Origin of the sequence: Janthinobacterium sp. (genome assembly GCF_009923995.1) — a bacterium.
Taxonomy (GTDB): domain Bacteria; phylum Pseudomonadota; class Gammaproteobacteria; order Burkholderiales; family Burkholderiaceae_D; genus Janthinobacterium.
Window position 1 is genome coordinate 1 of record NZ_RFSK01000029.1, and the last position, 57671, is coordinate 57671.

Consider the following 57671-nt stretch of genomic DNA (forward strand, 5'->3'; position numbering starts at 1 on the left):
AGCGACGCGCAGGAGTTTCCGCGCCCCAACGAACAGCTGATGGGGCAGCCTTATCGCTACCTCTACACTCTTGCGCTGCCCGCCGGCGGTGTCCCGTCCTTCGTCAGCAGCACCCGCATCTTCAAGCAGGATCTGGTCGATCGCGCCCGTGAGGTGCATGATTTCGGCCCCGGCCGCGTGCCCGGCGAGTTCGTCTTTGTCCCGCGCGCGCAGGCAAGCGCCGAGGATGATGGCTGGCTGATGGGCTATGTCATCGACACCGCCGCTGACACGACGGATCTCGTGATCCTCGATGCACAGAAATTTGAAGGCCGCCCGGTCGCATCGGTCCATATACCGCATCGCATCCCACCGGGGTTCCACGGCAATTGGGTTCCGAGCGCGTAACAGCCCTGTCCTGTTCGGAATGAGCCTGTCGATATGGCCCTGCGGGTTCTTCAGCACCCCGCAAAGGCCCGACAGGCTCAGGGCATTTCCACACGCATGACGATTGGCACCGCGCGCAGCCCCGCCTGCGCCGACCTCTTTATTTAACATAATACTTGTAAATCTCAGACGCGCCCCCATCTCGGGTGGACCGGATGCCGCATTGGGTCCGGCTGGGCGGGGGCCATCCCCCTCTCGCGCCCCCGCCCAAACTAAATGTTGCTTATGAAAGGACATTCAAGATGCGCACCATGTTTGATTTTACGCCCTATCGCCGCTCCGCCATCGGCTTTGACCGCCTGGCACAGCTGCTCAATGAACAGCGCGCCGATGCACAGCCCAGCTATCCACCTTACAACATCGAACTGGTGTCGGAAGACAAATACCGCATCGTGATGGCATTGGCGGGCTTCTCGCGCGAAGAGATCGATATCATCACCGAACGCGATTCGCTGCACGTCACGGGCCGCAAGCAGAAAGATGGCGTCGAGCGTACTTTCTTGCACCGTGGCATCGCTGCCCGCGATTTCGAACAGCGCTTCCAGCTGGCCAACCACGTGAAGGTCACGGGCGCCACGTTTGAAAACGGCATGCTGACCATCGACCTGGTGCGTGAAGTGCCGGAAGCGCTGAAACCGCGCAAGATCGAGATCGGCACCAGCACCGGCAGCCCTGCCGCGTTCAGCGCGCTGGAACAGCGCCAGGCCGCTTAAGCGGCCAGGCCCAGGCTGGTCGCGGCGTCCCTGCGGCGCCCGGCCAGCTCGCGGCAGCTCTCCCCCCATGCAGTAAAATACTGGCCGGTTCATCCGGCCAGTGTCACGTCCAGGCTCCGTCCGGCTCACCGTTCGGCCTGCGTCCGGACTCTCCATCGATCGCCATGCGATGTGCGTGCGGCGGGCAGGATTAAGCGATGCTTAAAGGCGCAAACGCCTGTTTCCAAATGGAAAAATGTTAAGCACCGCCTAAGACTCCTGGCCCACTATTGCATACATCAAAATCTCATTGAATGAGGAGCAATTCATGGAACAGCAAACGAATACCGCATCTCTTAAAATCAAACGCACCGTAGCCGCGCTGGCCGCGATCGGTGTGCTGGGCGCCGGCGGCGCCATGGTGGTACATCAGAACAATGCCGGCGCGAACGCCGCCGCCGGTGCCGCCGCCCCCGTGGCCGCCGCCGTCGCGCCTGCCGCTGCCGCGCCGCTGGTGGCCTTGCCCGACTTTAGCGAGATCGCCGCGCGCAACAGCCCGGCCGTCGTCAATATCAGCGTCACGGGCAGCACCAAGGTCGGCTACGACCCATCGGCCCAGGCCGGCAACGACGACTTCGGCAACGACCCCTTCTTCGAGTTCTTCCGCCGCTTCCAGGGGCCGCAGGGCGGACAGCGGGGCGGCCGCGACGTGCCTACGCACGGCCTCGGTTCCGGCTTCATCGTCAGCCCGGACGGCATCATCATGACCAACGCCCACGTGGTGCGCGATGCGCGCGAGGTGACGGTTAAACTGAACGACCGCCGCGAATTCCGCGCCAAGGTGCTGGGCTCGGATCCGAAGACGGACATCGCCGTGCTGAAGATCGACGCCAACAACCTGCCCGTCGTGCCGCTGGGTCATTCGAGCGACTTGAAAGTGGGCGAGTGGGTACTGGCCATCGGTTCTCCTTATGGCTTTGACAGCACGGTGACGGCCGGCGTCGTCAGCGCCAAGGGACGTTCCTTGCCCGACGACAGCAACGTGCCCTTCATCCAGACGGACGTGGCGGTGAATCCCGGCAACTCGGGCGGCCCCCTGTTCAACACGCGCGGCGAAGTGGTCGGCATCAATTCGCAGATCTACAGCCAGACGGGCGGCTTCCAGGGCCTGTCCTTCGCCATTCCCATCGACCTAGCCGGCCGCATCAAGGACCAGATCGTCGCCACGGGCAAGGCCAGCCACGCCAAGCTGGGCGTGACGGTGCAGGAAGTGAACCAGGGCTTTGCCGACTCGTTCAAGCTGGCCACGCCGGAAGGCGCGCTGGTGGCCAACGTGGAGCGGGGCAGCCCGGCCGACAAGGCGGGCCTGAAGTCCGGCGACGTGGTGCGCAAGGTGAATGGCCAGCGCATCATCGGCTCGGCCGACTTGCCGGCCCTGGTGGGCACGTCCTTGCCAGGCGACAAGATCAGCATGGATGTCTGGCGTGACGGCAAGATCGTCAGCCTGACGGCCACCCTGGGCAATGCCGCCGACAAGGTGGCCGAAGTGGCGAAGAGCGATGGCGCCGCGGGCAAGGTAAAGCTGGGCCTGGCCCTGCGTCCGTTACAATCGGATGAAAAACGCGAGGCGGGCATCAGCGCCGGCCTGCTGGTGGAAGACGCCGGCGGCGCCGCCGCGAATGCCGGGGTGCAGCCGGGCGACGTGTTATTGTCGGTCAATGGCCGTCCCGTCAACACCGTCGAGCAGGTGCGCGACGTGGTCGACAAGTCCGCCAAGTCGGTGGCCTTGCTGATCCAGCGGGGACCGGACAAGATTTTCATTCCCGTGCGGCTGGGGTAATGAGTACCGGAGTCAGTCACTTCGTGAGCGGAATGTGTCCCATCGGGACACATTCCCCCGTCGGGGCCGACCCCAGCTTTTCATCTTTTGGGGTGAAAGCAAGCATAACAAAATAGAAAGGCAAGCCATGCGCTTATTGCTGGTAGAAGACGATACGATGATCGGCGAGGTGGTGCTCGACCTGCTGCGCGCCGAGCACTACGCGGTGGACTGGGTCAAGGATGGCGACATGGCCGATACGGCCCTGCAGACGCAGACCTATGACCTGGTGCTGCTGGACCTGGGCTTGCCGCGCAAGGATGGCCTCGACGTGCTGCGCTCGATGCGCTTGCGCAAGCTCGACACGCCGGTGCTCGTCGCCACGGCGCGCGACGCCGTCGAGCAGCGCATCGCCGGCCTGGACGCGGGCGCCGACGACTACGTCCTGAAACCATACGACCTCGACGAGCTGCTGGCGCGTATCCGCGCCCTGCTGCGGCGCGCCTCGGGCCGCCCGGAACCCGTTTTCGAGCACCAGGGCGTGTCCATCAATCCGCTGACGCGCGAAGTGATCGCCGATGGCCATCCCGTCAACCTGTCGGCGCGCGAGTGGGCCGTGCTGGAAGCCTTGATCGCGCGCCCCGGCATCGTGCTGTCGCGCGCGCAGCTGGAAGAAAAGCTGTACAGCTGGAAGGATGAAGTCAACAGCAATGCCGTGGAAGTGTATATCCATGGCTTGCGCAAGAAGCTGGGCAGCGACTTGATCCAGAACGTGCGCGGCCTCGGCTACATGGTGCCCAAGGCATGAGGATGAAGGTCACGGTGACGCACTCGCTGCGGGGCCGCCTGCTGTGGTTCCTGCTGGCGGCCATCATCATGGCGGCCCTGGCGCAGGCCTCGATCGCCTACCGCAGCGCGCTGTACGACGCCGACCAGATCTTCGACTACCACATGCAGCAGATGGCCCTGTCGTTGCGCTCGGGCGCGCCGCTGGCCAATCACGCGGAAGCCTTGCCGGCTGACCCCGTCAACAACGACATGGTGGTGCAGGTGTGGACCCCGGACGGCGTGCAGGTGTTCCGTTCGATCACGCGCGCGGAACTGCCGCAGCGCGCCGTGCTGGGCTTTTCCAACGTGAAGGCCAACGGCACCACCTACCGCATCTTTTCCGTGCAGACCAGTTCCCAGACCGTGCAGATCGCCCAGGACATGGCCGTCAGGAAGCGCATGGCCGGCAGCCTGGCGCTGCGCACGGTGGGCCCCATCGCGCTGATGGCGCCTATCCTGATGCTCGTCGTCTGGTGGGTCGTCAGCGGTTCGCTGGCGCCCGTCTCGCGCGTGCGCAAGCAGGTGGCGGCGCGCCAGGCGGACGACCTGTCGCCCGTCTCGGAAGCGGGCCTGCCCGACGAAGTGCGGCCCCTCGTGCATGAACTCAATCTGCTGTTCGGACGCGTGAAGACGGCGTTCGACGCGCAGCAGCACTTCGTCGCCGACGCCGCGCATGAACTGCGCACGCCGCTGGCGGCGCTGAAGCTGCAGGTATTGAGCCTGGAGCGGGCCGAATCGGAAGAAAAGCGCAGCCTGGCCATTTCCCGCGTCAGCGCCGGCATCGAGCGGGCCACGCGCCTGGTCGAGCAACTGCTGGTGCTGGCGCGCCAGGAGGCGAGCGCCGCCAGCGGCGACCAGCTGCAGGCGGTGGACTTGAACGACGTCGTCAAGCGCGCGCTGGGCGACATGGCCGGCATCGCGCAGGCGCGCAAGATCGACCTGGGCCTGCATCATATGGACCCGGCCAAGGTGGCCGGCCAGGCCGACGCGCTCAACATCATGCTGCGCAACCTGGTCGACAACGCCATCAAGTACACGCCGCAGGGCGGCACGGTGGACATCGACCTGCGCGCCAGCCCCGTCGGCGTGACCCTGTCCGTGGAAGACAGCGGTCCCGGCATCCCGCCCGAGGAGCGCGAGCGCGTCTTCAGCCGCTTCTACCGCGTGCCCGGCACGGACGCCAACGGCAGCGGCCTGGGACTGGCCATCATCAAGGCCATCGCCGAGCGCCATGGCGCGCGCCTGGTGCTGGACAAGTCCGAGCGCCTGGGCGGCCTGTGCGTGCGCGTGGAGTTCCCGCAAGCCGTGAAAAAATAGCGTTTTAACCAGTATCTTTGGCATGTCGCATTGACGTACGCGCCGCCGGCCTATATTGTCTGCGCAATAAGCATTCAAGCAAACGGAGCGCAGCATGCAGAAGATCGGCTTTTCAGGCACCCTCGACCCCATCACCAACGGCCACATGTGGGTGATCGGGGAAGCGCGCTCGCTCGCCGACGAGGTGATCGTCTTCCTGTCGCAAAACCCCGCCAAGAAACCGCAGTTCCCCGCCGAAGACCGCAAGCGCATCATCGAGCAGAGTGCGCGCGAGTGCGGCTGGGACAATGTGCAGGTGGTCATCGTGAAGGGCGACTACACGGCGCGCGCGGCGAAAAAGCACGGCTGCGACTACCTGATCCGCGGCATCCGCACGACGGCCGATTTCGACTATGAAAACCTGATCCAGCAAACCAATGTGGACGTGCTGCAGGGTGCCAAGACCATCTTCGTGATGCCGCCGCGCGACCTCGGTTCCGTCAGTTCCAGCTTCGTCAAGGCGCTGGAAGGCCCCGTCGGCTGGAACTGGACCATGAAGAAATTCGTCCCCGGTCCCGCCTACCACGCGTGGATACTCGACTGCCTGCGCAAGGAGTGGGAAGCGCTGTGGAACTACGCCACCGCGTCGCAGGCCGACATCGCGCTGGCGGACCACTGGTTCGCGCACCTGACGGGGCCGCAGGCGTATGGCGGCCCTGACCGCCACTATCACAACCTCGACCACCTGGTGCACGGCCTGTCCGAAATCCGCGTGTGGGCGGACAACACCTATGCGCCCAAGCGCGACAGCGCGCTGGTGAAGAAAGCCTTCTGGTTCCACGACGCCGTCTATGGCCACGACGAGGATGCCCTGTATTCCAGCGAAGAAGCGAGTGCCCAGCTGTGGCTGGGCAGCGGCCTCGACGTGGGCGATAACCTTGATGTAGCGCAATTGATCCGCGCCACGGACCACTTCCAGGGGCCGGGTATCGCTCACACGCTGAAGGATGCCATGCTCAGCGCCGACCTGGCCATCCTGGGCCAGGACGAGGAAGTGTATCAAGCCTATGCGCGCGCCATCGGCCGCGAATACGCGCACGTGGAGCCCGCGCGCTTCCAGCAGCAGCGGGGCCTGGCTTTGCAGCACCTGTGCGCCAAGGCGCAGGCAGGCCAGCTGTTCGGCGATCCTTATTTTGCCAGCCAGTACAACGAGCGGGCGATCGACAACATGCAGAAAGAGATCGCGGCGCTGGCGGGCGGCTGAACTCAGGCGCGGGCGGCGGCATGCGCCAGCGCATCCTCGAGCCGGTCGTTGCCCCAGAAGAGTTCGCCGCCGCTGATGAAGCTGGGCGCGCCGAACAGGTTCAAGGCCTGTGCCTGCTGCGTCTGGCGGCGCAGGCGCAGCTTGTTGTCCTGCGTCAAAGCCAGCGCGAGGATGGCGCCTGCATCGAGGCCCAGTTCTTGCAACACCTCGCCGACGGCTTCGGCGTTGTCGATATCGCGGTCCGCGGCAAAATTCATCGTCATCATGCGCTGGGCAAATGGCGCGATCCAGCCCTGGTCCGCGCCGACGAGGGCCACGCGCATGGGCAGCAGGGCCGTGCGGGGAAAGGTGGCAGGCTGGCGCCACGGCAAGCCGTATTTGTCGCACTGGCGCGCCATGTCGCGCCACGCGTAGTCTCCCTTGATTTTTTGCAAGACAAACGGCGACGTTTCCCAGCCCAGGGCCTGGAAGACGACGCCCAGCAGGAAGGGCTTCCAGGCCACTGCCACATGGCGTTCGCGCGCCAGCGCCTCGATGCGCATGACGCTCAGGTAGCTGTAGTTGCTGCCGAAATCGAACCAGAATTCCAGTGTGGCCGGGGGCATGGCATCTCTCTCGATGGTGGTGGACTCGGATGGCATCTTACATGGAATGCCGCACGCGTCCAGGGGCCGGGAAACGCCGCCGGCCGGCCATGGCATTTTCCCGCATGGCGGCTGGCGCTGCCAGTTCGACAGCGGTTTTGGGCATTCCATTCATCCCAATCGGCACTCTGTCTTAAAAAACGCCTGTCCGCCGTGCTTTTTTCTACACTCATGTTTTCCTGGATGCGCAGGACAGCAAGATATGTTGCGCGGCGCAGGAAAGGATATGCAGGACAAGCCGGGAGGTCGATGCCGACCCTCTTCCTGGCAGGCCCGCTCCCGGTGCAGCCCGCCCGGGCCAGGACGCCTGCCGCCGATATGGACAGCGCGATGCCGCCTCTGGCGTCATTGCCACTTAGGTGAGATGCAAAATAATATGATGAATATGCCGGTCTTCCACACCGCTGGTCTTCTGCTGGGCCTGTGCAGCGTTTCGCTGCAGGCCGGCGCCGATACGCCGCCGCCCACGGCCTTGTCCGCGCAGGAGGCGGCGGCGTCGGTCAATGTGGCGGGCATGCGGGACCCGGACTGGAAACCTTACAGCGCCATGCTGAAAGGCGTGGCAAGGTTCGAGGAAAAGCATGCCCTGGCACCTGCGGCAGAGCTGAAATTCATCCTGGAGCCTCGCCGTCCCGATGTCGACATGAGCGCACTCCAGCTCAGGCTGGAGAGTGACGAGGCGGGTCTGGCGATACCGCTGGGGGAGAGGAATATCTTTACCTTGCCCGTCGGGCAAGGCCCGCTGTATGCGACGGCGGAACTGGCGCTGAACCGGAAAGCCGGTTCCGTCAGATGGATACCCTACGTGAGGAGCGCGGGGACGAGCGATACCCGCCGCCGCCTGGGCGACCTGAGACTGGCGTGCGAGGTGCACTGGGCCATCGACAAGGAAACCCTGCCGTTCGCGATGCGCACCGCCATGAGCGCATTGGGCGGCCCTTGCAATTTCGTTTCCGCCAAGGGAACCTACAGCTTTGCCGAAGCGCGGCCCATCAGCGGCGCGACGATCAGCTTTGGCGGGAAAACCGCGCCCGTGCCCTTCAACGCGTCGTCGTTTACGCCGCCCTTGCGGGACCGGGACTGGGACGACGACAGCGTGATCGACTTGACTTTTGAAAACGCTGCGCTTGCCGCGGTTCCCGGCCCTGAGCGCAGCGGCGACGTGCCCCCGCCGGAGCCGGCGGCGCCGCTGCCGGCGGCGGGCGCATCGGAGGCGCGCTGAAAAGACCGGGGAAAAACAGCGGCTGCCCCTGCTGGCGCAGCCGCACGCTTGCCAGCTGGATGCGGATCAGAACTTCACCCACAGGCGCCCAAAGTAGGAGGCGCCGTTCAGGCCGAACTGCACGCTGTCGTACTTGAAGCCGTTGTCCGTTTCGTCCGGATTCTGCGCGGTGGGCTTGACGTTGAAGATGTTGTTGCCGCCAAAGGTCAGCTTGGTGTTCTTGCTGATGCTGTAGGTGAAGCTCAGGTCGGCCGAGGTCTTGGCCGCATAATGGGCGTTCGGCACGCCGGCGGCCGTGCCGCTGAAGGTGCCCAGGGTTTGCGGGCCAAAATAGATGATGCGCAAGTCCGATTCCAGCTTGCCCGTGAAGTAGTCGAAGCCCAGGGTGGCTTTCGAACGGGGACCGCCCTGTTCGATGAACAGGCGCTCGCGCTCGGACAGCAGCACGTCTGCATAGCCTTTCAGCGAGTCCGGCGTCTTGACTTTCGTCACTTCCGTCTTGCTCAGGTTCAAGGCCAGGAAGGTGTTCAGGCGGTTGCCGGCCAGTTCGCCCTTGTGCGCAGCCGTCAGGTCCAGGCCGCGCGTGCGCGTGTCGATGGAATTGACGAAAAATTGCGCCTCGCCCACGCCCAGGAGGGCCAGGCGCGCCGCCAGGTCCGGGTAGTTGTCCGCATTGAAGCGGCCCGACAGCACGATGCGGTCCTTGATCTTGATGTTGTACAAGTCGGCCGTGATGGAGAGGGCTTGCGTCGGCGTCCAGGTGGTGCCAAACGTAAAACTGGTGGATTTTTCTTCCTTCAGTTTCGGGATGCCGGCCGCGTTGGCGACGGCGCCGCCGTTCGGCGCCAGCACCACGTCCGTGGGCACGCCGCCGATGAAGTCCGTGAAGGTGGACGAGAAATACACTTGCTGCAAGGACGGGGCGCGGAAGCCCGTGCTGGCCGAGCCGCGCAGCAGCACGTCCGGCGCCACTTTATAGCTGGCGGCCAGCTTGCCCGTCACGGTGGAGCCGAAATCGCTGAATTTTTCATAGCGCAGGGCGGCCTGGGTCTTCAGGCGTTCCGTCCAGTCCAGTTCCACGTCGCCATACGCGGCGATGCTGTGGCGCCTGGCCTTGGTGGCGTCGCCGGGCTGGAAGCCGGGGAAGCCCTGGCTGCCCGCGTTGCCGCCCACGCCCACGCCGTCCGCGTCGATGTAGGAGCCCGGCTCGCCCGCCATGATCCTGTATTCCTCGCTGCGGTATTCGGCGCCGAAGGCCACGTTCATGCCGCGCATCACCGTGTCGTAGTAGCGGCTGAAATCGGCGTTGCTGGTCAGCTGCTGGAAGGAGAAGCCGCCCGCGTCAAAGCTGCTGGCGCTGACACCCTTGCCGCCTTTTAACAGGTCGAGGTTGGCGATGGAGGCGTTCAGGGTATGGCTGATGTCGTAGCGCATCTTGTTGTAGCCATAGGTTTGCGAAAAGTCCGCATGCCATTCGCCGATCTGGCTGCGGTGGCCGATGGTGGCGTACTGGTCGTCGATCTTGCCATTGATGAAAGGCACGAAGCCGTCCGGATACATGGCGGCCGAATTGCGCGACGGGATGTCGTCGCTGCCGATGCCGCCCCTGCCGAACGCGGCGCTGGAGGCGTCGCGCGTTTGCGCGCCGGCCGTGAAGTACAGCTTGCCCGTGGCACTGGTGGCGTAGTCGCCATTCACGTACAGGGTCTTGTTCTGCGACTTGGTGTCGCCGATGATGCGCATGCTGTCCGCGTCCGCCCGGTTCGAGCGGCCCCGGTCCAGGTATTCGCCGGTAATCGCGATGGTGCCCTTGTCGCCCAGGGCGATGCCGCAGTAGGCGGACGTCAGGTAATTCTTGCCGTCGCCGGCCGAATACTGGCTGTAGCCGGCCACCGCTTCGCAGCCCAGGCTTTTCTTCAGTTCGATGTCGATCACGCCGGCGATGGCGTCCGAGCCGTACTGGGCGGCGGCACCGTCGCGCAGCACTTGCACGTTCTTGATCGCCAGCAAAGGAATGGCATTCATGTCCGTGCCCGTGTTGCCGCGGTTGCGCGCGCCGAACAGGTTGACGAGGGCCGTCGTGTGGCGCCGCTTGCCGTTCACCAGCACGAGGGTCTGGTCCGAGCCGAGACCGCGCAGGGCGGCCGAATCGATCAGGTCGGCCCCGTCCGCGCCCGTCTGGCGCGTGGAGTTGAACGAGGGGGAAATGTATTGCAGGGTTTGCGCGAGGTCAAACTGTCCGCCTTGCTCGGCCACCTTGGAAATGGGGATGATATCGACCGGCACCATGGTGTCCGTGGCGGAACTGGCGACCCGGCGCGAGCCGACCACGCTGACCGTTTGCACGGGGCCGTCCGTGGCCGCCGGATCGTTGCTCTGCGCCATGGCGGCGGGGCTGAAGGCGGCCAGGGCGGCGCTGCCGTACAGGCTGGCGAGGATGGCTTGACGCAAGGTGGTGAGGGTCGGCACGCAGTATCTCCAAGTGGCTGATGAGCAAGATTCGTGATTTGATTCTAGTGCCATCATTTCATCATTCACCAGCGATACTTTGTTTTGTTATTACAAATTTGCTGTAACTGTTGTTTCCTGGTTGTTTATCTTTTGCTCATCGGCAGGCTTGCCTTGCGCTGGTGCGCGACGCCCCGTTCAGGTGCTCATTTGCACCATGCCGCCTACCCGGATTTCCCCTTGGTGGTATTGCACCTGGATCAGGCAGGGCTGCTGCGTGACGTGGCCCTGGTGCAGGCGCAGCGACTGTTGCAAATGCAGTGCCAGCGCGCCCGCCGCCACGCCCGTGGCGCTGTCTTCCAGCGCCGGGTCCAGGTGGTTGAAGTTGCGTCCCTCATATGCGTTTTCGCCGACGCGGCAATACGCATAGCAGCCGCTGACCTGGTGCAGGGTGCTCCAGTCGGCGATCAGTTCCAGGTTCGGCCGCAGCGCGCGCAGGGTGGTGCGGTCGGCCACTTCCAGCAGCAGCTTCGGGCTGCCGACGGAGGCGATCACGGGCGGCGACAGCAGGTGCATGTGCTGGCCCATGAGTTCCGACGGCACGTGCTTTTCCACCATGACGGCAGGCGCCGGCTGCGGCGCCAGGCCGATGAAGAGTCCTTCTTCGCTGCGCAGCAGCTGCAAGGCTTGCCCGCGCATGGCGGTGGCAACCGTCAAGGTGGCCGGGCCGCCGGGCGCCGCCAGCAGCACATGCGCGGCCGCCAGGGTGGCATGCAGGCACAGGGGGCTGCGCGTGTGCGGGTAAAAATAGTCGAGCACGATGCTGCCGTCCGTTTGGCGGTCGATGAAGACGCAGGCGCTGACCTGGCGCGCGCGGGCAAAGGCCTGGCGCTCGGCTTCGCTGCCGTGGTGGTTTTCCACGACGAGGGCGGCATTGCCGCCGCCGGGTTCGGCGCCGAAGCATTTCAACAGGTGGACGATCATGGCAGTCGCGGCAAAGGTAAAACATCAGCATAACCGAGAAGGGAGTGTCCGGATGAGTATAATATACTGTGTTTATATACAGTATTGAGGTAGATCATGTGGGGCGCAGTCTTACCCGAGTATGCTGAGTTGTATTGCCTGACCAATTTCAGCTTTTTGCAGGGCGCCTCGCATGCGCAGGAGCTGGTGGCGCGCGCCGTCCAGCTGGGCTACCACGCGCTGGCCATCACGGACGAGTGTTCGCTGGCCGGCGTCGTGCGCGCCCATGCCGTGGCCAAGCGGGCCGGTTTCCCGCTGATCATCGGCGCGCATTTTCACCTGACGCAGGCCGATGGCAGCCCGGGGCCGTCCCTGCTGGCGCTGGTGCGGGATTGCGAAGGGTATGGCAACCTGTCGGAACTGATCACCATGGCGCGCACGCGGGCGGCCAAGGGGCGCTACCTGCTGACGCCGGACGATTTCGCCGCGCCGTCGGCCGAGTTTGCCCATTTGCGGGGGCTGCCCGGCTGCCTGATGATCTTGCTGCCCGGCTATCCGGCCCGGCCGGAGACGCTGCGCGCGCACGGCGCGTGGATGGCGGCCACCTTTGGCGGCGAGCGCAGCTGGGTAGGCCTGAATCTGTTGCAGCGGGCGCAGGATGACGCCCACCGCCTGGTGGTGCAGGAAGCCGCGCAGGCGCAGGGCTTGCCCGTGGTGGCCGTGGGCCACGTGTGCATGCACGTGCGCTCGCGCAAGCCCCTGCTCGACACCCTGTGCGCCATCCGCGTGGGCAAGCCCGTGGGCGAGTGCGGCTATGCGCTGACGCAAAATGCGGAGCAGCATCTGCGCGCCCGCTTGCGCCTGGCCAATGTGTATCCGCCGCCAGCGCTGGCGGAAACCCTGCGCATCGCCAGGCAGTGCACCTTCTCGCTCGACAGCCTGCGCTATGACTATCCGGACGAGCTGGTGCCGCATGGCCACACGACGGCGACGTATTTGCGCGAGGAAACGTATGCGGGCGCGCGCGTGCGTTTTCCGCTGGGCATTCCTGCCAACGTGCAGGAGCAGATCGAGCAGGAACTGGCGCTGATCGCCGAGCTGTCGTATGAAGCCTATTTTTTGACCGTCTACGACATCGTGCGCTTTGCGCGCGCGCAAAACATCCTGTGCCAGGGCAGGGGCTCGGCTGCCAATTCGGCCGTCTGCTATTGCCTGCACATCACGGAAGTGGACCCGGCGCGCGGCAATTGCCTGGTGGGGCGCTTCATGTCGCGCGAGCGCAACGAGCCGCCCGACATCGACGTGGATTTCGAGCACCAGCGGCGCGAAGAAGTCATCCAGTATATCTACGGCAAATATGGGCGCGAGCGGGCCGCGCTGGCGGCCGTGGTGATCAGCTACCGGCCGAAGAGCGCCTTGCGCGACAGCGGCCGGGCGCTGGGCGTGGACCTGGCCATCGTGGAAAAAGTGGCCAAGGCGCACCGCTGGTTCGACGGCAAGCACGACCTGTTGAACCGCCTGGCCGAATGCGGACTGGACCCGGAAGCGGAGCTGTCGCAGCAGTGGGCCTCCCTGGCGCAGCAGCTGCTGGGCTTTCCCCGCCACCTGTCGCAGCATCCGGGCGGCTTTGTCATCGCCCAGGGGAAATTGTCGCGCCTGGTGCCCATCGAAAACGCGGCCATGGCCGGGCGCAGCGTCATCGAGTGGGACAAGGATGACCTGGAAGAACTGGGCCTGATGAAGGTGGACGTGCTGGCGCTGGGCATGCTGTCGGCCCTGCGCCGCGCCCTGGAGCTGGTCGGCGCGCGGCGCGGCGAAGAATTCCGCATGCAGGACATTCCCTGCGAAGACCCCGCCACCTACGACATGATGTGCGAGGCCGACACCATCGGCGTGTTCCAGATCGAGTCGCGCGCGCAGATGAGCATGCTGCCCCGCCTGCGCCCGCGCGAATTCTACGACCTCGTCATCGAAGTGGCGCTCGTGCGTCCCGGCCCCATCCAGGGCGGCATGGTGCATCCGTATCTGCAGCGGCGCCAGCGGAAGGAGCCGGTCGACTATCCCAAGGGGCTGGAAAAGGCGCTGGGGCGCACCCTGGGCATCCCCATCTTCCAGGAGCAGGTGATGCAGGTGGCCGTCATCGCCGCCGATTTCACGCCCGGCGAGGCGGACCAGCTGCGGCGCGCCATGGCAGCCTGGAAACGCAAGGGCGGCATGAATAATTACGAGGCCCGCATCGTCGATGCCATGGTGGACAATGGCTATGAAGAAGCGTTTGCCAAGGCCATCTTCAGCCAGATCGAGGGCTTCGGCGAATACGGCTTTCCCGAGTCGCACGCGGCCAGCTTCGCCTTGCTGACCTATGCCAGTTCCTGGCTGAAATGCCACGAACCGGCCGCCTTCCTGTGCGCCTTGCTGAACAGCCAGCCCATGGGCTTTTACAGCCCCTCGCAGCTGGTGCAGGACGCGCGCCGCCATGGCGTGCCCGTGTTGCCCGTCGACGTGGCCGTCAGCGGCTGGGAGGCGGCGCTGGAAGCGCCGGGAGGGCAGGGAGGGCAGGGCGCCGCGCCCGCCGTGCGCCTGGGCTTGAACAGCCTGTTCGGCATGCGCGCGGAGGCGGCCCAGCGCATCGAGGATGCGCGCGCCATCGCCGCTTTTGCCGACGTGGCCGACCTGGCGCGTCGTGGCGGCCTGGACCGCCATGACTTGCAGGTGCTGGCGGCCGGCAACGCGCTGCACGCGCTGGCCGGCCACCGGCGCGCGGCGCTGTGGCAGGCGGCCGGCGCCGTGCCCGACAGGGACTTGCTGCGCGCCACCACGCCAGAGGAAGACGCGCCCGTGCTGGCCGCCCCCTCGGAAGGCGAGAGCATCGTCAGCGACTACCGCAGCCAGGGGCTGACCCTGGGCCGCCACCCGCTGGCGCTGCTGCGCACGCAGTTGCTGGCGCAGCGCTTCCTGCCCGCTTCCACGCTGAGCTGTTATACCAACGGGCAAGTGGCGCGCGCCTGCGGCATCGTCACCGTGCGCCAGCGCCCGGGCACGGCCAAGGGTGTCGTCTTCATGACCCTGGAAGACGAGACGGGCACGGTGAACGTCATCGTCTGGCCGGACCTCGTGGAAAGCCAGCGGCGCGAAGTGCTCAGCGCGCCGCTGCTGGGCGTGTACGGCGTGTGGCAGCAGGAAGGCATCGTGCGCAACCTGGTGGCCAAGCGCCTGGTCGACATGTCGCATTTGCTGGGACGCTTGCGCACCAGCAGCCGCGATTTTTGCTGAGTGTTGTATAAAAGGATGCCGGCATGGCATGATTTACGCATGACACCCTTGCCCGAACCGACTCTGCGTCCCGCCCTGGTGGCGGACGCGCCCGCCATCGTCGCCCTGATCGACGACCTGATGCCTTTTTTAACCCTGCACCCGGACGGTGCGGGAGCGGAAAAGTTCATCGAGCATTGCCGCCAGCCGGCCATCGAAGGCTATCTGTCGCAGAGCCGCTACGCCTACCAGCTCGCGCATATCGATGGCGAACTGGCCGGTGTGGTGGCCATGCGCGACAACACGCATCTGTTCCACATGTTCGTGCCGCGCGCGCTGCACCGGCGCGGCATGGCGCGCCGGCTGTGGCAGGCGGCGCGTGACGCTTCCATCGCCGCCGGCAATACGACGGGCTTTACGGTGAACGCCTCCCTGTATGCCTTGCCCCTGTATGCGCGCCTGGGCTTTGTCGCCACCGGGCCGAAGGTGGAGATGGATGGCATCGCCTTCGTGCCGATGTGCATGGCACTGGATTGACTTTCCACCCAGGAGCGGGGACCTCAGCGACCTGGTGCCCGTCGCATATCTGTGCGCACTTCCATCAATAGCCCGCGCTTTTGCAGAATGATTCTGCCAACAAGGAAGGCGATTCCCCAGCTGAACATGGCAGCGGCAAGGAACAGTGTCCGGCCATCCGGTTCCTGATAGTGTCGAAATAAATGGCTGCATCCGCACACAAGACCGCTGACGCCAAACAGCAATAATGGCTTCACATCGGCGATGAAGTTCGCATAGGCGCCGGGGCCACATCGTGCGTCCACTTTGGCGGCCAGCGACGGCACCTGGAATGGATATCCGCTGACTTTGCTGGCGAACAGCGCGGCGGCCAGGATTTGTGCCAGTAAAAGCCAATAATCGCGCGATAAATCAAAACCGTGAAGCAGCTTGTCCGGGAAGGTATGGACGGAATAATAGGCCATACCGCATATCCAGATAGCGGCGGCAAGGGCTTTTGAGATGCTCATCGTTGATCCTGAAAAGGTTGGTTTTAATACCAGACGCGCCACATTACACCATCAAGCGACCAGAGCCTAGCGATGGCAGCAAGGGACCGCCGGCCAGGCTACGCCCCCTGCATGCGTTTGACCTGTCTGACGCATTACCACCTGACGATCTTGCCTGGATTCATGATGTTCTTCGGGTCCAGCGCGTGCTTGACGGCGCGCATGGTGTCGATGGCGCCTTCGCCATGTTCTTCCACGAGGAAGGCCATCTTGTGCATGCCCACGCCATGCTCGCCCGTGCACGTGCCGTCCATGCCGATGGCGCGCGTGACCATGTCGCTGTTGACCTTCTCCGCGCGGGCGATGTCGGACGGGTCATCGGGATCGACCAGCATCTGCACGTGGAAGTTGCCGTCGCCCACGTGGCCGATGATGGCATAGACGAGGCCCTGCGCCTCGCAATCGGCCTGGGTGGCGAGAATGCATTCGGCCAGGCGCGAAATGGGCACGCAGCAATCGGTGGAAATGGCGCGGCTGCCGGGGCGCATCTGCAGCAGGGCAAAGTATGCGTTGTGGCGCGCGGCCCACAGGCGCGAGCGCTCTTCGGGGCGGCTGGCCCAGGCGAAATCGCTGGCGCCATGTTCCGCCGTGATGGCTTGCACCAGCTGCGCCTGCTCGCTCACGCCGGCCGGCGTGCCGTGGAACTCGAACAGCAATAATGGCTTTTGCGGCAGGGCCATCTTGTCGTAGGCATTGATGGCTTTGACGCCGTTCTCGTCGAGAAACTCGACCCGTGCCACGGGAATACCCATCTGGATGGTCTGGATCACGGCATTGACGGCTTCGCCCGTGCCGGGGAACGAGCACACGGCCGCCGAGATCGCTTCCGGCAGCGGATACAGTTTCACCGTCACTTCCGTGATGATGCCCAAGGTGCCTTCGCTGCCGACGAACAGGCGCGTCAGGTCGTAGCCGGCCGAGGATTTTTTCGCCCGCGTCCCCGTCTTGATGATGCGCCCGTCCGCCGTCACCACCGTCAGGGCCAGCACGTTTTCGCGCATGGTGCCGTAGCGCACGGCGTTCGTGCCCGAGGCGCGCGTGGCGGCCATGCCGCCGAGGGACGCATTGGCGCCCGGGTCGATGGGGAAGAACAGGCCCGTGTCGCGGAGCTCCTCGTTCAGCTGCTTGCGCGTCACGCCCGCCTGCACGGTGGCCGTCAAGTCCTCAGCATGCACGGCGACCATCTGGTTCATGTGCGACAGGTCTATCGTCACGCCGCCATGCAGGGCCAGCACGTGACCTTCGAGCGAGGTGCCGCTGCCGTAGGCGATGACGGGCACGTCGTGCGCGCTGCACAGCTTGACGGCGGCCGCGACTTCCTCGGTGGAATGAGCGAAAATGACGGCATCGGGCAGCATGGGGGGATAGCTCGACTCGTCGCGGCCATGGTGGTCGCGCATGGCTTGCGTCATGGAAAAGCGGTCGGCAAAGATCAGGGAAAGTACGGCAGCAAGGGATACTGGCAGCGGTTTTTTCAGCACCGCCAACTGGTCAGTTTGATTCACGCAAGTCCTCCGTTTTTTTTATTCTACTCCGCGCCCGGCGATTGCGCCGGGGCCGTCACCGTTGATTTTTACCAGTGGCAAAAAAATTTCCCTGGATAGGCGTGCATTGGTTGTAAATGAGAATCATTTCTATTAGAATGCCCGCCAGTAGTTATTTTGCAATGTATCATCTGACCCGCAGCGTTGACCCGAAAGGCCCCGCCCATGAAATTCCCCCTGTCCCTCGCCACCGTCCTGCCCGCCTGCGTGCTGGCCCTGAGCGCCTGCAGCAGCGTAGCGCCGGCAGGCGGCGCCGCCACGACGGCCACTGCCACTGCGCAAGACGTGCGCCAGCTGGGCGAGATCGTCGACCTGCGCAGCGGCCAGCGCGTCAGCGCCGAGCAATTGCTGGCCCGGCTGGCCGCCGCGCCCCGCGTCATCATCGGCGAACAGCATGACCAGCTCAGCCATCACCAGATCGAGCAGTGGCTGCTGCAGCAATTGCAGGGCCAGCGCCCGCAAGGCAGCGTGCTGCTGGAAATGCTGAATCCCGACCAGCAAGCCAAGGTGGACAAGGTCAAGCCATGGCTGCAGACGGACCCCGTCGTGCGTCCCGAACACGTGGCCGAGCTGCTGGCCTGGCAGCCGAACTGGAAGTGGGAGCAATATGGCGACCTGGTGATGACCGTGATGCGCGCGCCGTATCCCGTCTGGTCGGCCAATCTGGACCGCAGCGAGATCAAGCAACTGTTCATCGACCAGCCGGCCGTGCAGGGCAAGCACAGCAACCTGGCCAACGACGGCAAGGTGCACGAGAAATTGAAGGACATCATCCGCGTCATGCATGACAACCAGATCGACGCGCCGCGCCTGGCCGCCATGCTGTCGGTGCAGCAGCAGCGCGACCGCCGCATGGCCGAGCGCCTGCTGGCCGCGCCCGCGCCGGCCGTGCTGATCGCCGGCGCCTACCATGCGCACAAGGACCTGGGCGTGCCGCTGCACGTGCAGGACTTGACGGGCGGCCCCGCGCCGCTGGTTCTCGTCCTGGCGCAGCAGGGCGCCGCCGTGCAGGCACCGCAGGCGGATTTCGTGTGGTACACGCCGGTCGTGGCACCCGCCGTCGCCAGCGCCAAGTAATGCGCTTGACGTCGCTCCGCTGTCCCTGACGTCACCCGTTTGATACCGCCGGGCGTTCAGCCCGGCACTCTCCCCCCAGCAAGCTCTTCCGTAGCAGCCAGGTAGTCCGTCCGACTTTTTTGCATGCGCGTGCGCGCCGTTGGCGCAGCCATGCCTGTTAACTGTAGAAGCTTCCATGCCAGTCCCCTTGTTCCGTATCAAAGCCGTCGCCGCTGGCGCCGCTCTTTCCCTGTTGCCAGCCGCCGTGCACGCGTCCGCGCTGCCGCACGACATGTCGCCCCTGGGCATGTTTTTCGCCGCCGACCAGGTCGTCAAAAGCGTGCTCGTCGGTTTATTGATCGCCGCGCTGGCCACCTGGGTGGTCTTGCTGGTGAAGGGCGCCAGCCTGCTGGCGGCGCGGCGGGCGGCGGCAGGCGCCGTCGCCGTGCTCAAGCCGGCCACGTCCTTGTCCGACGCGGCGGCCAGGGTGGCGGACGCCGGCGCGGGAAGCAGCGCGGTGGCGCGGCAATTGCTCGACGAGGTGCAGCAGGAGCTGAGTTTGTCGCACGCCAGCGCGCCGGCGGCGGCCCTGAAGGAGCGGGCCGGCTTTCGCCAGGAACAGTGGATTGCGCAGCAGGTGCGCGGCATGACGCAGGGCATAGGCTTGCTCGCCAGCATAGGCGCCGTGGCGCCCTTCGTCGGCCTGTTCGGCACCGTGTGGGGCATCATGAACAGTTTCATCGGCATTGCCGCCAGCCAGAGCACGAACCTGGCGACAGTGGCGCCGGGCATCGCGGAAGCCTTGCTGGCCACCGCCCTGGGCCTGGTGGCGGCGATTCCCGCCGTCGTCATCTACAACGTCTTGAGCCGTGGCATCAACCAGTACAAGGCGCAGCTGCGCGCCGCTTCCGCGCAAGTGCTGCTGATGCTGAGCCGCGACCTCGACACGCGCAAGCAGGCCTGAGCCATGGCCAGTCTTTTTCCCACGCCGGACGACGATACGGCCGACATGCCGGAGTTGAGCGAGATCAACGTCACGCCCTTCATCGACGTCATGCTGGTGCTGCTGATTATCTTCATGGTGGTCTCGCCGCTGGCCACCGTCGACCTGAAGATCGACTTGCCTGCCGCCACGGCCAGGCCCGAGCCCCGTCCCGAAAAACCTCTGTTTGTTTCCCTGAAGGCGGACCGCAGCCTGTACCTGGGAGAATCGCCCGTGGCGCGCGAGCAGCTGGGCCGCCTGCTGGACGCGCAGACGGGCGGCGACCGCCAGCGCACCCTGTTTTTCCAGGCCGACAAGCAGGCCGCGTATGAAGACGTGCTGGGCGTGATGGATGCGCTGCGCCAGGCCGGTTATCTGAAAGTGGGCCTGGTCGGCCGGGAGGGCGGGTGAGTTCGCCGATATTTTCACGCGTCCTTGTGCCGGCATCTGCAACGGCATCGGCATCGGCGCCGTTGCCGGCGCTGGCGCCCCGTCCCTTCCTGAGCTGGGGCATCGCCACGTCGCTGGTGGCGGCGGTTGCCCTGGCGCTGCTGCTGTGGGCCAGCTGGCAGCCTGTCGCCGTGGCGCCCGCCAATCCGGCCGCCAGCGTGATGGTGGTGTTTGCCGCGCAGGCGATGTCGCCGGAAACACGGCAGGCGGCCGCGGCAGGGGCGCGCCGGTCGGCCGCCGCCAGCGCCGCCCGACCGCCCGACAGTGCGACGCGGCAGGAAGCCGTGCCCGTGCTGGCGCGGGCCGCCGCGCCGGAGATCGTCGCGGCGGAAAAAGAGGAAAAGGCGGCGGCCAGTCCGTCGGCGGAGCCGGGCCAGGATGCCGCCAAGGAAGCTTCCGTGCCCGCCCAGGCCAGCAGCAGCGCCACGCCGGCACCCAGCCCCGTGCGCGGGCCGCAGGCGGCGCCGTTCGACAGCGACACGCCGCCGGCCAGCGCGGCCCCCGCCAGCTGGCAAAGCCGCGTGCTCAGCCATCTGGCCCGCTTCAAGCGCTATCCGGGCGACGCGCGCCAGCGCAAGCGGGCCGGCGCCGCGTGGGTGCGCTTCCAGGTGGACCGCGACGGCAAGCTGCTGGCCAGCGAGCTGGTGACGTCGTCGGGCACGGTGCTGCTGGACCGCGAAGCGCTGCAAGTGCTGCAGCGCGCGCAACCGTTGCCGGCGCCGCCCGGCAATGTCCTGCACCAGGGCACGGTGACCGTCACCTTGCCCGTCTCGTTCAAGCTGGAAACAGGACAGGACCAGGCATGAGGATGCCGATTGTTTTTCATCAGAAAAATCTATCCATAACAAATCGAGGGTGTATGCATATCAAGACAATGGCGCAAGCCGTGGGTGTTTGCCTGGCGTTGCTGGCACAGCAGGCGCAGGCGCAAGAAAGTACGGCAGGCAAGGTGGAATTTTCGCCGCTCAATGTATCGGGTGAAACCATTTCCGTGGAACAGCAGGCGCTGGAAAAACCGGGCGCCGTCAGCGCGCGCGGGCCGGATACGCGCTTGCAGACCGTGGACCAGATCCTGCGCGGCATGCCGGGCACGTTTACCCAGATCGATCCGGCGCAGGGGGCCGTCAGCGTGAATATCCGCGGCCTGTCCGGCTTTGGCCGGGTCAACACCATGATCGATGGCGTGACGCAGAATTACTATGGCAGCGCGCCATCGGAAGTGGCCCATGGCGGCGTGCCCGGCAGCCAGTTCGGCGCCCTGATCGACCCCAACTTCATCATCGGCGTGGATGTGTCGCGCGGCAATGCGGTGGGTGGCGACGGCGTCAACGCGCTGGGCGGCAGCGCCAACTTCCGCACCATCGGCGTCGATGACGTGGTGTTCGCGGGCGAGAAGGTGGGGGCGCGCACGAAGCTGTCCGCCGGCAGCAATGGCATGGGACGCAGCGCCATGCTGGCCGTGGGCATGAAGCATTCCGCCTTCGACGGCGGCAGCGTGGGCTTCATGGCGGCCACGAGCGCCAGCGTGATCGGCAACAACTACAAGAATGGCAAGGGCACGGACAGCGAGGAATTCGGCTTCGGCTACAACCGTTATTACAAGCAGAAACCGAAGTCGCAGCTGCTCAAGCTGGACCTGAAACTGAGCGACTTCCACGCGCTGGAATTGTCGGCGCGCGATTACCGCAACACGTTTACGCGCCGCGACATGCAAAGCAATGACTACTACGTAAAATACCATTACACGCCGTTTTCCGAATTGATCGACCTCAATGTGATGGCCAGCAGCAGCCGTGGCAACCAGAAATACATGCCCGAGGCGCTGACCAATTTCATCAATACCAACGCGGCCAACCGCGCCGACGCGGTGGACATCAACAACACCAGCAGCTTCAAGCTGGCGGGCGGCGACGCGCTGGTGACGGTGGGCGGCAAGCTGATGCGCAATGAATACAGCAAGCATGTGGAAAGCCTCGTCGACGATCCCGACAACCCGGATGCCAACCAGCAATCGATCGAAAACAATACCTTTGGCCCCGCCGGCAAGCAAAAGGTCGACAGCCTGTATGCGGGACTGCAATACAACCGCGGCATCTACCAGCTCAACGGGGGCCTCAATTACACGCGTTTCGAGCTGACGGGCTACAAGCCGGCCTGCGACGAGCGCGTGAAATGTTTCCCGCAAGGGGCGGCGCATATCGCGCTCAACGAGCACGGCATCAATCCCTCGCTGCTCGTCTCTGCCCAGGTGGCGCCGTGGTTCCAGCCTTTCGCCAGCGCCGAGCGCACCATGCGGGGGCCGAACCCGCAGGAGGTGTTTTTCTCGAACGACGGCGGGGCGTCGATGAACCCGTTTCTGAAGGGCGAGAAGGCGACGACGTACCAGCTGGGCTTGAATGGCAGCCTGCACGGCTTGCTGGGCGCCAATGACGCGCTGAACTTCAAGGCCCTGTATTTCAAGAGCAAGATCGACGGCTACATCACCAGCCAGTCCTTCCTCGTCTGCGACAACGGCCGCAAGTGCAATATGGCGGAAGTGATCGCCACGGACTGGGAAACCGTCGACGCGTACGTGACGAACATGTATATCTACATTAACTCGGCCACGCCCGTGCACACGCGCGGCTGGGAACTGGAAGCGCAGTACCAGCTGGGTCCGGCCTATGCGCGCCTGTCGTACACGCGTGAAAAGACCAGCCAGCCCACCTCGATCGCCAGCGCGTGGTTTGGCGCGTCCGACATCAGCGAACTGCCCAGCACGTATTACAACCTCGACGTGGGCACCCGATTGCTGGATAACAAGATGGAGCTCGGCGCCATCATCAAGCACACGGGCGCGAACCGCCGCCTGTCGCCGGACAACGAGGCCGATGCGGTGACGGGGGAAGTGACAAAGGTGGACAACCCGAAGATTCCGGCCGTGATCGACCTGTACGCCAGCTACCAGGTGACGAAAAACCTGTTCCTGCGCCTGTCGGTGCAGAATGCCATGGACAAGGATTACTCGGAAGCCCTGAACCGCCTGAATTCCATGCCCTCGCAGTCAAACGACAATACGCCGATGAGCACGGCGCGGGGCAGGACGTATGTGGCGGGGCTGGAATACCGTTTTTAAGCAAACCCAAGTGCAAATACTGGGGTCGTACCCTGAGGGTACGACCCCGGCCCTCCGCTTCGGGTTAATTAATACTCGCGCGGCGTGGTGCCGTAGTAGCTGTGGATGGTATTGACCCACGTGGTATCGGCCATGTTCGGCCAGTTGTCCGTGTCGAAGCCGGGCGCGTTTTCGATGCGTTCCTTGTCGACGTTGAGGGTGAAGCGCTTGTTGACGGTGTCGAGCAGCAGCGCTTCCCATGGCACGGCGAACAGTTTCTCGCCGATGGTGAAGACACCGCCGTGCGACATGACGGCGTAGGCAATCTTGCCGCTGCGCATGTCGATCATGATTTCCTTGATTTCGCCCAGGTGTTCATCCTTGGCGTTGTGCACGTGGTCGCCGATCAGGGTGTCCGCACCCATCAGTTCGGGGCCGGGGCCTTTGTGGCCGCGGTTGACATACATGCCGTAGGCGTCGCGTTCTTCGTAGCTCATGATAGACCTCCTGTTGAAAAATCCCAGTGTGCGGCCAGGGCGTGGCAGGGTCTGTTCGGTCTCCCACACAACATGTGGAATTGGAAATATTTCAATTATTGCCAGCATGCAATTTTGTTGTGCGTAGACCGCAGGAGAGGGATGGATAGTCGTCATTTGGCGCAAATTTCCGCGCGCGGGGAGCGCCGAAGGCGGGCTTTAGTGTATAATTTCAATTTCCCGCACGTGCCGTTCGGCACCATCTGCAATGACCAAATTTGTCTTCGTCACTGGTGGCGTTGTGTCTTCCCTTGGTAAAGGGATTGCCGCCGCCTCCCTCGCCGCGATCCTCGAATCGCGCGGCCTTAAAGTCACCATGCTCAAGCTCGACCCGTATATCAACGTCGATCCTGGCACGATGAGCCCTATGCAACACGGTGAAGTATTCGTCACCGACGACGGGGCCGAAACCGACCTCGACCTCGGTCACTACGAGCGCTTCATCTCCACCCGCATGAAAAAGGTGAATAACTTCACCACCGGCCAGATCTATGAATCGGTGATCCGCAAGGAACGCCGGGGCGAATATCTGGGCAAGACCGTGCAGGTGATTCCGCATATCACCAATGAAATCCAGGATTACATCCGCCGTGGCGCCGAAGGCTACGACGTGGCCCTGTGCGAAATCGGCGGCACCGTCGGCGATATCGAATCCCTGCCCTTCCTGGAAGCGGCACGCCAGCTGAGCCTGCGCGCCGGCCGCAAGAACACGGCCTTCGTCCACCTGACCCTGGTGCCGTACATCGCCTCGGCCGGTGAACTGAAAACCAAGCCGACCCAGCACTCGGTGCAAAAGCTGCGCGAAATCGGCATCTTGCCGAATGCGCTGCTGTGCCGCGCCGACCGCGCCATCCCGGAAGACGAGCGCGCGAAGATCTCGCTGTTCTCGAACATCGAGGAAGACGCCGTCATTTCCGTGTGGGACGTCGACACCATCTACAAAGTGCCGCAGATGCTGCACGATCAGGGCCTCGACAAGATCATCTGCGACGCGCTGGACCTCGATCCGGCACCGGCCGACCTGTCGATCTGGAGCAAGCTGATCTACACGATGGAACATCCGAAGGCGGAAGTGACCGTCGGCATGGTCGGCAAGTATGTCGAGCTGACGGAATCGTACAAGTCGCTGATCGAAGCGCTGCGCCACGCCGGCATCCACACGGAAAGCCGCGTCAACATCGAGTACATCGATTCGGAAGAAATCGAAACGACGGGCTGCGACGGCCTGGGCAAGTACGATGCCATCCTGGTACCGGGCGGCTTCGGCAAGCGCGGCGTGGAAGGCAAGATCAAGGCGGCCCAGTTTGCCCGTGAAAACAAGATCCCTTACCTGGGCATCTGCCTGGGCATGCAAGTGGCCCTGATCGAATACGCGCGCAACAAGGCTGGCATGCCGAACGCGAATTCGACCGAGTTCGACCTTGATACGGATCAACCTGTCGTTGCACTGATCAATGAGTGGCAAAACCACGATGGTAAAGTCGAGTTGCGCGATGAAAACTCGGACCTGGGCGGTACCATGCGCCTGGGCGCGCAGACCTGCGCCGTCAATCCGGGCACCCTCGCCGCCGAGATCTACGGCAGCGTGGTGACCGAGCGTCACCGCCATCGCTACGAAGCCAACAATCACTACCTGGCCCGTGTCGAAGCGGCTGGCCTGATCGTCTCGGCCCGCACGCCGAGCGAAGATTTGTGCGAGATCATGGAATTGCCACGCACGGGTGAAAATGCCCACCCATGGTATATGGGCGTGCAATACCATCCCGAGTTCAAGTCCACGCCACGCACCGGCCATCCGTTGTTTACCTCGTTCATCAAGGCAGCGCTGGCGCACAAGGAAGCCAACGCGGCCGCGGAATAACGCGGGTCGACAGCGACAGCATTACCTGAAAGACAGCTCCCGGCCCGTCAGTCTGCGCCGGGAGTTTCTTTACCCACTTTGTGCAATTGCGCATCAGAACGCAGTGTGCAGCCCTGTTACGCTTAACTTTGGAGAATGACATGAGTGCTATTGTTGATATTATCGGTCGCGAGATCCTGGACTCGCGCGGCAACCCGACCGTCGAATGCGACGTGTTGCTGGAATCGGGCGTGATGGGCCGTGCGGCCGTGCCGTCGGGTGCCTCGACCGGTTCGCGCGAAGCCGTGGAGTTGCGCGATGGCGATGCCAAGCGCTACTTCGGCAAGGGCGTGCTGCAGGCATGCGAAAACATCAATACCGAAATCTCCGAAGCCATCATGGGCCTGGACGCCAATGAACAGGCTTTCCTGGACCGTACCCTGATCGACCTGGACGGCACGGAAAACAAATCGCGCCTGGGCGCCAACGCCATCCTGGCCGTCTCCATGGCCGTCGCCAAGGCTGCCGCTGAAGAAGCGGGCTTGCCGCTGTACCGCTATTTCGGCGGTTCGGGCGCCATGCAGATGCCCGTGCCGATGATGAACGTCATCAACGGCGGCGCGCACGCCGACAACAACCTGGACATCCAGGAATTCATGATCATTCCCGTGGGCGCCCCGTCGTTCAAGGAAGCCGTCCGCTACGGCGCGGAAGTGTTCCACACGCTGAAAAAGATCCTGCACAAGAAGGGCCTGAACACCAACGTGGGCGACGAAGGCGGTTTCGCGCCATCGCTGGCCAACCATGAAGAAGCCATCAAGCTGATTATCCAGGCCATCGAAGAAGCGGGCTACGAGCCAGGCACGCAGATCGCCATCGGCCTCGATTGCGCCGCGTCCGAGTTCTACAAGAACGGCAAGTACGAAATGGAAGGCGAAGGCCTGAGCCTGACGGCCACCGAGTTCACCAACCTGCTGGCGACCTGGTGCGACAAGTACCCGATCATCTCGATCGAAGACGCGATGCACGAAGGTGACTGGGACGGCTGGGCGATCCTCACCCAGGAACTGGGCAAGAAAGTGCAACTGGTCGGCGACGACCTGTATGTCACCAACACCAAGATCCTGAAAGAAGGCATCGCGAAAGGCATCGCCAACTCGATCCTGATCAAGATCAACCAGATCGGTACCCTGACGGAAACCTTCGCCGCCATCGAAATGGCCAAGCGCGCCGGCTACACGGCCGTCATTTCGCACCGCTCGGGCGAAACGGAAGACTCGACCATCGCCGATATCGCCGTGGCTACCAACGCCCTGCAGATCAAGACGGGCTCGATGTCGCGTTCGGACCGCATGGCCAAGTACAACCAGCTGCTGCGCATCGAAGAAGACCTGGGCGACATCGCCAGCTATCCAGGACGCGATGCGTTCTATAATCTGAAGTAAGCTGTTGTAAAACCCACTGGCCGGCCGGAGATGTTCCGGCCGGTTTTTTAACTGACTACTCCATGCGCCTGATTACGCTCGCCCTGGCAGCCCTGCTGCTGTTGATTCAATTTCCCCTCTGGCTGGGCAAAGGCGGCTGGCTGCGTGTTGCCGACATGGAAGCCCAAGTGGCGGTGGCCAACAAGAAGAATGTGGAATTGAAGGCGCGCAACGCCAAGCTCGAGTCCGAAGTGCGCGACCTGAAGGATGGCACGGGCGCCGTCGAGGAGCGTGCCCGCTATGAGCTGGGCATGGTCAAACAGAATGAGATTTTCGTGCAGATCGTGCGCAAGGGCCAGACCCCGCCACTGCTGGAAACGCCGGTGGACGCTGCCGCGCCACACTAAACAACTTCATTTCCCCTTGCCAGCCTGGACCGATTGCCAGGCTGACCTGTCATCCCCGGCCGCGCGCCGCACTGCCGCGCTGCTGGCCAAGTCTGTTCCTGCAACTGCTGTACTTCTACTGCTGCACGGCCACTGCCGCGTTTGCTGCGTGACCGCCTTGCCGCTTAGCGTTCGCCCTTGCCCGTCGTGATCAGGTAAAAGCGGATAGCGGTAACGGCGACAGCAACGACCACCAGGCCGGATTCGAGTAACATCATGGGATTTCCTTGTATTTAAGTTAATTGTTGTTGCATCAGCGCCGCTGATGCAAAAATGTCCAGGGCCAGGCGCAGGCAACGCCGCCTTGGCCGGGTGTTCCGTTGGCCTAAAAAAACGTCCAGGGCCAGGCGACCAGCCGAAGACAGTACGCCAGTACGGCGAGGCGCAGGCAACGCCGCCCTGGGCGTTTTTTTAACCGCGCGAGGCCAGGAAGCGCAGCTCGGCGGCCAAGTTCGGCATCAGGTGCTCGTAGCGGTTCGCCTCCGAGTTCAGCAGGGCGATATCGCGCTGGCTGGGGCGCACGGGGCGCGTGTCGGTGTCGGCGGTGCGGCTGGCGATGACTTCCTTCTGTGCCAGGTCGCTGTACGGCTTGGAAGCGAGCAGGGCACCCAGGAAGGCGCGCGTAGCGCGGCCAAGGTTGCTGAAATAGTTATCGTCGTTCTGGTAAGTGTTGGTAAAAGTGGACATATGCCCTCCATGTATGGTCTGTTGTTGCATTGCACAATAATGGAGTTGGCGATATATGTCTAATTTCAAATTCCAATTTCAGAAATTCAAGAAACGCATAATAAGGGCGTAGCCGCCGGCCACGCCCCGAAATTAAAGTTGTTACGAAATGTTTATCCTGCGGCGATGCGTCCCAGGCCGGGATCGTCGCTGAAAAAACCGTCCAGTCCCGTCTCGATGTAGCGGCGCATTTCCGCCACGGAACCGGCCTCGTTGCGCGCGTTTTCGCCATTGCCATCGCGGAAGTCCGCCGCCAGGAAACGGTTTTCCGGGCGGAAGGTCCACGTGTGCAGCAGCAAGCCCGCCTGGTGCGCATCGTCGACGATGGAAGAGGGCGCGGCCAGGCGCTGGTCGGCGCCCAGCGGGATGACGCCCCGCGTGGGCGGCGCCACCACGTCCGCGTAGGCGGCGATGTCGCGCAGGCCGGCTGGCGTCGTCATCTGGCCGAAGGTCAGCTTGCCGCCCGCCTTGGCCACGTCCATGGGGCGCACGTCGCCGCCCACCACCAGCTGCATCAGCCGCACGTTGGCGCGCCGTCCCAGCTTCTCGCGCAGATATTTTAAATTCGCCACTTCGAAGGACTGGATCTCGATGGGGGCGCGGCGCGTGTACTCGTGCGCCAGCATGGTCGAGAGGAAACGTTCTTCCAGCGCCAGGCCCGCATCGCGGAAATACGTGGAGCTTTTCAGCTCCGGCACGAGGCCGATGACGCGGCCGCTGGCGGCTGATTGCGCTGCAACAAAATCGATGATTTCTTCCCATGTCGGGATCTGGAATTGTCCATCGTACAAGGTGTTGCCGGTACGCACTTTCGGCAGCCGTTCGATGGCGCGCAGGGTCTTCAGTTCCGCCAGGGTGAAGTCGTCGACGAACCAGCCTTCGTGCCATTCGCCATCGACCATCTTCCTGCCGCGCCGGCTGGCGAATTCGGCACGGCGCGCCACATCGGTGGTGTCGACCAGGTTGCTTTCATGGCGCGCCACCAGGATGCCGTCGCGCGTGGCGACCAGGTCCGGCTCCACGTAGTCGGCGCCGTCGAGGATGGCCTTGGCGTACGACGCCAGCGTGTGTTCGGGGCGCAGGGCGCTGGCGCCCCGGTGGGCGAAGACGAGCGGGCGCGAAGGGGGCGTGGCCAGCAGGCCGGCGGCAAAGCCGGGCGCGGCGGCCAGGGCCAGGCCGCCGGCGGCCGCCTGGACGAAGCTGCGGCGCGAAAAATGCCGTTGCGGGAGGATGGGCGCGCGCATCAGAAGTCCGCCGTCAGGGTGAGGAAGCCCTGGCGCGGGGCGATGGGGAAGGTGTTGTACGTCTTGTCGGCCGCGCCCACCACCACGTTCAAGGCGCCTTCGCGGTTGGCCAGGTTGCTGACGTTGAGTCTCCAGCGCGGGTTCTTCAGCCAGCGGGCCATGGCCGGCAGCTTGCCCGACACGCCCAGGCCCATGAGGAAATAGCTGGGCACGGACAGGTCGTTGGTGTACGTCGCGTAGCGCTTGCCCACATAGTCTCCGATCAGCTGGAATTCCACGTCGCCAAAGGTTGCCGAGGCCACGAACTTGTTCAGCCATTCCGGCGAACCGGGCACGTTCTTGCCCGCCGTCAATACCAGCGCGGCGCCATTGTTGTAATTGTCCGCGTACTGCGAGCGGTTGTACGACAGGGCATTGTAGAACGAGAAGTTATTGCCGAAGTGCACGGTACCGGCGATGTCGATGCCATCCGTGCGCACGCTGCCCACGTTGGCCAGCACGGGGTTGCCGCCAATGATGGAGGAAATCACCGGCGTTGGGCTGATCTGCAGCAAGCGGTTGCTGAAATCGACGTGGTAGACGTTGACCTGGCCATCGATGGCCGTGATGGCGCCCAGATTCAAGGGATGGCTGCCGCGCACGCCCACTTCATAGGTGAGGGCCGTTTCCGGCTTGGCGTCGCGCTTGAACAAATCAAAAGCGGCCTGGCTCGACAAACTCCACGGCGAGGCGCCGCCGCCGCCGTAGGTGACGAACTGGCGCATGTTCTTCTGGATGTTGAAGTACAGCTGGTCCTGTGGCGTGACATCCCAGCGCGCGCCCACTTGCGGCAAGAACCATTTTTTCGTGTTGATGGTGCCGACCGGCAAGGCCGTCGAACCGCCCGCGATGGCGCCCAGGGCCGGCTGCACGGGGAATTGCCCGTCGGCAAACTGGAGGCTGGACTTGAAACCGGCCTGCAGGGCGACGTCGGGACGGATGCGCCACTCGTCCTGCAGGTGCAGCTGCACCACCTTGTTGTCGATCTCGCTGCCGTACTGCGTGATCAAAGGATTGCTGGGGCGGTCATACGGCGACGTGGGGTTGTTCACGTCCAGCGCATACCAGCGGCGGTAGGCCGACGAGCGGTTCTGTTCCAGCCACAGGCCCGCTTCCAGCTGGTGCTCGCCGATTTCCTTGCGCAAGGTGGAAAGGAGGCCGCCGCGCTTGATGTCGTATTCCGTCGTGCGCACGGCATAGCCCGAGTTGCCGAACACCTGCTTCAGGTTCTGCTTCGGGTAGTACACGCTAAACAGGCCAGGCAAGCCGGCGACGCCGATGGGGCCGGCCACCACGCCCGCGCCGTCATCCTTGTGGTAATACACCTGGTTGGACCACGTCGTGCCTTCGCCCAGGTTGGCGTCGAACTTGGCGTAGGCCAGGTAATCCGTGCGCTGCGCATCGCTGTAGTAATTGCGGTAGTTGTTGCCATCCGCGGCCGGCGTGGCGCCCGTCGGCGACAGGTAATTCAGGGCCGCCTTGAAGTCCGGATACAGGAAGGGGCGCGTGTACGGCGCGCTCGTCTCGCCCGCCACATGCACGGTGCTGTCTTCGTTCGGCTCGATCTTGTCCGAGTAATTGAAGAACAGGGTCAGCTTGCCCGCCTCGCTGCGGTTGACATATTTTGCGTTGAACTGGTCGCCGCCCTGGCGCGCATCGAAGTCCCAGGCGCGCGCTTCGTGGTGCAGGATGGAAAAATAGGCGCTGCTGCCGTCGCCGAAGGCGCCCGTGTCATAGCGGGCAAACGTGCGCGAGGTGCGGTGGCTGCCCACGGTCTGCTGCACGCTGGCGCCCTGCGTGGCCAGCGGGTCGCTGGAATAGGTTTCGATGGTGCCGCCCAGGTTGCTCGTCGAGGCCGTGGCCAGGTCGCCCGCGCCCGAGGACAGCACGACGCTGCGCACGTTTTCGCTGATGACGGCGCGCTGCGGCGACAGGCCGTTGTAGTTGCCGTACTGCTGGTCGCCCAGCGGCACGCCATCCATGGTGTAGCCGAGTTGCTGGCCAGAAAATCCGTGCACGAACAGCGACAGGTTCTGTTCATTGTTGCCCCATGGGTCGGCCGTCTGGAAGCTGACGCCGGGCAAGGTTTGCAGGGCTTTCAGGGGATTCGTGCCGGGCAGGATTTTCTGGATTTCATTCTTGCTTAGGGCGACCGAGGAGCGCGTCTTGCGCGAGGAAATCTCCACGGTGGCCATCGGCGCATTGTCGTCGGCGGCAGGAGCGGGTGCGGCCATGTCGGTGGCGGCGGACGCCACGGCGGCGGCCACGGCCGTTTGCGCCAGCGCGGGCAGCGACAGGCCCGCGGCGCAGGCGCCCAGCAGAACGTGGAAGGAATGGCGGCGCAGGGCCAGCGTCAAGTGGGGTGTCATCATCAGCCTGTGGAAAGTGGGAAGAAATACAAGCTGCGCAGCGTAACGGCGCGCCGTGACGGGCTGATGACGAACTGATGACGGGAAGATGACAGCAAAAACAATTGCGCCGCCTCAAGGGCGGCGCGGACGATTCATTGCGAAAGTGTAATGATCAGTTGATGCTGGCGGCTGGCGGAATCAGCACTTCGGCCGGCGCGTCCGTGACGAACAGCTGCGCGCAATCGACCTTGTCGAAATCATAGTGCTGGCCGCAGAAATCGCAGTTCACGCCCACGTGGCCGATCTCTTCCAGGGTGCTGTTGACTTCTTCCTCGCCCAGCATCTTGAGCATATTGCCCACTTTTTCACGGGTGCAAGTGCAGTGGAAGCTCGGGTGCAGGGGATCGAAGACGCGGATCGTTTCTTCCCAGAACAAACGCTGCATCAGGGTGTCGATGTCCGTGGCGAGGATTTCTTCCTCTTTCAGGGTCGATGCCAGCATCACGGCACGGTTCCACGTGTCGAGCGCATCCTCTTCCGAGACGGGCGTCGCTTCTGCCTTGCCGCCATGGTGGGGCAGCTTTTGCAGCAGCAGGCCGCGCGAGACGGTGTCGTCCGTGGCCAGCCACAAACGCGTGTCGAGCTGTTCCGAACGCAGCATGTAGTTTTCGATGACGGTCGCCATGTCGTCGCCGTCCAGCGGCACGATGCCCTGGTAGGGCTGCTGGCCCGGCACCTTGTCGGCCGGGTCCAGGGTGATGATGAAGCGGCCCTTGCCCGTGGCGTTGAGCAGCTGCGGCACGGTGGCGCCATCGGCGATGGCGGCGTCCGGGTCCAGCTTGGCCGTGGCGCGCAGGCGCAGGTCGGAATCGCACTCGACGACCATCAGGCGCACGGGACCGTCACCGTGGATCTGCATGATGATGGAACCGTTGAATTTCAGGTTGGCCGACAGCAGGGCGGCGGCGGCGACCATTTCGCCCAGGACTTTTTTCACGGCCAGCGGGTAGGCGTGGCGCGACACCACTTCCTGCCACGTGTGGGAAACGTCGATGAACTGGCCGCGCACGGCGGCGTTGTCGAAAATAAATTTTTGCAGGGTGTCCTGGGCCGGGGTGGCGGCGCTGACGGTGCCCGTCGTTTCAGTCGTCATTCTTTTATCCAATCTTCTTGAGTTGCGTATTAAATAGCTGGCCGCGTTGCACATAAGTGACGGCGTTGCCTTGTAGCCTGGTGATATCGTCTGCCGTCAGGGTCCGCACGGCTTTTGCCGGCGAGCCGAGGATCAGCATATTGTCGGGAAATTCCTTGCCTTCCGTGACCAGGGCGCCTGCGCCCACGAGGCAGCCCTTGCCGATCTTCGCGCCATTCAGGATCACGGCCTGGATGCCGACGAGGGCGCCATCGCCGATGGTGCATCCGTGCAACATTGCCTGATGGCCAATGGTCACGTTCGATCCGATGTCCAGCGGGTAGCCCGGGTCCGTGTGCAGCACGGCGCCTTCCTGCACATTGCTGTTGTCGCCCACGGTGATGCGTTCATTGTCGCCGCGGATGGTGGCGCCGAACCATACGGAACTGTTGGCGCCCAGGGTCACCTTGCCGATCACGTTGGCCGTGTCGGCAACAAAAGCGGAAGCATCAATCTGCGGCGCATGGTCGCCCAATTGGTAGAGTGTCATCGTCAGCCCGTGGCGGTGGTGGAAGCGCCGGGCAGGGCCGGACGCGGAAGCATTGCTTTGTTTTGCCTTGTTACCGGCGCTATTTTACGCTGTTGCGAGGCAAGTCCTACTGCCGACCGCCGATCCGGTATAATTATCGAACGGTCGTACTTTTATCTGTGCCTTAATTCAGGCGCAGCAACACAGACACAGCATGTGGCGCCATCGGCGCCACTTTCAAGGCAGGCATCCGATGAAACCCATGAAACTTTCCCGTTCCGAATTCATCACCATCCGCGGCGCCCGCACGCACGTGCGCCACTGGGGCCGCGAAGGCGCACCCATCCTGTTCATGGTGCACGGCTGGATGGACGTGGCCGCGTCGTTCCAGTTCGTCGTCGACGAGCTGGCGGGCGACTGGCACGTGATCGCGCCCGACTGGCGCGGCTTTGGCCTGAGCGACTACACGCAGTCCGACACCTACTGGTTCCCCGACTACCTGGCCGACCTCGATGCCATGCTGCAGCACTATTCGCCGCACGCTCCCGTCAACCTGCTGGGCCACAGCATGGGCGCCAACGTGGCGGGCCTGTACGCGGGCGTGCGCCCGGAGCGCATCGCCAGATTCATCAACCTGGAAGGCTTCGGCATGATGGCAACGCAGCCGGAGCAGGCGCCGGGGCGTTACGCCAAGTGGCTGGACGAATTGCGCGAGCCGCCCGTCATGCGCAGCTATCCCTCGCAGCGGGCCGTGGCCGAGCGCCTGCAAAAGACCAATCCGCGCCTGCCCGACGCGCGCGCCGCCTTCCTGGCCGAACACTGGTCGGCGCAGAACGAGGCGGGCGAGTGGGATATCCTGGGCGACCCGCAGCACAAGCGCGTCAATCCCATCCTGTATCAGGTGGAAGAAGTCATGGCGTGCTGGCGCCGCATCACGGCGCCCGTGCTGTGGGTGGAAGCCGACGATACGAATATGTGGCAGTGGATGGGGCCAAAGGAAGAGGCGCGCATCGAGATCGACCGCCGCTTGCGCTGCATCAAGGATGTGCGTTGCGAAATGATGCAGGACGCGGGCCACATGCTGCACCACGACCAGCCGGCCGCGCTGGCGCGCCTGGTGGAAGCCTTCCTGCTGGCCTGACTGCGCAAGCGCAACTGTATCGCTAACGCGACTTCCTTATTTGACAGGCAGCGTACAATGAAAACTTCTTCCATGCTGAGCCCGTGCAGGGTATTGTTTTCACATGCTTAAAGTCGACCTGCATTGTCATTCGAATATCTCCGACGGCGTGCTGTCTCCCGCCGCCGTGGCCGCGCACGCCCGCAAGGCGGGCGTGGACGTGTGGGCGCTGACCGACCACGATGAAGTGTCGGGCATCGCCGCCGCGCGCACGGCCGCGCTGGACCTGGGCATGCGCTTCGTGGCCGGCGTGGAAATTTCCATCACCTGGGCCGGCGAGACCGTGCACATCGTCGGCCTGCAGGTCGATGAAGCCAATCCTGGCCTGGTACAAGGCTTGCACCGGACGCGTTCCGGGCGCGACGCGCGCGGCCGCGAGATCGCCCGCCAGCTGGACCTGGCCGGCATTCCCGACGCCTATGAGGGCGCGCTGAAATTCGTCGGCAACCCGGACCTGATGTCGCGCACGCACTTCGCCCGCTACATCGTGGAAACGGGCAAATGTGCGAACATTCCCGACGTGTTCAAGAAATACCTGTCGGAAGGCAAGCCGGGCTACGTGGAACACCGCTGGGCCACCCTGGCCGAAGCCGTGGGCTGGATACGCGGCGCGGGCGGCGTGGCCGTCATCGCCCATCCGGGCCGCTACCGCTTCAGCTACACGGCGCAGGGCGTGCTGTTCGATGAATTCAAGCAACTCGGCGGCGTGGCCATCGAAGTCGTCACGGGCAGCCACAGCCCCGACCAGTACCCGGAATACGCGCGCCTGGCGAACGACTACGGCTTCCTCGCCTCGCGCGGCACGGACTTCCATGCGCCGGGCGAGTCGCGCGTGGACTTTGCCATGCTGCCGCCATTGCCAGCCAACGTCACGCCCATCTGGCACGACTGGTTTTAGCCTGCAGCCAGGCAAATCTGCTGCGCGGCGCGACTTGCGGCCGGCGATGCTCACTGTGCTTTAGCACAGCTGCGCTTCTCGGCCACAATTCACATCCGCTCGCGACGATTTTCCTGGCTGCCGATGCGCCGGAGTGTCGCCATTTCGCCATGGCGGCTTGAAAATGTGCCTGCCGGTACTTATCTTTTCGTTATTCTTGTCATATATAGTCACCTGGAGCCATCGCCCATGAAACGTATCGTCCTCTTTATCGCCACCAACCTGGCCGTGATGCTGGTGCTGTCCCTCGTCCTCAGTCTGCTGGGCGTGGGTAATCCTGCGCGCGGCAGTACCTTGAATCTGGGCAGCCTGATGGTGTTTTCGCTGGTGGTCGGTTTCACGGGATCGATCTTTTCGCTGCTGATCAGCAAGCCGATGGCCAAGTGGAGCACGGGCGCGCGCGTCATCGACAACCCGACCTCGTCGACGGAGTTGTGGCTGGTCAATACCGTGCGGGCCCTGTCCGAGCGGGCCGGCATCGGCATGCCGGAAGTGGCCGTCTACGAGGGCGATGCGAATGCGTTTGCCACGGGCGCCTTCAAGAATTCGGCGCTGGTGGCCGTCTCCACCGGCTTGCTGCAAAGCATGAACCGCGATGAAGTGGAAGCCGTGCTGGGCCACGAGATCGCCCACGTCGCCAATGGTGACATGGTGACATTGACCCTGATCCAGGGCGTGGTGAATACCTTCGTCGTCTTCATGGCCCGCGTGGTGGGTTTCTTTGTGGATAATGTATTGCTGAAAAATAACAACCGCGAAGGCGGCGGGCGCGGCATCGGCTACTTCGTGACCGTCATGGTGTGCGAAGTGATCTTCGGCCTGCTCGCCTCCATCATCGTGGCCTGGTTCTCGCGCCAGCGCGAATTCCGCGCCGACGCGGGCTCGGCCAAGCTGCTGGGCAGCCCCACGCCGATGATGCATGCGCTGGCCCGCCTGGGCGGCGTGCAGCCGGGCGAACTGCCCCAATCGATGCAGGCGCTGGGCATCAGCGGCGGCAATGGCGGCTGGGGCGCCCTGTTCGCCACCCATCCGCCGATCGAGCAGCGCATCGCGGCCCTGCGCGGCGTGCAATAATGACAATCAGTGTCCATCATTCAGAACGCATAAAATGAGTCAATTTTTCCAGATCCACCCCGACAATCCGCAATTGCGCCTGATCAAGCAGGCGGCGCAGATCATCCAGTCCGGCGGCGTCGTGGCCCTGCCCACGGATTCCTGCTACGCGCTCGTGTGCCAGCTGGACGACAAGGGCGCCGTCGAACGCCTGCGCCGCATCCGTGGCGTGGATGAAAAGCATCACCTGACCCTGCTGTGCCGCGACTTGAGCGAGCTGGGCGTGTACGCGCGCGTCGACAACCGCCAGTTCCGCCTGCTCAAGGCGGCCACGCCGGGCGCCTACACCTTCATTCTGGAAGCGACGAAGGAAGTGCCGCGCCGCCTCAGCCACCCCTCGCGCAAGACCATCGGCCTGCGCGTGCCGCAGCACCGCATCGTGCAATGCCTGCTGGAAGAGCTGGGCCAGCCCCTGCTGGGCGCCACCCTGACCCTGCCGGGCGACGAAGAGAGCCTGACGGATGCGGACACCATCCGCGAACGGCTGGAAAAGCTTGTCGACCTGATCATCGACGGCGGCGTCTGCGCGCACGGCCCCAGCACCGTGATCGACCTGACGGGGCCGGAGCCGGAAGTGGTGCGCGTGGGACGCGGCGACCCGGCCGCGCTGGGCCTGTAGGCGATGGCATTTACCTGTCTTTACACCACCTGAAAAAACCGTGGCGCGCGGAGGCAAGTTGTGGCCAGGAAGCGCCGGCGTACAGTACGGGGGGCGCCATGCCGCTGCACATCGCAGGCCGCAGATCGCGGCACGCAGCAGGTTTTGACAGGTGTTCTTAATGGCAACATAAGAAAGAGGCTCCGGTGCCTCTGGTAGAATCGCGGTCATGAGCGATTTCAATACGATAGTCCAGACCGTTGCGGTGTACCTGGTACCGGTGCTGTTTGCCATTTCCCTGCACGAGGCGGCGCATGGCTATGCCGCCCGTTATTTCGGCGATCCCACGGCCTCGAACGAGGGCCGCCTGAGCCTCAATCCCATCCGGCATATCGATCCTTTCGGCACGATATTGCTGCCCTTGATGCTGTATTTTACGATCCAGGTGCCGTTCGGCTATGCCAAGCCCGTGCCCGTCGATTTCAGCCGGTTGCGCAATCCGAAGAAGCAGATGGCCTGGGTGGCGTTTGCCGGCCCCGGCGCCAATTTCGCCATGGGCCTGGGCTGGATGATCGCCTTCGTCGTCCTCAGCGTGCTGCCGCCGACGGAAATGGGCATGTTTTTCCGCAAGATGGCCGGCGCCGGCGTCAGCGTCAATGCGGCCATGTTCGTCTTCAACCTGATTCCCGTGCCACCGCTCGACGGCGGGCGCATCATGACGGGCCTGCTGCCGATGCAGCTGGCGCGTCCCTACGCCAGCATCGAACGCTACAGCCTGTATGTCTTCGGCGCCCTGGTGCTGCTGATGTACACGGGCATCTTGAATCGCGTCTTGCTGGCGGCAATCGAATTTGTCATTGGCATTTTTGTCACGCTGGTCACTCCCCTGACCGCCATATTGACCTGATGCACGTAAATAACTGATGGAAGTACCGATGCAAGCAACTGAACAAGCAGTAGAGATGGATACGATTTCCGGCTGGGTGCGCCGCTGGGCGCCCCTTATCCCCGGCGGCGAAGTGCTGGACCTGGCCTGCGGCAGCGGCCGCCATGCGCGCCACCTGGTGACCCTGGGCCATCCCGTGATCGCGCTGGACCACGATCCGGAAATGCTGGAAAAGGCGGCCGGCCCCGGTATCGTCACCTCGCTGGTGGACCTGGAAGCGCCGGGCGCCGTCTGGCCGTTCGCGGCCGGGCGCTTTGCCGGCATCGTCGTCACCAATTATCTGCACCGGCCCCTGCTGGAGGCGATGATCGCCAGCCTGGCGCCCGATGGCGTGCTGCTGTATGAAACCTTTGCCGAAGGCAATGAGCAGTTCGGCAAGCCGTCGAATCCGAAGTTCCTGCTGAAGGAAGGCGAATTGCTGGCCTGGGCCCTGGAGCAGGGCTTGCGCGTGGTGGCGTACGAGGATGGACGCGTGGAACAGCCAAAAGCTGCTCTGGTGCAACGAATTTGCGCCGTCCGGCCAGATTTTCCACGGTTGGCAGCCCTGCTGCCGACGTTTTGAACGGGCTTTCTAAGTCAGAATGCACCACAGGCGCGGGCTATCCGCTACAATCGTTGTTTTATTTATCGGCGCTATAAACTTACTATGATCAAGGGCAGCATTGTAGCAATCGTCACCCCGATGCACGCGGACGGCAGTCTGGACTTTCCAGGTCTGCGCAAGCTGATCGACTGGCATATCGCCGAGGGGACGGACGGCATCGTCATCGTTGGCACCACGGGCGAATCGGCAACAGTGAGCGTGGAAGAGCACTGCGAACTGATCCAGTTGACCGTCGAGCACGCCAAGGGACGCATTCCTATCATCGCCGGCGCCGGTGGCAATTCCACGGCCGAAGCCATCAAACTGACGCGCTATGCGAAAGAAGCGGGCGCCGATGCTGTCTTGCAAGTGGTGCCGTACTACAACCGTCCTACCCAGGAAGGCATGTACCAGCACTTCAAGGCCATCGCCGAAGCCGTCGACATTCCCGTGATCCTGTACAACGTGCCGGGCCGCACGGTTGCCGACATGAGCAACGAGACCATCGTGCGCCTGTCGGCCATCCCGAATATCGTCGGCGTGAAAGATGCAACGGGCAATATCGGCCGCGGCGTCGATTTGCTGCGTCTGGTGCCGGCCGACTTCGCCGTGTACTCGGGCGATGACCCGACGGCCATGGCGCTGATGTTCTGCGGCGGCCACGGCAACATTTCCGTGACGGCCAACGTCGCCCCGCGCGCCATGCACGAACTGTGCGTGGCAGCCATGGCGGGCGAGCGCGCCAAGGCCATTGCCATCAATAACAAAGTTTTCCCCCTGCACCAGAAATTGTTTGTCGAGCCCAATCCGGTGCCCGTCAAATGGGCGCTGGCCGAAATGGGCATGATGCCTGCGGGCATACGCTTGCCACTGGTGCCGCTGGCGGAGAATTGCCATGCCACCGTGCGCGACGCCTTGCGCGACGCGGGTGTCCTGTCTTAAGCCCGGACTTTATGCCCGGACTCGACCAGTCCGGACCTTCCCTGATTTCAGCTGCTACTTAGCTTCTTATCCAGTTACGACATGACTAATTGCAAGAAAACCAAACCGGCGCCCGCCACCATCGCCGTCCGCGGCATCGTCATCGGCGCCGTCGCAGCCAGCCTCGCGGGCTGCGGCATGATCAGTTCGGTGGTCGGTGGCGACAAGGTCGACTACAAGTCGGTCAAGAAAGCCAGCACCCTGGACGTGCCGCCTGACCTGACGCAATTGCAACAGGACAACCGCTACTCCCTGCCGGATTCGAAAAACGGCGTGGCCACGGCTTCCGGCTACAATGCCCAGCGCAATGCCGTGGCGGGTACGCCCGTCGTCGTGGGTGCCGATGGCGCGGTCGGCGTGGTGCCCGTCACGGCGGGCGGCGTCAAGGTCGAGCGCGCGGGCAACCAGCGCTGGCTGGTGGTCAAGCAGTCGCCTGAAGTGCTGTGGCCGCAACTCAAGCAGTTCTGGGAAGATTCGGGCTTCACCATCGCCGTGGACCAGCCGACGGCGGGCATCATGGAAACCGAGTGGAACGAAAACCGCGCCAAGGTGCCGCAGGACTTTATCCGCAGCACCATCGGCAAAGCCTTCGATTCGCTGTACTCGACGGGTGAAAAAGACAAGTTCCGCACCCGCGTGGAACGCCTGGCCGACGGCTCGACAGAAATCTACATCAGCCACCGCGGCGTGGAAGAGGTCGTTACTGGCCGCGACAAGGAAACCACCACCTGGACGGCGCGTCCCAACGATCCGGGCCTGGAAGCGCAATTCCTGGCCAAGCTGATGACGCGCCTGGGCGCGGCCAGCGACGACGCGCAGGCGAAGACGGCCGTCGATGCCGCCATCGTGCAGCCGCAGCACGCCAAGCTGGTGGGCGACGCCGCCACGCCGGCGCGCGCCATCGAAGTCGACGAAGGTTTCGACCGCGCCTGGCGCCGTGTCGGCCTGGCGCTGGACCGCGTCGGCTTCACCGTGGAAGACCGCGACCGTACGCAAGGCACGTATTTCGTGCGCTACGTCGATCCCGACGTGACCAAGAAAGACGGTTTCTTCTCGAAACTGTTCAGCTGGGGCTCGTCGTCCGACAAGGACAAGGAAGCGCAGCGCTACCGCGTGCTCGTCAAGGCCGGCAATGGCTCGACCAGCCTGGTCAGCATCCTCAGCAACGAAGGCAAGCCGGACGTCTCGCCCGTGGCCGAGAAGATCCTGGGCCTGCTGAACGACCAGTTGAAATAAGCAAGGTGATAGCGGCAGGGTGTAAAACCTGCCGCGCATTAGAAAAGGCTGGCTCCGGAAACGGGGTCAGCCTTTTTTATTATGCAGGCACCTGGGCGCAGCAACGCCCAACAAGACCCTGGCGAGCGACGATGAGTTGTGGCCAGGAGGCGCAAGCGTACTTGAGTGCAAGGGCGCCGACGCCGGGCCGGTGCGCATCGCAGGCCGCAAGGCGCAGCGCGCAGCAGGTTTGGTTGGGCGTTTACCCAATAAAAAAGCCGGCCCGAAGGCCGGCTTTCTCTAGTGCAGGGTGCTAAATTACTTAGCAGCCGATGCAGCAGCCGAAGCAGCCGAAGCAGCGTCGGTAGCGGCCGAAGCGGCAGCCGAAGCAGCAGCAGCAGCGTCGGTAGCGGCCGAAGCAGCAGCGTCAGCAGCAGCAGCTGGAGCAGCTTCAACTGCTGGTGCTGGTGCTGGGGTTTCAACTACTGGTGCTGGTGCAGGAGCTTCTTCTTTTTTGCTGCAAGCAGCCAGAGCAACAACCATCAGGGAGGCGATCAGCAGGGATTTTTTCATTTGTTTTCCTTAATTATTTCAAAAAATAAATCAACATTGTTGCGATGAATAATTACCGGTAATTATCGCTCGTTAGGTCGTCTTCGAAGGCTTTTCGTACCAGGTGGTGCCTGCCAGACAACGGAAACTTCCTAACCGAATATTATAGCGATTTTTGGTGCGTCGCAATAGGAGCAAGAGGCAAAAACGCAACTATTTTGTGATATCGCAATAATTGCCGAAGCAAATTGCAAGCAAGTGTAAGTGTTTTGCGAAAGCGCGACAAAACGATATAAAAATATTATGCTTTATTGCGCTAGCGCAGAAGCTCTTATCCTGGTTGCGGTAATACCAATGCGGCTATGCGGCGCACATTCAGGCCAGTTCTATCCAGCCATCCTGATACCACGTATATAACGCATCCATCACGTCATCGGAAGCCAGGGCCACGGCGGCGCCGTCGAGCGCGCGTTCGTTTGCCAGGGTTTCCAGGGCCGCTTTATCGGCCTTGCCAATGGCAAACGATTCGCCATTGATAAAGACATTCTTGCCACGATACAGCATCAACGTCTTGCGCGACAACACGACACCCTTCTTCCGTGCGGCGTCCGTGAAGCGGCCCACCGTCAGGGGCTTCGACAGTGGCGTAAAGAACACATTGTGCTTCGGTTCCGACAGGTGCTCGCCCAGGAAGATGGTGACGTCTTCTTCCGTGAAGCGCACCTTGTTCATCTCTTCCGTGATGGTGGCGAGCATGTCGCGGGGGATTTCGGCCGGCTTGGCGGAGGCTTTCAAGTCAGGATCGCTGTAAATGCCCGGCAAGTCGATGGAGTCGGCCATGAACTGCAAAAAGGCTTCGCCCAGTTCCTGGAACGATGGCGAGCGGAAACCGATCGAATACGTCTGGCAATCGCCGATGGCCACGCCGTCGTGCGCGTAGTGGGGCGGCAGGTACAGCATGTCGCCCGGTTCCAGGGTGAATTCCTCGTCCGGCGTGAAATTGCTGAGGATTTTCAGCGGCAGGCCGTCGATCAGGCTCAGGTCCTTCTGCGCGCCGATGCGCCAGTGGCGCTTGCCCTGGCCTTGCAGCAGGAACACGTCGTAGGAATCGAAATGGGGACCCACGCCGCCGCCATCGGTGGCGAAGCTGACCATCAGGTCGTCGAGGCGCGCATCGGGCAGGAAGCGGAACTGGCGCAGCAGGGCGTCGGCCTTGGCGCTGTGCAGGTTGGCGCCCTGTACCAGCAGGGTCCATTCCTTCTGTTTCAGCGAAGGCAGGCTGGTCAACGGACCTTGCTGCATGTTCCAGTGGCCGTCGGCATGGCTGACGAGGCGCGATTCGACGTGGTCCAGGGTGGCCAGCTCGGCCAGGGCCTTGAAATCGAACAGGGCCTTGAAGCCTGGCACGGCTTGCCGGATCAGCAAGGGTTTTTTATGCCAGTAGTCGCGCAGGAATTGCGCAGGCGTGATATCGCCGAGGAGAGTTAATGTTTTCATGCGCCCATTATAACAACCGGAAATGCAGGAATGCGCCTGCCGTTGGCGGCGTGAAGGTATAATTTGCCAGCTTATACAATGAAAGGAAGCATAATGAAGATTGCCAAGAATACGGTCGTGACTGTCAACTACAAACTGTCAGACGCGCAAGACAATCTGATCGAAGATGGCCGCCAGCCGATGGTCTACCTGCACGGTGATTATGAAAACACCCTGCCGAAGATCGAAGAAGAGCTCGACGGCAAGGAAGTTGGCTATTCCAACACGATCCAGATCGAACCGGATGATGCTTTCGGTGAATACGATCCCGCCCTGGTCAAGGTCGAGCCGCGCAACCGCCTGCCGGAACCGCTGGAAGTGGGCATGCAGTTCGAAGGCATGCCGGAAAGCGATTCGACGGACGAAGAAGCGATGATCTTCACCGTGACCGATATCGCCGACGACAAAGTCGTGCTGGACGGCAACCATCCGCTGGCCGGCATCGCGCTGCGCTTCTCGCTGACCGTTGCCGACGTGCGCGCAGCCACCGACGAAGAAATCGCCCATGGCCACGTACATGGCGCGCATGGCCACGACCATGGCGATGAAGATGATGAAGGCGAAGAGGGCGACCACTTCCGCACCCATCCTATTCATTAATACCTGAGCAAACCTGCTGCGCGGCGCGTGTTGCGGCCGGCGATGCTCACCGGCCCGGCGCCCCGTACTCCAGTACGGTTGGGCTGCTCGGCTACAAAGCACTGCCGCTCGTGGCGGTTTTGTCAGGCGTCGTGACGCCTGTTGTTGCTTGGATAAAGGCTGGCTTTGCGTCAGCCTTTATTGATTGCGGCGCACGTTTATCGGCGCAGCGTCGACGCCCTGGCCCGTGCCTGCGTCGAGGGCCGGCTGGCCCGTTGACGCACCTCAAATAGCGGCGTCTTTCCGGGACGCACGGCGATGGCGGACCAGTCGCTGTCGATGCTGACGTGGCCCAAGTTGCCTTTCCAGCGGATTTTCGGCCCCTCGCTCCTGGCGGCGGCTTTCTTGCCCTTGCCGTCCTTGCCCTCCGTTTCGATGCCGCCCGTATCGACCAGCAATACCTTGCCGCTGAATTTCTTCGCCAGGGTGCGGATCTGCTTGCGCGGTCCGGCAAAGCCATCCTGTTTCGAGCTGAAGCTGGGCAGCAGCGAACTGTCGTCGTCGTCCAGCACGCCCACGTCGCCATCGGAAAACAGCACGATGCCGTCGAGCTGCTTGCGCTGCGCCATGGCGAACAAGCGCTGCAGCCAGGAACGGTTGGCCACGAGACGGTCTTCGAATTCGCTGTTGCGGCCCGCTTCCGGCAGGAAGTGGTTGTTGTTCGCGGGCAAGTTGACGGTGGCAAACAGCACGCCGCCGTATTCCCAGTGGGCATTTTCCGCATAGCTGCGGAATTTTGCCGTCGACGACAATCGCGACAGGGTCAGCTTGCGCTGGCCCAGGCTCTGGTCATCCGCAAAATACACGTCGCGCAGGCGGTTCAGGCGTTCGATGGCGTTGATGCGGCCGCGCGAATTGCGGCAGCTGGCCCAGTCGCTGGCCGACAGCGAGACGATCAGCGGCGGGGCGCTGGCATCCAGCAAATCCTTGCGCTGGCCATACAGCTTGTCGCTGCACGACTCGCTGGCGGCCTTGATGCCCGTCGCCACGACGAAGGCGGCATTGAAGGCGCTCGTCTCGGCGATGGCCTTTTTCAGGGGCGCGTCGTCCGGCCCCGCCTTGAAGGAGTGGCCCAGCACGGCAAACTCGAAGCCGGCCTGGTCGCCAGGGGCGGCCAGCGCCCCTGGCCACGCCAGGCTGGCGGCCAGCAGGCCGGCTGCCAGCAGGGGCAGGCGAGCGATGCTGCGCCGGAGCGTCATGCGGCGGCCAGCCGTTTCAACTGGTACAGCTGTTCCAGCGCATCGCGCGGCGTGAGCGCATCCGGATCGAGGTCGGCGATGGCGTCGAGCAAGGCTTGCTGCGCCGCGTTCAGCGCGGCCAGCGGCGCTGCCGCCTCTTCTTCGTCCTCTTGCGCATACGGATCGGCGGCCGGCATGGCGAACAGGTCGCGCTGCGGCGTGGCGTCGAGCGCCTGCGCTTCCAGGCGCGCCAGGTGCTTGCGCGCCGCCTTGATCACGGGCTGCGGCACGCCGGCCAGCTGCGCCACCTGCAAGCCGTAGCTTTGCGAGGCGGGGCCGGCCTGCACGGCGTGCAGGAAGACGATGCTGTCCTTGTGTTCGACGGCGGACAAATGCACGTTGGCGGCGCTCGGATGACTGTCCGGCAGTTGCGTCAGCTCAAAGTAGTGCGTGGCAAACAGGGTGAAACTACGGCTGGTATCGATCAGGTGGCGCGCGATGGCCCAGGCCAGGGCCAGGCCGTCGAAGGTGGACGTGCCGCGGCCAACTTCATCCATCAGCACCAGGGAGTGCTCGGTGGCGCCGTTCAGGATGGCGGCCGATTCCGTCATTTCCACCATGAAGGTCGAGCGTCCGCCCGCCAGGTCGTCGGTGGCGCCGATGCGCGTGAAGATGCGGTCGATGGGGCCGATCGTCGCGGAAGCGGCCGGCACGTAGCTGCCCACGTAGGCCAGCAGGGTGATCAGGGCCACCTGGCGCATGAAGGTCGATTTACCGCCCATGTTCGGGCCCGTGATCAGCAGCAGCCGGCGCTCGTTGACGAAGCGGCAGTCGTTGGCGATGAAGCGCTCGATCTGCTTTTCCACCACCGGGTGGCGGCCTTCGACGATGTTGATGCACGGCTCGTCGACCAGTTGCGGCGCAGCCCAGTTGTGCTGCTGCGCATGTTCCGTCAGCGCATTCAGGGTGTCGAGCTGGGCCAGGCCCTGCGCAATCGTCTGCAAAGTGCCGATGTGCGGCGCCAGGTCGGCCAGCAGCAGGTCGTACAGCAGTTTTTCGCGCACGAGGGCCTTGTCCTGCGCCGACAGGGCCTTGTCTTCGAACACCTTGAGTTCCGGCGTGATGTAGCGCTCGGCGTTTTTCAGGGTCTGGCGGCGGCGGTAGTCGTCCGGCACCTTGTCCGTCTGGCCGTGCGTGACTTCGATGTAGAAGCCATGCACCTTGTTGTATTCGACGCGCAGGTTGGCGATGCCCGTGCGCGCCCGTTCGCGCGTTTCCAGGTCGAGCAGGAACTGGCCCGCGTTTTCCGACAGGGCGCGCAGTTCGTCCAGTTCCGCGTCGAAGCCGGTGGCGAACACGCCGCCGTCGCGCACCATGGCGGCCGGTTCCTGCGCCACGGCGCGCACCAGCAAGTCCAGGCAGGCCATCGGCGTCGCCAGGGCAGTATGGATGGCGGCCAGCAAGCCGCTTTCGCCGCCCTGGCCATGGCCATAGCAGCGCACCACGTCGCCGCGCAGGGCCGGCAGTTGCAGCAAGCCGTCGCGCAGGGCGGCCAGGTCGCGCGGACGGGCCGACAGCAGGGCGATGCGCGTGGTGATGCGTTCAATGTCGGGCACTTGCGCCAGGGTGGCGGCCAGCGGCCCCGCCGCTTCGCTTTGCGCCAGCGCGGCGATGGCTTCATGGCGTGCGCGGGCCACCTTCTGGTCGCGCCGCGCATGGTGCAGCCAGTGGCGCAGCATGCGCGAACCCATGGCGGTGCGGCAATGATCCAGCAGCGAGAACAAGGTGGGCGACTCCTGGCCGCGGATGGTTTCCGTCAGTTCCAGGTTGCGTCGCGTGGCCGCATCCAGGCCGATGAATTCGCTTTCCGTCTCGGTTGTCAGCGAGCGCACGTGCTGCAAGCCCCGTCCCTGCGTCGATTGCGCATAGCGCAGCAGCGCGCCGGCCGCGCCGAACGCGGCGCCCAGGCCATCGGCGCCAAAGCCCGTCAAGGTCGCCACGCCCAGCTGGTCGAGCAGGGCCTTGTGGCCGCCCACCACGTCGAAATGCCAGTCCGGCACGCGGTTGATGTGCGTGCCCGCATAATCGTCGAACAGGCTGCCATTGTCGCCGCTGAGGATTTCCGCCGGCACGATGCGCTCTAGCTCCTGCTGCAATCGCACGGCCACGGTGGCGCTGTCGCCGGAAAACTCCATCAGTTTCAAGGCGCCGCTGGCCAGCGACAGCCAGGCCAGGCCCGTGGTCACCGTCTTGCGCTGCGTGATGCTGCACATGGCCAGCAGCGGGCGCTCGGCCTTCTCGGGCAGCAGGTCCGCATCCGTCAGGGTGCCGGGCGTGACGACGCGCATGACCTTGCGCTCGACCGGACCCTTGCTGGTGGCCGGGTCGCCGATCTGTTCGCAGATGGCCACCGACTCGCCCAGCTTGACCAGCTTGGCCAGGTAGCCGTCCAGCGAATGAAACGGCACGCCGCACATTTTAATCGGGTTGCCGCTGGCCACGCCGCGCGCCGTCAGGGTAATGCCCAGCAGGCGCGACGCTTTTTCCGCATCCTCGAAAAACAGCTCGTAGAAATCGCCCATGCGGTAAAACACCAGCATCGTCGGGTGGTTTTCCTTGATGCCCATATATTGTTGCATCATGGGCGTGAGCTTTTCAGCCGAATTCTTCTTTGCCGCGGCGGCGTTGATTTCTTTTGGGACGGTGGTCATGTGTTCTTTGTCGTTGGTCCGGCGGCAGGAAAACGCATGCCTGCCGGGCTGTGGGTGGTGCTGTATGCGTGCCAGGCCGCACCAGTGGGCGCAGCTCGGGTTAAGGCCGTCATTTTACCGCTTTCGGCGGGCGGGGCGGCGTATTGCGTGCGGGTGTGAAAAAGCCGCGCCGGAGGAGGTGGCGCGGCTTTATGTGCTCACGGACGTAATCCGCTGTTGAATGGCAACGTCGAGTAGAAATGTTATAACGTTGTATCGCCGCCCACCGAGCTTTCCGGCATCAAGCCGCCAGACACTTCCTCGATTTCGTTGCTGTTCAATTCTTGCATGGCATTTACCTCAGTTTTCAAGATTAAGACTGACAAGCCGCACCGATGAATATCGGCGCAACGTGGATGTATGTCGGTGGCATTGGGTAGCGCACCAGTATCTGCAGGTACATTCCTAGCCCAGGCCGAACGTGCCTCCCACCGAGCCTTCCGGCATCAAGCCGCCAGAGACTTCTTCGATTTCGTTGATGTTTAATTCTTGCATGGTATTGACCTCAGTTTTGAAGATTAAGATGAAAAAGTCGCACCGATCGGATGCATGGCAGGGTCTTTATGTACCCGTACGGATTACATATCGATGGAGCCACCCACCGATGCTTCCGGCAGCAAGCCGCCCGATACTTCCTCGATTTCGTTGACGTTTAATTCTTGCATGGTATCTATCTCAGTTTTCAGGATTAAAACTAACAAGCCGCACCGATGGCTATCGGCGTGTCATCTCTTACAAGCTGCCGTTGCCGCCGACCGAGCTTTCCGGCATCAGCCCGCCAGAGACTTCCTCGATTTCACTGCCGTTTAATTCTTGCATCGCTATCACCTCACAATTAAGACTTGCGAAATTGCAAACCAAATCTATCGTAAAACATTTATTGCAACATGCCAAGACTTATACGGCTGCCTGCGTTTCCTGCATCACATCCTGCACAATATTTCCCTGCCGAAGCACGACTACCCTTTGCGCCATGGCGATGGTTTCCGGGCGGTGCGCGACGATCACGCGCGTGAGGGGGATTTTCCGGATCGCCGCATTGACGGCTTGCTCGTTGTGCGTATCCAGGTGGCTGGTCGCTTCGTCGAGCACCAGCAGTTTCGGGTTTTTATACAGTGCACGGGCCAGCAGGATGCGCTGTTTCTGGCCGCCGGACAGGCCGCTGCCGATGTCGCCCACCAGGGTATTGAAGGCCATCGGCATGGCGGCGATTTCCGCATGCACGGCTGCCAGGTGCGCGCAAGCCTGCACCTGCTGGTAATTGGGTGAGGGGGCAAAAAAGCTGATGTTGTCGGCGATGGAGCCGGCAAACAGGGTGTCTTCCTGCATGACCGTGCCCAGCAATTGCCGGTAGTTCGCCAAGCCCAGGCTGCCCAGCTTGATACCGCCGACGAGGATTTCGCCTTCAGTCGGTTCCAGCAAGCCCAATAGCAATTTCATGAGTGTCGTCTTGCCGCAGCCGGATGGGCCGGTGATGGCGATGCACTGGCCGGCGGGAATGTGCAAATTGAGGCCGCTCAATACATAGGGTTCGCTGGCGGCGTAGCGGAAGGTGAGGTTGCGGATCTCGATCGATGGCGAAATGTCGTCCATGTCCACCTCGACGTCGCTGCCATCGGCTTCCGCGTCCGTCAGGACGATGTCTGCGACGCGCTCGCCATGCAGGCGCAGCATGCGCAATTCAAACAGTTTGTCGACCAGGCTGGCCATGCGCTGGCTGAACTGGTCCTTGTAGCTGACGAAGGCGAACAGCATGCCGACCGAAAAACGGTTATCCAGCACGGCCAGCGCCGCCATCCAGATGACGATCACCCGCTCGGCGCTGAACAGCAGGGTATTGGCGGTCTGGTAGGACACCGATAACTTGGCGATGCGCAGGTCGGCATTGAACTGGTCGGCCAGCGCGTTGGTCCAACTGGCGCGGCGCTCGGCGGCGCGGCCGAACAGGCGGATGCTCTGGATGCCGCGCACGGATTCCAGGAAGTGCGTTTGTTGTTTGGCGGCATGGATGATCTGCTCGGCCGTCGCCTCGCGCATGGCCTTGAACAGGACCCAGCGCAGCAACACGTACAGCAGCACGGCAATGCAGGCCACGCCCGCCAGCAAAGGGCTGTAGACCAGCATCATGCCCAGGGTGGCCAGCACCAGCACGCCGTCGATGGCACCTTCGACGAATTGCGTCGTCAGGCTGCGCTGCATGGTCTGGATGGAATTGAAGCGCGAGACGATGTCGCCCGTGTGGCGCTTCTCGAAATACGGCAGCGGCAGCTTCAGCAAGTGGGCGAAAGCGTTGCCCAGCCATTGTAAATTCAGATTCGTGGCCAGCACCGTGGTGATCCAGGAACGCACGGCGCCGATGGCCGTCTGCACCAGCACCAGCAGCAGGAAGCCACAGCCAAGCACCGTGATCAGGTCGCGGTCGGCGGCCAGTAAGGCTTCATCGACCAGCCACTGCATGTAGAAGGGCGCCACCAGCGCGCATACCTGCAGGGCCAGGCCCAGCACCAGCAATTGCAGCAGCCCGCGCTTCAGACCCACCACGCGGCCCATCAGCGAGAGCAGCGAAAACTGCTGCTTTTCCTCGGCCTTCTTGAATTCGGCGGTGGGCGTCAGTTCCAGCGCCACGCCCGTAAAGTGTTTCGCCACTTCCGCCAACGCCAGGCGGCGCTCGCCCACGGCCGGGTCGTGGATCACGGCATGGCTGCCGGAGACGGATTTGAGCACGACAAAATGGTTCAAGTCCCAATGCAGGATGGCCGGCAGTTTCAGCTCGGGCAAATGCTGCATGTCGAGTTTCAAGGGACGCGCATGCAGGGCCAGTCCCTGTGCCATGGCCATCAACCCTTTTAAAGTCACGCCTTTCAAGGACACGGAAAAGCGCCGGCGCATGCTGGAAATATCGGATTGGTGGCCCCAGTAGCTGGCCACCATCGACAAACAGGCCAGGCCACATTCGGCCGCTTCCGTTTGCAGCAGGACGGGCAGGCGCTGGCTGCGCCAGAAGGACAGGTGGGCGAGATCAGGAAGATGCATGAGTATTGGGGAAGATCAATGTGGGGCTTACAGGCGCCCGGAAATGCTGAACAGGGGTTCAAGCACCCATTCATACAGGCGCCGCTGTTCCAGCAGCACGCTGGCGTCGACCAGCATGCCCGACTTCAGGGGCAGGGTTTCGCCATACGCCTGCACGCTCTGGCGCTGCAAGCTCAAGCGAATGCGGTACAAGGGTTCATTGCCGGTACCGCTGACGGCGCCCGGCACCGCCAGCTCTTCGGGCCGCAGCGAGGTGCTGGCCACTTCGCGTACCAGCGCCGGATACTGGCCGAATTTCTGGTACGGATACGCCTGGTAGCGCAGCAGCACTGTCATGCCAGGCTTGATGAAGCCGACCGAGCGCGACGGCGCATAGATTTCCGCCTCCAGCTGGGCGCCTTGCGGCAGCACGGAGGCCAGCACGCTGTTGGCTGCCACGGTCTGGCCCAGCTCGGTGGTGATGGCCGTGACCATGCCGTCCTGCGCCGCGCGCACGAGGATTTCGCGGCGCGCTTCGTTTTCGGTGAGTTCCTGCTCGATCTCCGTTGCATTGCGCTGCAAGTCTTGCGTATCGCGCTGCGCCTGCACCTGCAAGTCGCGCACGTCCGCTTGCGTGGTGGCGAGGTCGCGCTGGCTGGCCGACTTGATACGCTGCAATTCCGCCAGGCGCTGGTGCTGGTCCAGCAGTTCGGCCTGCTTATCCTGCAGCTGCGCCGACGAGATGTAATGGGTAGCGTGCAGGTCGCTGTAGCGCTGGTACGATTGTTCCTCCAGGGTGATGCGGCGCTGTTGCAATGAAATTTGATCGTCCATGCGGCCGATTTCCGCCGCCAGGTCGATGGCGCGGCGCTGGCCCGCCGCCATGCGCTGGCGCGCCTGCAGGCGCGACTGCTGCATTTCCGCGTCATAGCTGTCGCGCCGGCTTTTCAGCAGGGTCGAGACGACTTGCTGGGGCGCCCCCGCATTGGCGCTGCTGCGCTCGCCCGACAGCACGAACAGTACCTCGCCCGCGCGCACCGCCTGCCCCTCCTTGACGCGCACTGCGGCAATGATTCCCGCCTGGCCCGGCATGACGCGGATCACGCCGCTGGTGGGCAACAGTACGCCCTGCGATTGCGCCTTGCGCGTGGTGCTGAAGAAGAGGAAGAAAGCGACGATGGTCAGCGCGATGGCGAGGAACAGCCAGGTCAGGAACAGATGGCTGACGGGCCGCGCCAGCAATACCGTACCGTATTGTTTATTGCCCAGATGCTCGATGGCTTGCTGGCGAAACAGGGGCTGGACGGGCGGGGCACGGCTGGTGGCGGCAGCAGGGACGCTGGGTTGATCACGCAAGATGATGGACTTTTCAGGGAATGAGGGCTGTCATAACGACAGCCGTGGTATGGGCAGGCTTGCGGTTCGCCAGCGCAGTTATCTGCCTGAGCATGGGATTGCAGAGCGTATGGCTTCGGCCTCGGCTTTACAAGCCGCTGGAGCCGCCAACAGAGCTTTCCGGCAGCGGGCCGCCTGCCACTGCGTCGATTTCGTTCGTGTTTAATTCTTGCATGCTCTTCTCCTTGGTAATGTCATAAGATTTACGTTTTTTGAAAAAACATCGTAAAGCAATTGTTAAAAAAAAGCATAGATTTATTGTGGCAGGTGCTAGTGCAAGAGTTTCCTTCCAGCCGCAGATGCAGCTTCTCGCCATTGTTGCCAGGTGATAAAACAAGAGCCACGCCGGTAAATATCGGAGCGGCTCTGGATAGAAGTCTAGCTTGCGGCAGCAAAGTGCTGCCTTGCTGGAGCCACTTTACAGGGTGGTGGTTCCGCCAACCGAGCTTTCCGGCATGTTCCCACCGGATACTACTTCGATTTCATGGATTTCTAATTCTTGCATATTGTAGCCTCGCTGATTACGTTGTTTTTATGTGGATTGATGCATATGGGAAATTGCTCGCGCTGGATAATATCAACCCAAACCCCATGAATCTCCGAACGAGCTTTCAGGAATGTTTCTACCGGATACTACTTCGATTTCGTGTGTGTTTAATTCTTGCATGCTATTCATCTTAATGTTGAAAGTTAATTCATGAAGTTCAGGAGCATGGTGCACACCGATGACGACGTCGCTATGCATTGCAGGATTAGCCTAGGCCGATCGATCCACCTACTGAGCTTTCAGGGTCAAAGGAAAAGACGCGCAGTTCTGGTTGCACGCTTTCGCCGCGCATGATGCGTACGGTGATAACGAAGGATAGTTCCCAGCGGCCCGTTGCGTAACCCACATCGAGACTATGCTTCCATTGCTGGCGTATGCGGCGCAATGGCGGCAGAGCCGTGTTTTCCGACTCACCCAGCAACACCTCGGCTTCGAAGTCTAGCGGGAAGTTATAGGTGGCGCCGACGGCTTGCAAGAATGGCGATGGGGGGGCATAGACCGTCGGGACATTCGGTCCGATTTGCGTCAGTTGTGGAACTGTAATAATGCAGCAATCGACGATCTGGAACGATGTGAAACCGCTCTCCTTGGAGCCGCAGCAAGTGACGTCGAGGTAGACATGCTGACCTTGCTGGAAGTGCACGCCGCCCATGTAAGGGCCATGGCGTGGATCTGCCGTACCATCGCAGGAAGTGAAACTATAGTCGAGTTGGTTGGTGATCTGGTCTACGTCAAAATGTACGGATAATTTCATCCAAGGGCTGACAGGTGTCATATTTTACGATCTCTTTTCATATTGATAATAAATTGCTGGTAGCGAGCATCTCGCCTGAAGTTCAATAGATCGGGAGCTGTTTCGATCAGATTGAGAGGATAGCCTAGCCTGGCGGCTTCTAGTACCGCAGCCATGGCCGCATCACGGTTACCGGATAACTCGTACGTCAATGCCGCCCGGAATTGAATATCGGGTAGATGAGGGGCGATGGCAAGGGCTTTCTGCACCTTGTTCAATGCTTCTTTTTTTGTTCCCGCATAGGCTAAATACAAGGCCATCCGCGAGTTAACGGTGGCGTCGTCGGGCATTCTTGTCAAAATTGGGGAGAGCAGTTCGATGGCGCGCAGGTAAGACCGGCGTGATGCTTCAGCCTGTGCTGGTATCCAACGTTGTGCATCTGCAAGATTAGCCCACAGTTGATAAGTGCCAGGGTTCCCTTTGCTTGAGGACACTGCTTTTTCAAATGCCTGTATGGCGCCAAGATAGTCGCCTTTGGCAAACAAAGAAGTTCCCAGATTGGTATAAAGCTCCCAATTCGGCTGAAACTGCAAGCCCTGTTGCAATATACGCAAGGCTTCATCATTGCGGTTTTGACGCAAGAGTACAGCATTCAGATATGCGTAGGCATTTACAGACTGGGGATCAAGCTCTATGCTTTTGCGAAACGCCAGTTCTGCGCCGGAATAGTCGGCTTGCTGATACAGCGAAGTGCCAAGTAGTAAAGGGAACAGGCGTTCTTTTGGGTATAGAGCAGTAGCAATGTCAAGTACCTGCTTGGCCAAGTCAAATTTTTGTGCGCGGATGAGTAGGCGTGCTTTGGTGCCCAAACCGAGGAGATTGTGTGGGTCCAGGTTTAATGCTGTGGCGATTGCAGTTAGCGCCTGATCTTGCTTTCCCTGAAACTCAAGTACATGCGCATGTGCAACATGGGCTAGAGCCAATTGATTATCCAACGCCAGCGCTTGTTGTGCACTGGCATCGGCACGCTGCAGCCATGTATCATCCCGGCCATTACCGCTATAGCGCAGGGTTGAAGCCAGTGATAAACCTGCTGAGGCTGCAGCACTGTCAGGGTTGTGCTTGAGTACCGTACTGAAATGTTCGATTGCCTGCTCTTGGCTACTATCCCGATCATACACCCGCAACGCTTCCATCCCCGCCGCCATGCTGGCCATTTCCGAATACGGTGCGGGTGCTTTTTCTCCCGTGACGAACGATTTGACGGCAGGAATGATGTTGGGCAGTTGCCATCCCGCCAGCACCGCCAGCAGTGCCACACCCGCGCCCCATTTCAGCGTGCGCTTGCGGGGCAGGGGCAGGCGGATGGAGACGCTGGCGGGCGGTTCTTCCTTCGCGGGCGTCGCGTTAGCAAGGGGCGTGGCCAAGGTGAGCGGTTCCCCGCGCTGCGCCCCGATCGCCTCGCGTACGTCGCGCATGGTGCGCGGCCGTTCGGCCGGGTCGTGCGCCGTCATCGCGCGCACGAGGGCGTTGATGGCGGGCGGCACCGTTTCCGGCAGGTCGGGCCACGGCTCCGTTGCCTGCATGTGGGCGGCGGCCAGGGCCAGGCCGTTCAGGTGGGCGAAGTGGCGCTGGCCGGCCAGCATTTCGTACAGCATGGCACCCAAGGCATACACGTCGCCGCGCGTGTCGGGCAGGCGGCCCATCAGGCGCTCGGGCGCCATGTAGGCGATCGTGCCCTGCAAGTCGCACAGGGTCGTCGTTTGCGTGGCTTGCGGGTCCATGTGGCGCGCCAGGCCGAAATCGAGGATGCGCACCTTGCCATTCGCTTCCAGCATCAGGTTCGACGGTTTCAGGTCGCCATGCACGAGATCCATGGCGTGCGCCTCGTCCATGGCGTCGGCGATCTGGTAAGCGATGTCGAGCGCGGCGTGCAGGTCGGCCTTGCCGCCGTGCATGAACTGCCCCAGGGTCTGGCCTTCCACCAATTCCATGACGATGGACTGGCCCGTGCCCTGGCCCTCGATGGCGAAGATGCGCACGAAGGCCGCATGCCTGAGCGAGGCGGCCAGGCGCGCTTCATTGATGAGTTTTTCCGGATGCAGCACGTCGGCTTGCGGCTTCAGGCGCTTAAGCGCCACGCTGCGGCACAGCTTGGCATCCCAGGCCTCGAACACATGGCCGAAACCGCCTTCGCCCAGCAAGCGGCGCACTTCATAGTGACCGCTGATAGTGCCGTCTTGCAACGAGGGCTGACGCAGGGAGTCGAGCAGTTCCATATACCTTGGCTTCAGAGTGCATCAGCGTGGGCATCAGGCATCGGCATAGGGGAAGGCGATGGCTGCGTGCGCAAGATGATTGATTTTGAGTAACTTCCTGATTTAAAACGATTGTTTCGAATAAGTCAATTAATATTGGCAAGGAGTGAACAAAAATGGCGGACGAGAGGGCTTGGGCGTTTGTGCGGCATGGGGGCGGATGGTGTGCCCAGGAACGCCTGCCCGGCGCCCGTGACGTGCGGGAGGGCCGTAGGAACGCCGACCGAGCGCGAGGGGCTGCGCTGCACAGTCGGATGACGACAAGAAAGTGGTCCGCTTGCCTGATCCCGGTCGCCATGGCGGCTGCGGGGCGGGCGTCCTGGACGGGGGAGCGAATGCAGGGCCGGCTGTGAGGCAGCCGGATGTCCACGACAGGCAATTGCGGGTGGAGTCAGCCCACGCAAACGTCGATGGCCGTACCCAGCTTGTCGACGATCTCATTGACATGGCTGGCGTCGATGATGTAGGGCGGCGCCAGCAGGATGTGGTCGCCGTGCAGGCCGTCGATGGTGCCGCCCATGGGGTAGCACATCAGTCCGGCCTGCATGGCACGCGTCTTGATGCGCGCGTGCAGGCGGCGGGCCGGGTCGAAGGGTTGCTTGCTGGCGCGCTCCTGCACCAGTTCCAGGCCGAGGAACAGGCCGCGGCCGCGGATGTCGCCCACGTGCGGGTGCGCGCCGAAGCGCTGCTGCAGGCGCTCTTTCAGCAAGTCGCCCATGGCGCGCACGTTGGCCAGCAAACCGCGTTCCTCGATCTGCCGCTGCACGGCCAGGGCGGCGGCGCAGGCCGTGGCGTGACCGATATACGTGTGGCCGTGCTGGAAGAAGCCCGTGCCGGCGCGGATAGTGTCGCGGATGTCCTGCGACACCATCACGGCGCCGATGGGCTGGTAGCCGGCGCCCAGGCCCTTGGCGATGCAGATGAGGTCGGCCGTGATGCCTTCCTGCTCGCAGGCGAACAGGCTGCCCGTGCGGCCCATGCCGCACATGACTTCGTCGAGGATCAGGAGGATGCCGTGGCGCTGGCAGATCTCGCGCATGCGCGCAAAATAGCCGGCGACGGCGGGCAGGGCGCCGGCCGTGGCGCCGACGACGGGTTCGGCGATGAAGGCCATGACGTTGTCCGCACCCAGTGCGGCAATGTTGTCTTCCAGTTCCCGGCCCAGGCGCGCCACGTAGTCGCCATCCGTTTCATGGGGCGCCTGATCGCGCCAGGCGTAGCAGGGCGACACGTGGGTGACGTCGATCAGCAGCGGTTCGAACTGCTGGCGGCGCCAGGCGTTGCCGCCCGTGGCCAGGGCGCCCAGGGTGTTGCCGTGATAGCTCTGGCGGCGGGCGATGACGTGGCGGCGCTGCGGCTGGCCCCGCTCGACGAAGTACTGGCGCGCCATCTTCAAGGCGCTTTCCACGGCTTCCGAGCCGCCCGAGACGAAATACACGCTGTCGATGCCGGCAGGCGCCCGGGCGACGAGAAAATCGGCCAGTTCTTCCATCGGCGCGCTGCTAAAGAAGGAACTGTGCGCGTAGGCCATCGTGGCAATCTGCTGCTGCACGGCGGCGATCACGGCCGCATCCGAATGGCCGAGGCAGGAGACGGCGGCACCGCCGCAGGCGTCCAGGTAGCGCTTGCCGTCGGCATCGATCAGGTAGGGACCGTCGCCACCGACGGCGACAGGGTAGCTGGCGGTCAGGCTGCGGTGGAAGACATGGCTCATGGCATCGCTTTCATATCGGCAAGGGGAAGGCCGATTATAGGACGCGCCGCGTCTCGATGCAACATTTGATGTATTTGATTTTAATTTACATCATTTGATGTTTTGCATAGGCTCCCAGTGCCCGCAACTGACTTTCCGCCGCGCCGATGGCGTGCACGGCGTCCGGCCCGGCGCGCGCCACGAGCAATTCCGCCAGGCTTTCGACGGCGGCGATGCCGGCCACGATGGAAGGGAAGAACGAGGGGCTGTCGACGGCGATGACGATGCTGGCGTCGGCCTGCAGGGCCAGCGGCGAGATGGCGCTGTCGCTGATGGCGACAAGCCGGCAACCGGCCTGGCGCGCCGCCTGCGCCACCAGCAGCGCTTCGCTGGAATACGGCGCGAAGCTGATGACGACGACGGCTTCGCCCGCCTGCAGGGCGCGCAAGTCCAT

General features: G+C 63.0%; 47 protein-coding genes (1 of these 47 running past the window's edge). 26 read left to right on the forward strand and 21 right to left on the reverse strand.

Annotated features, from left to right (window positions below; all coding sequences use genetic code 11):
• The 6 genes from EBS11_RS15425 to coaD all read left to right on the forward strand — a co-directional run.
• Positions 1 to 387: carotenoid oxygenase family protein (locus EBS11_RS15425; protein ID WP_290604060.1), on the forward strand; the 387-nt coding region annotated here is incomplete at its 5' end.
• Positions 388 to 668: 281 nt separating this feature from the next.
• Entirely contained in the window at positions 669 to 1139 is a 471-nt protein-coding gene (locus EBS11_RS15430) for an Hsp20 family protein (protein ID WP_290604062.1), read from the forward strand.
• 307 nt (positions 1140 to 1446) lie between these two features.
• Positions 1447 to 2958, forward strand: coding sequence for a Do family serine endopeptidase (locus tag EBS11_RS15435; RefSeq protein WP_290604064.1), 1512 nt, complete (start codon positions 1447 to 1449; stop codon positions 2956 to 2958).
• A gap of 127 nt (positions 2959 to 3085) precedes the next feature.
• Entirely contained in the window at positions 3086 to 3745 is a 660-nt protein-coding gene (locus tag EBS11_RS15440; protein WP_076568048.1) for a response regulator transcription factor, read from the forward strand.
• Positions 3746 to 3747: 2 nt separating this feature from the next.
• Positions 3748 to 5082: an ATP-binding protein gene (locus EBS11_RS15445; protein ID WP_290604172.1), complete on the forward strand. Its 1335-nt coding sequence runs from the start codon at positions 3748 to 3750 to the stop codon at positions 5080 to 5082.
• A gap of 94 nt (positions 5083 to 5176) precedes the next feature.
• The gene (gene coaD / locus EBS11_RS15450) at positions 5177 to 6325 is read left to right on the forward strand and encodes a pantetheine-phosphate adenylyltransferase (RefSeq protein ID WP_290604068.1); all 1149 of its coding nucleotides are present in this window, start codon (positions 5177 to 5179) and stop codon (positions 6323 to 6325) included.
• A 2-nt stretch (positions 6326 to 6327) separates the two neighbouring features.
• Here the strand turns inward: coaD and EBS11_RS15455 are convergent, their stop codons facing one another.
• A complete protein-coding gene (locus EBS11_RS15455) occupies positions 6328 to 6930 on the reverse strand; it encodes a 2-hydroxychromene-2-carboxylate isomerase (RefSeq protein WP_290604070.1) in 603 nt (200 codons plus the stop codon).
• A gap of 415 nt (positions 6931 to 7345) precedes the next feature.
• Here EBS11_RS15455 and EBS11_RS15460 point away from each other — a divergent pair, with 415 nt between their 5' ends.
• Positions 7346 to 8191, forward strand: coding sequence for a hypothetical protein (locus tag EBS11_RS15460; RefSeq protein ID WP_290604072.1), 846 nt, complete (start codon positions 7346 to 7348; stop codon positions 8189 to 8191).
• A gap of 66 nt (positions 8192 to 8257) precedes the next feature.
• Here the strand turns inward: EBS11_RS15460 and EBS11_RS15465 are convergent, their stop codons facing one another.
• Both EBS11_RS15465 and EBS11_RS15470 read right to left on the reverse strand, forming a co-directional pair.
• Positions 8258 to 10660 carry a TonB-dependent receptor gene (locus tag EBS11_RS15465; protein ID WP_290604074.1) on the reverse strand — a complete coding sequence of 801 codons (2403 nt, stop codon included), beginning with the start codon at positions 10658 to 10660 and terminating at the stop codon, positions 8258 to 8260.
• Positions 10661 to 10837: 177 nt separating this feature from the next.
• Positions 10838 to 11623, reverse strand: coding sequence for a PhzF family phenazine biosynthesis protein (locus EBS11_RS15470; protein WP_290604076.1), 786 nt, complete (start codon positions 11621 to 11623; stop codon positions 10838 to 10840).
• Between the two features lie 96 nt (positions 11624 to 11719).
• Here EBS11_RS15470 and EBS11_RS15475 point away from each other — a divergent pair, with 96 nt between their 5' ends.
• Together EBS11_RS15475 and EBS11_RS15480 are read left to right on the forward strand one after the other, a co-directional pair.
• Positions 11720 to 14875 carry an error-prone DNA polymerase gene (locus EBS11_RS15475; protein ID WP_290604078.1) on the forward strand — a complete coding sequence of 1052 codons (3156 nt, stop codon included), beginning with the start codon at positions 11720 to 11722 and terminating at the stop codon, positions 14873 to 14875.
• A gap of 39 nt (positions 14876 to 14914) precedes the next feature.
• Positions 14915 to 15391, forward strand: a complete 477-nt coding sequence (locus EBS11_RS15480) for a GNAT family N-acetyltransferase (protein ID WP_290604080.1) — start codon at positions 14915 to 14917, stop codon at positions 15389 to 15391.
• Positions 15392 to 15414: 23 nt separating this feature from the next.
• Here EBS11_RS15480 and EBS11_RS15485 read toward each other — a convergent pair whose 3' ends face one another.
• Together EBS11_RS15485 and EBS11_RS15490 are read right to left on the reverse strand one after the other, a co-directional pair.
• Positions 15415 to 15879: a hypothetical protein gene (locus EBS11_RS15485; RefSeq protein WP_290604082.1), complete on the reverse strand. Its 465-nt coding sequence runs from the start codon at positions 15877 to 15879 to the stop codon at positions 15415 to 15417.
• A gap of 134 nt (positions 15880 to 16013) precedes the next feature.
• On the reverse strand, positions 16014 to 17330 hold the full coding sequence (locus tag EBS11_RS15490; RefSeq protein ID WP_290604174.1) for an FAD-linked oxidase C-terminal domain-containing protein: 1317 nt from the start codon (positions 17328 to 17330) through the stop codon (positions 16014 to 16016).
• A 297-nt stretch (positions 17331 to 17627) separates the two neighbouring features.
• Between EBS11_RS15490 and EBS11_RS15495 the strand changes: the two genes are divergently transcribed.
• From EBS11_RS15495 to EBS11_RS15515, 5 genes are all read left to right on the forward strand, one after another.
• Positions 17628 to 18539: a ChaN family lipoprotein gene (locus EBS11_RS15495; RefSeq protein ID WP_290604084.1), complete on the forward strand. Its 912-nt coding sequence runs from the start codon at positions 17628 to 17630 to the stop codon at positions 18537 to 18539.
• A gap of 175 nt (positions 18540 to 18714) precedes the next feature.
• Positions 18715 to 19482, forward strand: a complete 768-nt coding sequence (gene exbB, locus EBS11_RS15500; protein ID WP_290604086.1) for a tonB-system energizer ExbB — start codon at positions 18715 to 18717, stop codon at positions 19480 to 19482.
• Between the two features lie 3 nt (positions 19483 to 19485).
• A complete protein-coding gene (gene exbD / locus EBS11_RS15505) occupies positions 19486 to 19911 on the forward strand; it encodes a TonB system transport protein ExbD (RefSeq protein ID WP_290604088.1) in 426 nt (141 codons plus the stop codon).
• Between the two features lie 26 nt (positions 19912 to 19937).
• Entirely contained in the window at positions 19938 to 20756 is an 819-nt protein-coding gene (locus tag EBS11_RS15510) for a TonB family protein (RefSeq protein WP_290604090.1), read from the forward strand.
• A 53-nt stretch (positions 20757 to 20809) separates the two neighbouring features.
• Positions 20810 to 23065 (forward strand): TonB-dependent receptor, encoded by a 2256-nt coding sequence (locus EBS11_RS15515; RefSeq protein ID WP_290604092.1) that lies wholly within the window; start codon positions 20810 to 20812, stop codon positions 23063 to 23065.
• A gap of 68 nt (positions 23066 to 23133) precedes the next feature.
• On the opposite strand, the gene EBS11_RS15520 is transcribed toward EBS11_RS15515, so the two are convergent.
• Positions 23134 to 23541, reverse strand: a complete 408-nt coding sequence (locus EBS11_RS15520; RefSeq protein WP_290604094.1) for a PRC-barrel domain-containing protein — start codon at positions 23539 to 23541, stop codon at positions 23134 to 23136.
• Between the two features lie 247 nt (positions 23542 to 23788).
• Here EBS11_RS15520 and EBS11_RS15525 point away from each other — a divergent pair, with 247 nt between their 5' ends.
• The 3 genes from EBS11_RS15525 to ftsB all read left to right on the forward strand — a co-directional run bounded on the left by EBS11_RS15525 (position 23789) and on the right by ftsB (position 27251).
• Complete coding sequence (locus tag EBS11_RS15525; protein ID WP_071322477.1) at positions 23789 to 25441, forward strand: CTP synthase; 1653 nt, start codon at positions 23789 to 23791, stop codon at positions 25439 to 25441.
• A gap of 140 nt (positions 25442 to 25581) precedes the next feature.
• Complete coding sequence (gene eno, locus EBS11_RS15530; RefSeq protein ID WP_099375039.1) at positions 25582 to 26865, forward strand: phosphopyruvate hydratase; 1284 nt, start codon at positions 25582 to 25584, stop codon at positions 26863 to 26865.
• Positions 26866 to 26927: 62 nt separating this feature from the next.
• Entirely contained in the window at positions 26928 to 27251 is a 324-nt protein-coding gene (gene ftsB, locus EBS11_RS15535; protein ID WP_010400534.1) for a cell division protein FtsB, read from the forward strand.
• 450 nt (positions 27252 to 27701) lie between these two features.
• Here ftsB and EBS11_RS15540 read toward each other — a convergent pair whose 3' ends face one another.
• From EBS11_RS15540 to EBS11_RS15560, 5 genes are all read right to left on the reverse strand, one after another.
• Positions 27702 to 27977 (reverse strand): hypothetical protein, encoded by a 276-nt coding sequence (locus tag EBS11_RS15540; RefSeq protein ID WP_290604101.1) that lies wholly within the window; start codon positions 27975 to 27977, stop codon positions 27702 to 27704.
• Positions 27978 to 28129: 152 nt separating this feature from the next.
• Positions 28130 to 29260 carry a glycerophosphodiester phosphodiesterase gene (locus EBS11_RS15545; protein WP_290604103.1) on the reverse strand — a complete coding sequence of 377 codons (1131 nt, stop codon included), beginning with the start codon at positions 29258 to 29260 and terminating at the stop codon, positions 28130 to 28132.
• Positions 29260 to 31671, reverse strand: coding sequence for a TonB-dependent receptor (locus EBS11_RS15550; protein WP_290604104.1), 2412 nt, complete (start codon positions 31669 to 31671; stop codon positions 29260 to 29262). The genes EBS11_RS15545 and EBS11_RS15550 overlap by 1 nt, the downstream gene beginning before the upstream one ends.
• 151 nt (positions 31672 to 31822) lie before the next feature.
• Positions 31823 to 32803 carry an Hsp33 family molecular chaperone HslO gene (gene hslO / locus EBS11_RS15555; protein ID WP_290604106.1) on the reverse strand — a complete coding sequence of 327 codons (981 nt, stop codon included), beginning with the start codon at positions 32801 to 32803 and terminating at the stop codon, positions 31823 to 31825.
• Positions 32804 to 32807: 4 nt separating this feature from the next.
• Positions 32808 to 33332, reverse strand: a complete 525-nt coding sequence (locus tag EBS11_RS15560) for a gamma carbonic anhydrase family protein (RefSeq protein WP_290604108.1) — start codon at positions 33330 to 33332, stop codon at positions 32808 to 32810.
• A gap of 241 nt (positions 33333 to 33573) precedes the next feature.
• On the opposite strand from EBS11_RS15560, the gene EBS11_RS15565 reads away from it, so the two are divergent.
• The 8 genes from EBS11_RS15565 (at position 33574) to bamC (ending at position 40885) form a co-directional block, all read left to right on the forward strand.
• The gene (locus tag EBS11_RS15565; RefSeq protein WP_290604110.1) at positions 33574 to 34452 is read left to right on the forward strand and encodes an alpha/beta hydrolase; all 879 of its coding nucleotides are present in this window, start codon (positions 33574 to 33576) and stop codon (positions 34450 to 34452) included.
• Positions 34453 to 34555: 103 nt separating this feature from the next.
• Entirely contained in the window at positions 34556 to 35389 is an 834-nt protein-coding gene (locus tag EBS11_RS15570) for a 3',5'-nucleoside bisphosphate phosphatase (protein ID WP_290604112.1), read from the forward strand.
• 228 nt (positions 35390 to 35617) lie between these two features.
• On the forward strand, positions 35618 to 36502 hold the full coding sequence (gene htpX, locus EBS11_RS15575; protein ID WP_290604114.1) for a protease HtpX: 885 nt from the start codon (positions 35618 to 35620) through the stop codon (positions 36500 to 36502).
• Between the two features lie 34 nt (positions 36503 to 36536).
• A complete protein-coding gene (locus EBS11_RS15580; protein WP_290604116.1) occupies positions 36537 to 37160 on the forward strand; it encodes an L-threonylcarbamoyladenylate synthase in 624 nt (207 codons plus the stop codon).
• A gap of 208 nt (positions 37161 to 37368) precedes the next feature.
• Positions 37369 to 38046 carry a site-2 protease family protein gene (locus EBS11_RS15585; protein ID WP_290604118.1) on the forward strand — a complete coding sequence of 226 codons (678 nt, stop codon included), beginning with the start codon at positions 37369 to 37371 and terminating at the stop codon, positions 38044 to 38046.
• Between the two features lie 55 nt (positions 38047 to 38101).
• Positions 38102 to 38647 carry a class I SAM-dependent methyltransferase gene (locus EBS11_RS15590; RefSeq protein ID WP_290604120.1) on the forward strand — a complete coding sequence of 182 codons (546 nt, stop codon included), beginning with the start codon at positions 38102 to 38104 and terminating at the stop codon, positions 38645 to 38647.
• An 84-nt stretch (positions 38648 to 38731) separates the two neighbouring features.
• Positions 38732 to 39610, forward strand: a complete 879-nt coding sequence (gene dapA / locus EBS11_RS15595) for a 4-hydroxy-tetrahydrodipicolinate synthase (protein WP_290604122.1) — start codon at positions 38732 to 38734, stop codon at positions 39608 to 39610.
• A gap of 81 nt (positions 39611 to 39691) precedes the next feature.
• Positions 39692 to 40885, forward strand: coding sequence for an outer membrane protein assembly factor BamC (gene bamC / locus EBS11_RS15600; protein ID WP_290604124.1), 1194 nt, complete (start codon positions 39692 to 39694; stop codon positions 40883 to 40885).
• A gap of 297 nt (positions 40886 to 41182) precedes the next feature.
• On the opposite strand, the gene EBS11_RS15605 is transcribed toward bamC, so the two are convergent.
• Complete coding sequence (locus EBS11_RS15605) at positions 41183 to 41437, reverse strand: hypothetical protein (RefSeq protein WP_034783358.1); 255 nt, start codon at positions 41435 to 41437, stop codon at positions 41183 to 41185.
• 354 nt (positions 41438 to 41791) lie between these two features.
• Positions 41792 to 42913: a cupin domain-containing protein gene (locus tag EBS11_RS15610; RefSeq protein ID WP_290604127.1), complete on the reverse strand. Its 1122-nt coding sequence runs from the start codon at positions 42911 to 42913 to the stop codon at positions 41792 to 41794.
• Between the two features lie 93 nt (positions 42914 to 43006).
• Between EBS11_RS15610 and EBS11_RS15615 the strand changes: the two genes are divergently transcribed.
• Complete coding sequence (locus tag EBS11_RS15615) at positions 43007 to 43552, forward strand: peptidylprolyl isomerase (protein WP_290604129.1); 546 nt, start codon at positions 43007 to 43009, stop codon at positions 43550 to 43552.
• A 197-nt stretch (positions 43553 to 43749) separates the two neighbouring features.
• On the opposite strand, the gene EBS11_RS15620 is transcribed toward EBS11_RS15615, so the two are convergent.
• The 8 genes from EBS11_RS15620 to EBS11_RS15655 all read right to left on the reverse strand — a co-directional run.
• Positions 43750 to 44790 carry a hypothetical protein gene (locus tag EBS11_RS15620; protein ID WP_290604131.1) on the reverse strand — a complete coding sequence of 347 codons (1041 nt, stop codon included), beginning with the start codon at positions 44788 to 44790 and terminating at the stop codon, positions 43750 to 43752.
• The gene (mutS, locus tag EBS11_RS15625; protein ID WP_290604133.1) at positions 44787 to 47480 is read right to left on the reverse strand and encodes a DNA mismatch repair protein MutS; all 2694 of its coding nucleotides are present in this window, start codon (positions 47478 to 47480) and stop codon (positions 44787 to 44789) included. The genes EBS11_RS15620 and mutS overlap by 4 nt, the downstream gene beginning before the upstream one ends.
• Positions 47481 to 48416: 936 nt before the next feature.
• Positions 48417 to 50552, reverse strand: a complete 2136-nt coding sequence (locus EBS11_RS15630; protein WP_290604135.1) for a peptidase domain-containing ABC transporter — start codon at positions 50550 to 50552, stop codon at positions 48417 to 48419.
• 27 nt (positions 50553 to 50579) lie between these two features.
• On the reverse strand, positions 50580 to 51887 hold the full coding sequence (locus EBS11_RS15635) for an HlyD family efflux transporter periplasmic adaptor subunit (RefSeq protein WP_290604137.1): 1308 nt from the start codon (positions 51885 to 51887) through the stop codon (positions 50580 to 50582).
• 791 nt (positions 51888 to 52678) lie between these two features.
• A complete protein-coding gene (locus EBS11_RS15640) occupies positions 52679 to 53248 on the reverse strand; it encodes a hypothetical protein (RefSeq protein ID WP_099420580.1) in 570 nt (189 codons plus the stop codon).
• A complete protein-coding gene (locus EBS11_RS15645; protein ID WP_290604141.1) occupies positions 53245 to 55485 on the reverse strand; it encodes a serine/threonine-protein kinase in 2241 nt (746 codons plus the stop codon). The genes EBS11_RS15640 and EBS11_RS15645 overlap by 4 nt, the downstream gene beginning before the upstream one ends.
• A 430-nt stretch (positions 55486 to 55915) precedes the next feature.
• Entirely contained in the window at positions 55916 to 57238 is a 1323-nt protein-coding gene (locus tag EBS11_RS15650; protein ID WP_290604142.1) for an aspartate aminotransferase family protein, read from the reverse strand.
• 85 nt (positions 57239 to 57323) lie between these two features.
• A protein-coding gene (locus tag EBS11_RS15655; protein WP_290604145.1) for a MurR/RpiR family transcriptional regulator crosses the window boundary here: on the reverse strand, positions 57324 to 57671 show its 3' portion. The gene runs 543 nt beyond the window's last position; the window shows 348 of its 891 coding nt (coding positions 544–891); the start codon falls outside the window, past its right edge; the stop codon is at positions 57324 to 57326.

Excerpts from the sequence above, each read along its gene's own strand:
- EBS11_RS15525 (WP_071322477.1), top strand. The coding sequence starts at position 23,789 with ATGACCAAATTTGTCTTCGTCACTGGTGGCGTTGTGTCTTCCCTTGGT.
- EBS11_RS15520 (WP_290604094.1), bottom strand. The coding sequence starts at position 23,541 with ATGAGCTACGAAGAACGCGACGCCTACGGCATGTATGTCAACCGCGGC.
- EBS11_RS15590 (WP_290604120.1), top strand. The coding sequence starts at position 38,102 with ATGGATACGATTTCCGGCTGGGTGCGCCGCTGGGCGCCCCTTATCCCC.
- EBS11_RS15480 (WP_290604080.1), top strand. The coding sequence starts at position 14,915 with ATGACACCCTTGCCCGAACCGACTCTGCGTCCCGCCCTGGTGGCGGAC.
- exbD (WP_290604088.1), top strand. The coding sequence starts at position 19,486 with ATGGCCAGTCTTTTTCCCACGCCGGACGACGATACGGCCGACATGCCG.
- htpX (WP_290604114.1), top strand. The coding sequence starts at position 35,618 with ATGAAACGTATCGTCCTCTTTATCGCCACCAACCTGGCCGTGATGCTG.
- ftsB (WP_010400534.1), top strand. The coding sequence starts at position 26,928 with ATGCGCCTGATTACGCTCGCCCTGGCAGCCCTGCTGCTGTTGATTCAA.
- EBS11_RS15485 (WP_290604082.1), bottom strand. The coding sequence starts at position 15,879 with ATGAGCATCTCAAAAGCCCTTGCCGCCGCTATCTGGATATGCGGTATG.
- EBS11_RS15430 (WP_290604062.1), top strand. The coding sequence starts at position 669 with ATGCGCACCATGTTTGATTTTACGCCCTATCGCCGCTCCGCCATCGGC.
- exbB (WP_290604086.1), top strand. The coding sequence starts at position 18,715 with ATGCCAGTCCCCTTGTTCCGTATCAAAGCCGTCGCCGCTGGCGCCGCT.
- coaD (WP_290604068.1), top strand. The coding sequence starts at position 5,177 with ATGCAGAAGATCGGCTTTTCAGGCACCCTCGACCCCATCACCAACGGC.
- EBS11_RS15460 (WP_290604072.1), top strand. The coding sequence starts at position 7,346 with ATGATGAATATGCCGGTCTTCCACACCGCTGGTCTTCTGCTGGGCCTG.
- EBS11_RS15580 (WP_290604116.1), top strand. The coding sequence starts at position 36,537 with ATGAGTCAATTTTTCCAGATCCACCCCGACAATCCGCAATTGCGCCTG.
- EBS11_RS15515 (WP_290604092.1), top strand. The coding sequence starts at position 20,810 with ATGCATATCAAGACAATGGCGCAAGCCGTGGGTGTTTGCCTGGCGTTG.
- EBS11_RS15615 (WP_290604129.1), top strand. The coding sequence starts at position 43,007 with ATGAAGATTGCCAAGAATACGGTCGTGACTGTCAACTACAAACTGTCA.
- EBS11_RS15445 (WP_290604172.1), top strand. The coding sequence starts at position 3,748 with ATGAAGGTCACGGTGACGCACTCGCTGCGGGGCCGCCTGCTGTGGTTC.
- EBS11_RS15440 (WP_076568048.1), top strand. The coding sequence starts at position 3,086 with ATGCGCTTATTGCTGGTAGAAGACGATACGATGATCGGCGAGGTGGTG.
- dapA (WP_290604122.1), top strand. The coding sequence starts at position 38,732 with ATGATCAAGGGCAGCATTGTAGCAATCGTCACCCCGATGCACGCGGAC.
- eno (WP_099375039.1), top strand. The coding sequence starts at position 25,582 with ATGAGTGCTATTGTTGATATTATCGGTCGCGAGATCCTGGACTCGCGC.
- EBS11_RS15560 (WP_290604108.1), bottom strand. The coding sequence starts at position 33,332 with ATGACACTCTACCAATTGGGCGACCATGCGCCGCAGATTGATGCTTCC.
- EBS11_RS15550 (WP_290604104.1), bottom strand. The coding sequence starts at position 31,671 with ATGATGACACCCCACTTGACGCTGGCCCTGCGCCGCCATTCCTTCCAC.
- EBS11_RS15570 (WP_290604112.1), top strand. The coding sequence starts at position 34,556 with ATGCTTAAAGTCGACCTGCATTGTCATTCGAATATCTCCGACGGCGTG.
- bamC (WP_290604124.1), top strand. The coding sequence starts at position 39,692 with ATGACTAATTGCAAGAAAACCAAACCGGCGCCCGCCACCATCGCCGTC.
- EBS11_RS15650 (WP_290604142.1), bottom strand. The coding sequence starts at position 57,238 with ATGAGCCATGTCTTCCACCGCAGCCTGACCGCCAGCTACCCTGTCGCC.
- EBS11_RS15565 (WP_290604110.1), top strand. The coding sequence starts at position 33,574 with ATGAAACTTTCCCGTTCCGAATTCATCACCATCCGCGGCGCCCGCACG.
- EBS11_RS15470 (WP_290604076.1), bottom strand. The coding sequence starts at position 11,623 with ATGATCGTCCACCTGTTGAAATGCTTCGGCGCCGAACCCGGCGGCGGC.
- EBS11_RS15630 (WP_290604135.1), bottom strand. The coding sequence starts at position 50,552 with ATGCATCTTCCTGATCTCGCCCACCTGTCCTTCTGGCGCAGCCAGCGC.
- mutS (WP_290604133.1), bottom strand. The coding sequence starts at position 47,480 with ATGACCACCGTCCCAAAAGAAATCAACGCCGCCGCGGCAAAGAAGAAT.
- EBS11_RS15605 (WP_034783358.1), bottom strand. The coding sequence starts at position 41,437 with ATGAAAAAATCCCTGCTGATCGCCTCCCTGATGGTTGTTGCTCTGGCT.
- EBS11_RS15620 (WP_290604131.1), bottom strand. The coding sequence starts at position 44,790 with ATGACGCTCCGGCGCAGCATCGCTCGCCTGCCCCTGCTGGCAGCCGGC.
- EBS11_RS15585 (WP_290604118.1), top strand. The coding sequence starts at position 37,369 with ATGAGCGATTTCAATACGATAGTCCAGACCGTTGCGGTGTACCTGGTA.
- EBS11_RS15640 (WP_099420580.1), bottom strand. The coding sequence starts at position 53,248 with ATGACACCTGTCAGCCCTTGGATGAAATTATCCGTACATTTTGACGTA.
- EBS11_RS15495 (WP_290604084.1), top strand. The coding sequence starts at position 17,628 with ATGAAATTCCCCCTGTCCCTCGCCACCGTCCTGCCCGCCTGCGTGCTG.
- EBS11_RS15540 (WP_290604101.1), bottom strand. The coding sequence starts at position 27,977 with ATGTCCACTTTTACCAACACTTACCAGAACGACGATAACTATTTCAGC.
- EBS11_RS15475 (WP_290604078.1), top strand. The coding sequence starts at position 11,720 with ATGTGGGGCGCAGTCTTACCCGAGTATGCTGAGTTGTATTGCCTGACC.
- EBS11_RS15435 (WP_290604064.1), top strand. The coding sequence starts at position 1,447 with ATGGAACAGCAAACGAATACCGCATCTCTTAAAATCAAACGCACCGTA.
- EBS11_RS15610 (WP_290604127.1), bottom strand. The coding sequence starts at position 42,913 with ATGAAAACATTAACTCTCCTCGGCGATATCACGCCTGCGCAATTCCTG.
- EBS11_RS15490 (WP_290604174.1), bottom strand. The coding sequence starts at position 17,330 with ATGACGCAAGCCATGCGCGACCACCATGGCCGCGACGAGTCGAGCTAT.
- EBS11_RS15545 (WP_290604103.1), bottom strand. The coding sequence starts at position 29,260 with ATGCGCGCGCCCATCCTCCCGCAACGGCATTTTTCGCGCCGCAGCTTC.
- hslO (WP_290604106.1), bottom strand. The coding sequence starts at position 32,803 with ATGACGACTGAAACGACGGGCACCGTCAGCGCCGCCACCCCGGCCCAG.
- EBS11_RS15455 (WP_290604070.1), bottom strand. The coding sequence starts at position 6,930 with ATGCCCCCGGCCACACTGGAATTCTGGTTCGATTTCGGCAGCAACTAC.
- EBS11_RS15645 (WP_290604141.1), bottom strand. The coding sequence starts at position 55,485 with ATGGAACTGCTCGACTCCCTGCGTCAGCCCTCGTTGCAAGACGGCACT.